This is a genomic window from Psychrobacillus antarcticus (genome assembly GCF_029533155.1).
Taxonomy (GTDB): Bacteria; Bacillota; Bacilli; order Bacillales_A; family Planococcaceae; genus Psychrobacillus; species Psychrobacillus antarcticus.
The window spans coordinates 1-42448 of sequence record NZ_JAIZDB010000027.1; the positions used below are offsets into that span (position 1 = coordinate 1).

Genomic DNA, 42448 nt, shown 5'->3' on the forward strand with positions numbered 1-42448 from the left:
CGCATTTCAATAGCCTTCATTTTTACTTCTACTGGATAACTCACTCTTGTACCCATAGAAAAAACACCTCCGTGTTGAATTTAGGTATTGTATACCCGTTTTTCAACGAAAGGTGTTTTTATTTGTCTCATTTGTTTAGGTCAGTGCATAATGGATAGGTTTTTTGAATGAATCTAAAAATAAAAAGTTATTTTGTTGGTGACAATTCACTTTCAGTTACCCACTTATGATTAGTCACTTTGTCTCCGGAAGTAGAAGTATAATTAACCATATACACTGTTGTTTCTTCAGCCGAATCAATTTCAGCGGTTGCTCCTTCCATCCCCTCCATATGTTCAGCTGTTAGGACTACTTCTGTACCAGGTTCTAATGGTGCCGATTGTGGTTCTCCTAATTCTTCATGAATGACCCATTTATGATTCTCTACTCGTTCCCCACCAGTTGTAGGAGTATACGAAACAGTATAAACAGTTGTATCATAAGCACCGACAATCGTTGCTTCGGCACCTTTCATACCTTCCATATGATCTGTTTCAATAATAGCTTGACTACCTACTTCAAAAGTTGGATTTTCAGCTACTTTTAAGTTTTCAGGAACTTCACCTGATCCAGACATATCCATATTAGAATGTTCCATACCCTTACTTTCTTCCGTATTCATTTCTTTGTGCTCTTGTGTGTCCATTTCCGTTTCCTTTTCATCACCAGCACAAGCAGACAATGTAATTGCGATAGCGAACGAACCAAGACCCATAAATAATTTTTTTTTCATTGTTATCCTCCTCTAAACTCTAATAAATTTACAACAAGATACAGCTGTTGTTTTAAACAATCTTACACTGAAATTATGAAAAAATTGTGCAGACCAGTTACTGAAGATTCTAATACCTGAATTTTATCACTATGTAATTTGTCTTTATACTTTATTATTTCCCTATTTGTTTGAAAAAAAACTAGGACTTTAATTTAATCTTATTTCCCTACACTTGTTATATCTATGTAGCAAATAAGATAACTGTCCTTAACAATAAGCATCCAATCAATTCTTCCATACAAATAATTTTTTCATAAAAAAAGAGCAATGATTCTTGTGAAATCAACGCTCTTTTTGTATTAAATAATATCTATAATATTGGTTACTGTTAGATATTCACTTAAGGGTATTAAAGTCTAGAAAAAATTATATAAAAAACCACCTGATAGAGGCCCAGGATATCAATAGAAAAACGCTTGAAATATCGAAGAAATACCAGATAAACTGTCTACTTTCTTGATTTTGCAGTTTTTTATAATCTTTATAAGAGATTTCCCCCATAGCGTACCTTAACCCATTTTCATTTGGTTCTACACTAATTTGTAATCCTTCATTGTTTTCTAAATTTACCATTGTTATTAATGATATTTCTTCTCCGATATTTTGCATTTGAAAATCTTGTATTCCAACATTTTTTTCACTAATAAAATCCAGACTTACTGGTTTGTATATAGTGTTTTTAATTATCTTATCACTTATGATAAGAGCTTGTTGTTCGATTACATTAGTTGAAAAGCACATAGTTTTCACCTCATAACTATTATATTCAAATTATGTTCCAAAGGTCTCTATTACGTAAAATAAAGGTGATTATTGTTTCAAAATTCTTTATTGTATGGAAAAACTTTAACTTTATTCGGAAGACTTTTAAATACCTTATAACAAACATATTAATAGTGCAACGTGAGGGATTATTCATTAATTAAAAATATGGAAGATTTAACTTAATATAAGTAGCTCCTTAGTGAAGTTTAATTCACACCACCTCAGATAAATAAAAATTAACCCACCGAAGTGGGTCAGATTAAAAGTTTTACTTTTCTAGTTTTACTCTTTGAAGTCGTAATGCATTTAGTACAACAGATACAGAACTAAATGCCATAGCTGCCCCTGCTACCCAAGGTGCAAGTAATCCGACTGCGGCAATCGGTATGCCTAACGTGTTATATGCGAATGCCCAAAAAAGATTTTGCTTAATATTTCTCATCGTCTTGTGGCTCATAATAATTGCATCCGCTATGCTGTTTAAGTCTCCTCTTATCAATGTTATATCTGCAGCTTCCATCGCAACGTCTGTTCCTGTTCCAATGGCCATCCCGATATCGGCGACTGCAAGAGCTGGAGCATCATTAATTCCATCTCCAACCATCGCTACTTTCTTTCCAGCTGCCTGAAGTTTTTTAACCTCTTCGGCTTTTCCTTCAGGAAGTACCTCAGCGATAACATGATCTATTCCAACCTCTTTACCAATCGCTTTAGCTGTACGTTGGTTATCACCAGTCATCATGATCACTTCAATATTCATATCACGTAAACGCTTGATGGCTTTCTTAGACGTTTCCTTGATTGTATCCGCAACCGCAATAAGCCCTGCATATTGACCGTCTATACTTGCCAGCATGGCTGTTTTTCCATTTGCCTCTAATTCTTCCATTATCGTTAGTATGGTAGAAATATCCACGTGATATTGGTTCATTAACTTTCGAGTTCCTACAAGAACATCTCTTTGATTAACTGTTGTTTTTACTCCATATCCAGGGATTGCTTCAAAATCTTGAACTGTATCGAGTAATATCCCTCTATTTTGAATTCCTTTCACAATCGCTTCTGCAAGTGGATGTTCGGATTGTTTCTCTGCTGTACCAACCAAAGAAAGAAACTCCTCTTCATTTACACCATCTGCAACAATTACATCGGTTAACTCTGGTTTACCATTCGTAACTGTTCCAGTTTTATCAACAACTACTGTATCAATATGATGCGTGGTTTCGAGGTGTTCTCCACCTTTAAACAGAATACCAAACTCAGCTGCCCGACCTGAACCTGCCATAATGGAGGTTGGTGTTGCAAGACCAAGGGCACATGGACAAGCAATAACAAGAACGGCAATCAGAGCTTCGAGTGCAGGAGTAACTTCTCCTGGGTTTACCCATATAATCCATACCAAAAAAGTAATAATGGCAATACCTATTACAATTGGAACGAATACGCCAGATATTTTATCTGCAAGCCTTTGAATTGGGGCTTTGGAGCCTTGAGCATCTTCCACTACTTTAATTATTTGAGAAAGAGCTGTGTCTCTTCCGATTTTCGTTGCTTTCATTCTAATAAAACCATTTTTATTAATTGTTGAACCAAATAAAGAATCACCAATCGTCTTATCGACTGGAATACTTTCACCAGTTAACATTGACTCGTCGACAGCAGAGTTTCCCTCCATTACCTCTCCATCAACCGGTATTTTTTCTCCTGGTTTTACTAAAATAATATCTCCGGTTACAACTTCTTCAAGAGGTATTTCTATTTCCTTTTCATCTCTTAGAACCAAGGCTGTTTTAGCTTGAAGTCCCATAAGCTTTTTAATAGCCTCAGACGAACGCCCCTTTGCTTTTGCTTCGAAAAGTTTACCTAATATAATTAGGGTAATCAGCACTGAGCTCGTTTCAAAGTACAATTGGGCGTTATGGTGCTCACCAATTGTAATGAAAGTCTGATAAACACTATAAAAGTAAGCTGCAGATGTACCCATAACAACTAGGACATCCATATTGGCACTCCCATTTCGCAATGCTTTATAAGCACTTACATAAAACTGTTTCCCAATGATAAATTGAACTGGTGTTGCCAAAGCCATTTGTACCCAGGGATTCATAAGAAACTCGGGCATGTAAATAAACGATGTAAAAGAAAAGTGACCAACCATAGACCACAATAAAGGAAGGGACAGGATTGCCGAGATAATAAATTTTTTCTTTTGCTTTTTAATAGCTTGCTCTCGGTAATCTATTGCTTCTTTTTCATCTTCTTTATTAATTGCCCCATATCCTAATTTCTCAACTCGCGCAATAATATCCGAAACATTAATCTGAGAAGGGTTATATTCAATAGTTGCATTTTCAAGCGCTAGATTAACGTTGGCAAATGAAACTCCCTCTAACTTGTTAAGACCTTTTTCAATTCTCGTAGCGCAGGCAGCACAGGTCATTCCTGTTATTGCAAACTCTTTATTTTCCTTTGCAATGCCATACCCTAGATCTTGAATTTTCTTTTCAAAATCTTGATTAGTCAATTTTTCAGGATCGTATTTAATCATAGACTTTTCAAGAGCCAAGTTTACATTGGCTTGTTCTACGCCATCCATTTTTTTTAGGCCTTTTTCAATTCTTGTAGCACAGGCTGCACAGGTCATTCCTGTAATTTGTAGACTAGTTTCTTTTAATTCACTACTCATTTTGTTTACACCTCTCCTTTAAATACTACCTGGGGGTATAAGTGGAAGTAAGAAAGAGAGTGCCAAATAGCACTCTTACTCTATTATTCCACGTCATAACCTTGGTCATCAATTATTGCCTTAATTTTATCTATACTTACCTTTTCTGAATCAAAAGCTAAATCCACATGACATTCCACTCACATTCAATGTTACGTTTTCCATATTTTTCACTTCTCCTTTTTCTATTATTATTAAAATCCCATACCATTGGGGGTATAAAATATGAAAAAAAATGCTGTGATTTAAACACCACTCTACTTATTATATTTAGGCAACTACTGTATATCCTTTACCTTCGATGGTATCCGTAATTTGTTTAATATCTGTTTGCGAATCATTAAATTCTATATTTACTTTTCCTGTTTCTAATTGTACATTAACTTTCTCCACACCACTAAGTGCGCTAACGCTATTTTCAACAGATTTTACGCACCCACCACAAGTCATTCCTTGAACTTGTATAGTCACTTGATTTGTCATTTAAATCTCCTCCTCTTATTTTCTCATTAATTTTTGAATTGTTACTAATAATTCATCTAAAACCTCATCGTCACCTTCAGCTAATCTATCCACTACACAGCCTTTTAAATGTCCTTGTAAAAGTACTTTAGCTACACTATTTAGAGCGGACTGAGTTGCAGAAAGCTGTGTGATTATATCGTCACAATAGACGTCTTTGTCTACCATTCCTTTTATTCCTCGAATCTGACCTTCAATACGGTTTAATCGATTTGTTAAATCTTTTTTCACATGTTCAGGATGATGACTTTTTCTACAAGACACCTTAGATAATAACGTACCTTCTTCTATTACACTTTCCAAATAAGCAACCTCCTATCCTTATTTTTATAATACAGTACCCGCAGGGGGTATGTAAAGAGATATGTTTAATGATTTATTTAGATTTACTAAATTTTTATTTATCACTCTAAAATCCCTATTTCACTACAACCTGACCGACCATTCCAGATTCCTTATGTCCTGGGATAGTGCAAATATATTCGTAAATTCCTGTGCTAACAGGGATGAAATATAAGTTTTCTGTACTTTTAGGTTCGGCATGAAGATGTATAAGATTTTCTTTAGTCTCGTGATTATGTTTTAGGTCGTTATCGTTAAGAGTTGGGATTTTTATTTCAATATCATGCTCAATATTGTCCAAATTTTCTAGAACAAGAGTGACTGGCTGATTTTTCTCTATAAATACCTCTGTTATTGAGTATTTCATATTTTTAGCTTGTATCGTAATAACTTGTGAATTTTTATTTGTATTATTCGCCTCATTATTTGTATGGTTCTGATGTTCTGATATAGAATCCTTAGATTTGGAACTTATTTGCTTTTCCGCTAAGGAAACACCTCCAATAAAATAAAAAATAATACTAATTGCCAGGATGACCGGCTTTAATAGCCATCTTTTATTTTGTATCTTTTGATTTTTCTTGTCTGGTAATAAGAAAAATAGAAAGATTGTGGTAATAGATAACAATAGAAATATTCTTATTAAAGCAATTGATTGTTCCTCGTTTATCATTTCTCCTAACATCGCACCCATCATACCACCCATCAAACCAGACATTACCCCTTCTAAAACAGATAATACCCCAAAATATCCGCCACATATTGAACCGGCTAACATTCCGATACCCATCGATAGAATTGTGGAGAGGAATAAGTCCCCTTGATATGTTACTCCTAAGAGAATACCAGCAGTCAACCCAATATTCATACCAAAAAACATAGAAGTTATCATCCCTTGCATGGGATTAAATATACTTTTCGATATCCTCGCTAATATAAAAACTATTAAAGCTAACCCCACAAGCGACGCTAATATAAATATTTGATAATATCCCATCTTTCCACCCTTTTTATTAAACTGTAAGAATTGTTTCCGTATTCTATATATACTTTATACCCCTTTATGGTATGCGTTTTTTTAGAAAAAATTTAAAACACCACATTTTTTTATGACTATACTGTTCAGTGTACTTGTGAAGAGTGTCAGTATTCCCTTCAAAAGTTACCAAACTACTACGCGTTAAAAAATAGATACAGTAAACGCTTTGGCACGTTTTCGTGCACAAAGCCTTTTACTATTTAGATTGGAGGTACACAGATGGAACCTTTAAGTAATTTATTAATTGAAGATAAACAAATAAAAAAGTTAGTAAAAGAGTTAGAGAATGATAGAGACCAATAGTTAATAACTAATAGGGTTGAAAAACGACAAAAAAGCCCCCGTCCATGAAAAAGGGACGAGAGCATACCCGCGTTGCCACCCTGATTAATTCAGTCATAGACGGAATCCACTTACTTTACTGTAACGCTTCTCAACTCCACGACTTACTAATAATTCGCCGCACAAGTGTTAATATCAACTTTCACCATGCGCTGATGCTCTAATGAACGTGATTGTTACTGCTTCCGAACATCATTTTTGATTCATGAAATTACTCGTACATTATTTTACGTGAACCTCATTTGCAAGACTTTCCTTCACCATTTCTATAAAGTATGTCATTATACGATGATCATCTGTTAATTCGGGATGAAAGGAGCATCCTAACAAATGACCTTGTTTTACCATCACGATTCTATCTCCATGTGTAGCAAGTATTTCAACGTTTTCCTCTACACTTACGATTTGAGGTGCTCGAATAAATACTGCCGGAAAGTCAGTTGCAACACCTTCAATATTTAAATCTATTTCAAAGCTATCAACCTGTCGACCGTAAGAATTACGTTCAACAATAGCATCAAGTTTACCTACATGTGAATAATCATACCCAACTAATTCTTTAGCAAGTAGGATCAAGCCTGCACATGTTCCAAACATCGGTTTACCATCTAATGCAAATTGTCTCAGTGGTTCAAGCATTTCAAATCGATCAATAAGCTTTCTCATAGCTGTACTTTCTCCTCCAGGGAGTATTAAACCTTCCACTAACGCTAAGTCCTCCACACTTTTTACCGTGATAGCCTTTGCCTCGCATGCTTCAATAGAATGAATATGCTCTCTAATAGCACCTTGCAGTGCTAAAACACCTATTTTAACCATATTACCACCCTCTATCTTGCATACGATCTCCAGCAGACAAACGAGAAATTTCAATTCCTTTCATTGGTATTCCCAAATCTTTAGAAATCTCTACAAGTAATTTATAATCTTGGAAATGTGTTGTTGCTTCTACAATAGCTTTCGCAAATTTCTCTGGGTTTTCTGATTTGAAAATACCGGACCCAACAAATACGCCATCAGCCCCAAGTTCCATCATTAGAGCTGCATCTGCAGGTGTTGCTACTCCACCTGCCGCAAAGTTCACAACCGGTAATTTACCAGCATGCTTAATTTGTAATAAAACATCATACGGTGCACCTAAAATTTTAGCTTCCGTCATTAGTTCATCTTCGCTCATATGTACAATTTTACGAACCTGTGCATTTACCTTACGTAAATGACGCACTGCTTCTACAATGTTCCCTGTTCCAGGTTCTCCTTTGGTACGCAACATCGAAGCTCCTTCTCCAATTCGACGTGCTGCCTCCCCAAGATCCTTACATCCACAAACAAACGGTACTGTAAATTCACTTTTACGTAGATGATATTCCTCATCTGCTGGAGTCAGCACTTCTGATTCATCAATATAGTCAACGCCCATTGCTTCTAAAATACGCGCTTCTGTAATATGTCCAATTCGTGCTTTAGCCATTACTGGAATCGTTACTGCTCCCATTACCTCTTCCATAATGCGTGGATCTGCCATACGAGCTACTCCACCTGCTGCACGAATATCCGATGGTACTCGTTCTAATGCCATAACTGCAACTGCACCTGCCGCCTCAGCAATTCTTGCTTGCTCAGCATTAATAACGTCCATAATAACGCCACCCTTTTGCATTTCAGCCATTCCTCTTTTTACTCGATCTGTTCCTGTTAAATTAATTGTCATATTTATTTTCCCTCCATTATCTTTATAAGCTTAGTATAATAAAATATGACCCTGCGAAAAGCGTCAGAATTAAAATAATTGAAGTGGTCAGATTAGAGGGAAGGATGGATTTTTAATGTTCTAGCTGGTATAAGAATCAAAAACTCCACTGTATGAACAATTATATCGTGCTATAAAAGAAGCAAATATAAACGGAAATTGAAGAAGATATTAAGCTTCCCTCTAAAAGTAAACTAGCTAATTATTTAACTAACTGTTTAACCCACCCTGTATTGACAGCTGAAACCGTCTTTTATCATCTCCCTATGTGAGGAAATAGATTATTCGGCATTAGTCCCCTGAGCCGGGATCAAACACTCCATAATAGAGAACTTTAAAAAGCTCATGTTGTTTGGCTGACATCCTCATTGAGTGATGTCAAAATTGTTTTGCTATTATAATATTGCATAATTAATGCATATTTATTGTATATACTAATTGCAAAACTATATAACGAGGCAGGTGGAACTTGAAGATGACTAATCACTCACATCATGAACACAATTCCAATAACCAAAAAGGACAAGGAGAACATGATAGTCATGGTGCTGATCAGACCCATGGCATTAAACAAACTCTTAATGGACATCATAATCACCATTCCCATATGGTGGAGGATTTTAAAAAACGTTTTTATATTTCATTAATTATTACGATTCCAATTTTAATACTGTCCCCAATGATTCAAATGTTCCTTGGGGTTGATTGGCGCTTTGAAGGTGATATGTATATACTGTTTGCGCTCTCTACTTTCATATTCTTTTATGGTGGTTGGCCATTTCTTGTGGGAGCAAAAGACGAACTAAAAAAACGTAACCCTGGGATGATGACACTAATTTCCTTGGCTATTAGCGTGGCGTATGTATATAGTACAGCTTCTGTATTTGGTTTTGCTGAAAATGATTTCTTCTGGGAATTGGCTACTCTTGTTGACATAATGTTACTTGGTCATTGGATTGAAATGAAATCTGTTATGGGTGCTTCGAAAGCTTTGGAGGAACTTGCTAAATTAATGCCTTCGGAAGCTCATCTTGTCGACGATGAAGGTAGAGTAACAGAAGTAGAAGTGGCTAGTTTAAAACAAGGAAATCGAGTTTTGGTCAAACCTGGCGAAAAAATACCTATAGACGGTAAAATAGTCGATGGAAAATCTACGATTGATGAATCCATGCTAACAGGTGAATCTGTCCCTATTGAAAAAGAAGCTAACCAAGAGGCTATTGGAGGATCAATTAATGGTGAAGGTGCACTTATTATTTCTGTAATGAAAACGGGAAATGAAACCTATCTTTCCCAAATTATTAGTTTAGTTAAAGAAGCACAGGAATCTAAGTCCCGCGCTCAAGACCTTGCAAATAGGGCTGCAAAGTGGTTATTTTACGGTGCCCTTGTAGCAGGCCTTGCAACATACTTCATTTGGATTTCTCTTGGTTATCCAGTTTCCTTTGCCATGGAAAGAATGGTTACGGTATTAATCATAGCTTGTCCTCATGCTTTAGGGCTTGCAGCACCTTTAGTGGTTGCAGTATCCACTTCGATTGCAGCCAAAAATGGCCTTCTGATTCGAAATCGTGCAGCCTTTGAAGGAGCTCGCAATATCGAAGCAGTCGTTTTTGATAAGACAGGAACTTTAACGAAAGGTGAATTTGGTGTAACAAATATAAGTACTTCAAAGGATTATAGTGAGAAAGATGTTATTTCATATGCAGCGTCGGTAGAAGTTCAGTCCCAACATCCACTAGCAAAAGGTATTATAAAAAAAGCAACGGAAATGGGTATTACACCTTTAAAATTAGGGAACTTTCAATCATTAACTGGAAAAGGCCTCCGAGGAACAGTGAACGGAAAACAAATCCTAGTGGTTAGTCCTGGATATATCAAAGAATTGAATTTAAATTATGACAAAGAACAATTTGACACGTGGTCTTCAGAGGGTAAGACAGTTGTTTTCACTTTGGTGGATAATAAGTACGCAGGTATGATCGCACTTTCAGATATCGTTCGCGAAACAGCAATTGAAGCCATTAATCAACTTAAAGAAATGAAAATTAAATCTATTATGCTAACAGGTGATAATGCTAAGGTTGCTCAATATGTCGGACAACAGTTAGGTATGAAAGAAATCTTTCCAGAGGTTCTTCCTCATCAAAAATCCGAAAAGATTGAACATATACAAAGGACAGACGGCCTTCTTACTGCAATGACGGGAGATGGTGTCAATGATGCGCCAGCTCTTGCAAAAGCTGATTTAGGAATTGCTGTAGGTGCAGGAACTGATGTTGCAATAGAAACTGCTGATGTCGTCCTTGTAAAAAGTAATCCGCTAGATGTAGTTAATATTATCAAGCTTTCAAGAGCTACTTACCGAAAAATGACACAAAACTTATGGTGGGCTGCAGGATATAATATTGTAGCAATTCCATTAGCAGCAGGATTCTTTTATAAATATGGAATTGTACTAAGTCCTGCATTTGGGGCGATCTTAATGTCTCTAAGTACAGTAATAGTTGCTATCAATGCGCGACTACTAAAGCTGTAGATGTGTTTTTCATAATAATTTATTTAAGCTCTAAGGAGAAGTAAATTCTTCTTGGAGTTTTTGCAAATTTAGTGAATAGGAAATAGTTTAATACTTCTTAACAAATCTATCGTTCCAAATTGCAAATCCTATTACAGCACCTAGCATGTTGAGAATCAAATCATCAATATCGAAACTTCCTCTTCTTGAAACCACTTGTGTTACCTCAATCAATAATAATAAAACAGTCATTGTAATTACATATATACGTATATTATTAATTCTTTTAATAATGAGCGGTAAAAAAATGCCCATAGGTAAAAACAAAATTAAATTACCACCAAGGTTTTTTAAAGGGATCTTAATATTCAAAGTTCCATGGGCTATAGAATGAATATATAGATTTATAGTTCTAAATGGTATAAAATTTGAAGACCAATTTATGTATTCCCCAAAAGATACCTCTGACAATCTATAACCTCTTGAATCAAAGAATAATATAAAAACTAATGCAAATAAATATAATATTAAACTAATACAAACTAAAGTATTTTTAGCAGTGTTCATTTCTTTCCTCCTGATAAACTTTCCTCATCAACACGAACTACTTCATATAACATGTATTTTAAATAAAAAATACATGGAGAGACCCATTAGACAGGCTCTTCCATGCAGTACTTTTAGACTAACTATTTAAGTATTATATAATCTAACTGCTTTTTACTACTAACAGGGAATAATTTTGTCTTCTTAATATTTGACAGCTCATTTGTAAATTATATCCCCCAATAAGTGATGGTATCAAAAAGTCCTATAACTACTAAAACGCCCCCCGCTATGCGTTGTATCAATCTTCCCATTTTCATGCTACGTTTCATAATTATTTTCTTAGCATCAAATAACCATATTAAAACAAATAAAAGGATTAGTGGAATCGACGTTGCAATTCCAAAGACAGCAGGTAATAAAAAACCATAGGAAGTTGATACAACAGTTGGCATAAGCCAGACAAAAAAGAGAACAAACATAGTTGGACAAAATGCGAGTGAAAAGCTTGCTCCCAACATAAAGGATCCCGGCTTTCCTTCCTTTAATGCCATAGGGATATACATTGTTAAACGATTAAGAAATCTAAGCTTAAAAATTCCTAAAAGTACAAGTCCAGTAATTACTAGTAGTGGACCAATTACTTTACGAAATAAAGGGAAATACTCTGTCATTTTAGTTTCAAATGATTGACCAAATATCCAAGCCAGCAACCCAATCAGACTAAATACTATAATCTTTCCTGCTATAAAGGATAGTATTTCTCCCCAATTATTTTTCATTTGAACAGTGCGATTTCCGTAAAATGTAATTGCACTCATATTTCCTGTCAGTTGGCATGGTGCCACAGCTCCAATCAAGCCGAGAAGGAGCGCAACTACAATTGGGGAATGTTCATAGGAGCGTAAGAAAACAGTAACTGGTTCACTAATTGTTTGACTAAATCTCGACATCAAACTATACATCCGTGAAACACCCTCCACCTTCTTATTCTGCTAACTCACCGTTAGAAGCAATCTGGTCCCAAGTTAGTCCTTCATCTTTTGTTATATAAATATTATTACTATTTGTAACTAATACAATCTCTTGTTGATTTTCAGGATTTACTGAGATAAAAGTGATTGGATCCATCTTCAATTCTTTTGGAAGTTGTATATTAATTTCTTCGTTACTCTCAAACAAGAAGGACTTAAGGTAGACGGTATTATTCTCAAAATTAGTATATAAACCTCCCGTTTCAGTCAATGTTACATAAGTGATCATTTTTGTATCATTCATTAACTTAAAGTTTTGGCCATAATCATTCGAAATAAATAATCCATCCTTACTACCGATTGTAATCAATTCTTTACGAGTGGGATGAGCCGACAAATTAGAAATATAATCGTAATTAAACCCATTCATAGCAGCTTTAGTCCATGAATCTCCTTCATTTAGAGAATAATGTAGACCTGCGTCCATTTCTTCAACTGGCATTTCATTTAACACGTAAATTGTACTTGAATCATAACCAGCTGCAAGGTAATGAAAATCAATCTCTCCGTAAAACGCTAATTGTTCGAAACTTGCTCCTTCATCTATGCTTTTAATAAGACCAAGAGGATTTTTATATTCAGAACCTTCTTCTGGATGACCACTTGAAAAGAATCCTTCTCTTACAGCTTGAAAGCCCATATAGTCATGTTTTTGACTATTTGCTTCTTTCCAACCATCCTTGGCATATTTATATAACCCAAGATGAGTTGCAATGACGACATCGCTTTCTCCATTTATATAACCTAAACCGTGTATATGATCAATTTTATTATTATTTACTCCCTCGAATGAGAAAACATCATTTTCATTTGAGTTACATGCAGATAGGACTAATATTAATACTAATAAACTGAATATAATTTTATATTTCTTCATTTCGACTTTTCTCCTTTAGCTCCATTTATATCCTATTCCCCATACAGTTTTAAGAAATTCATCAATAGGAAAGCCAGCATTTTTCAATTTCTCTCTTAAATTTCGAATATGTGAGTCCACTGTTCTCGTATCTGTATATGTGTCATACTCCCACGCAGCATGCAAAAGTTCTTCTCGTGTAAAAGTCTTTTTAGGGCGAGAAATTAATGCTTCCACGATATAAAACTCCTTCAATGTTAATGGTGAGATTAGACTATGATATTGCAAGGAATAAGTTTCTTTATCTAACTTAAAGTCTTCGTATGAAATCTTTTCTTCCTCTGTTTTGTGTTCAGAGAACCGTCGTAAAACGGCATTTACTCTAGCTACCAACTCTTTTTCATCGAAAGGTTTGGTAATATAATCGTCCGCCCCTGTGTTTAATCCTTTTACTAAATCCATCTTATCGGATCTAGCTGTAAGCATAATAATAGGTACATTTGAAAATTCACGTATCTTTCTACATACTTCCCATCCATCTACATCTGGCATCATAACGTCTAACAGGACAAGATTAACTTTCTCGTTTCTTAGTAACTCAATTGATTCCAGGCCATTTGTTTCTTTAATACATCTGAATCCAAGCGGTAGGAGAAACAATTCAATTAGATCTAACATCCTTTGCTCATCATCAACCAATAAAATTGTCCGCATATATTCTAAAAACCTCCTATTCAATTACTGCTAGACGAAATTCTAAATAAAGCTAAATCATTATGGTAAATGTACTTCCTTTGCCCAAGACACTTTGGACTTCAATGCTACCACCATGTGCTTCTACTAATTCCTTCACAACAGCAAGTCCAATTCCCGAACCACCAGATAAACGTGAGCGCGACTTTTCAACACGATATAACTTTTCAAAAATGAATTCAATTTCATCAGAGGGGATACCTCTTCCGAAATCAATTACGGAAATGATTGTTTTCTTTTCTTTTTTATGAACTTTCAGTGTAACCTGTGTATTTTCTTTAGAATATTTCAAGGCATTATCCAGTAAATTCAATACAATTTGCTCTAATCGTAGGGAATCAGCATGGACTTGAAAGTTGTCCCCACATACAAAACTAAGCTTAATATTCTTCATCTCAAAAGAAGGTCCAACTAGTTTGATAATATTTTCAAAAAACGTTTGTGCCCAAAAATAATCTTTTGTCACAGTAAAAGTATTCTCATCCATTTTTGCTAAATCTAATAAATTTCTCACAAGTTCTTTCATTCGTTCTGACTCTTCAGCTATTATTGCAAGATACTGTTCTCGTTCTTCTATACTAATTTCTTTTCTCATGGCTACATTTGAATAACCAATTAAGTATGTTAAAGGAGTTCTTAGTTCATGAGCAACCGAGGCTAGAAACTCATTTCGCTCTGTTTTCATCCTTTCTAAATCATCAGCTAATTTTTGAATAGAACCTGACAAATCACCAAGTTCATCTTTACCGATGTATGGAAGACTCACTTCAAAATCCCCTTTGCTTAATTTCTCAGTGGCTTCCTTCATACGTATTAAAGGTCTTGTGAGAAGTCTAGATAGAGCTGTATAGACAATAAATAGAAGAAAAACACTCGTCCCACCAGCAATCCCAAAATGCATGTTTAACTTATCCACCAATTGTTCAATAGAACTTGTACTTTGAAACATGACAACATAGCCTGATTGGTTATTACTCCCTTTGTAAGGGTGTGCACTAATGATATATGGAGACTCTTCCCAATCCGAAATCAATACCTCATCGCTTCTCAAATCAAGATTCTTAATTAGAGGAAGAAATTCTGTTAAAGATGCATTGTTTTTGAAGGAGCTACTAATGATTCCACCTTTATTATCCGTAATGACAACTTCTCTATCTCCTCCTTTTTCCATCAATACGATATGTTTCATGGTTGTTTCGGAATAGTATTCTTCAAGTACTTCTCTATGATTTGATCCGTTTTTCAACAATAAAGAAAATTCTTCATCAATTCTTGTGTGAATAATATTTCTATGGAGATAAAAAATTAGAAATGTTTCCATTATCAATACAACAATAAAAAAGTAGGCTGTTAACTTTGTCGATATTCTATTCATTAGAGCATTCGATCCTCCCAACTAGTTAAATCTGGATTGTTAAGTTGCAAATACATTGTTGTCTGATAACATTTAAGTTTAGATAGGCAATATTTGCTCCATATATTGTTTTATACTGTCTTCACTCATCTCGCCGGTTATTATTTTCTCTATTTTCCCTTCTGGGTTAATAAGAAAAGTAGTTGGCAAAGGGTTAATATTATAAGTTTCCATTACACTTTTATTGTCATCAATTAAAACTGGAAAAGTTAAGCCTTTTCGATCAATATATTTTTGAACTACAAAATCAGATTCTCCTATGTTTACCGCTAGTATTTGAAGTCCTTGATCTTTAACTTCTTGATACTGTTTGTCCATTAGCGGAAATTCTCTTTCACATGGTTTACACCAAGTTCCCCAGAAATTCAAAAAGACTCCTTGTCCTTTGTACTCCGACAATTGATGTCTTTCTCCATTCATATCAGTTAGAACGAAGTCAGGAGCTTCATCTCCTACTTGTAATACACCATTTTTCTCTTTAGATAAGTTAGAATATATGGTGAAGATAATTACTCCAACCATTAATATCAAGAGTACAAACCGTATGTAAAATCTTTTTTGCTTCTTATCCATAGTAACAATAAACCTACTTTCCTAATTATTTATAATTGTGCTCTAAAACCCTGTAAATCCTCCAAAAAAAGGAGTTAAAATTGCTATTATTTTTGTCATCATATCAAAATACAACAAGATACCCATTATAATCATTAAAAATCCACCTAATCTCATGAAAAGTCCATTTCTCTTTTGAAGAAACTTCATTTTTCCAATAAACAATGACATTATGAGAAACGGAATGGAGAAACCCAGTACATAAAATAGCATATACAACATTCCTCTGTCAGGGTCAGAAACTCCTAAAGCAATTACACCTGCTAGTATTGGTCCAGTACACGGTGTCCATCCAGCAGCAAACCCCATACCGATCAATACGGATCCTATATAACCTTTAGGTCTTTTTCTGAATTGGACTCTTTTCTCTGATAGTAAAAATTCAAATTTAAAAACCCCAATAACTACTAAACCAAAAAATACGAGGATAATAGCACCAATTTGTCTTAGTAAGTCTTGGTATTGAAGAAAAAACGTCCCGATGAAAGAGGTGGAAAAACCCAATGCCATAAAGATGGCTGAAAATCCAAGTAAAAATAGAAGCGTGTGTACCAATGCCTTCTTATTTAGTATTCCTTTTTCTTCTTTTAGTTCATTTAAAGATACCCCGGTAACATAGGACAGAAATGCAGGATAAAGGGGTAATGAACAAGGTGATATAAAAGACAGTAATCCCGCACCAAAAGCTAAAAATAAACTTAATTGTTCAAACAAAGAGTTTCACCTAACCTTTCATGCTTATAATCTACTAACAATGCTTTCTAATCCTTCTAGCAATTCAAAGAGTTTAAATAAGTCACTAAACTTATAGATATTTATCCAAGCTGTGCCTACTTGCGTGTCTTTATATTAAGAGGACATTAACTAACAAAATATTCTAAATAATAATATTTGAACGATTTAAGATATATTATTCAAACTAGAATCAACAAAGGATTAGCCTTGGGACAACTGATTAAGGCAATCCTCTGAGATAGTATAGAGAATAAATATGAAGAAACTATGCAGAAGTAACCCCAAAAAATATTATAATGAACTTTATGAGCTTTCTGTGTCTAACTATTTTTTTGTTTTCTTCATTAGATTTTTTAGATAAGACTACTTTCAATTCAAAAAAAAATGTATTTGAAAAACATTAGCACCGTAATTTTACCTATACAATTAATAAACGAGGTAACCCTAATCAAATTAGGGTTACCTCGTTTATTATAGAATGACATGTTTAGTTTACCTTGTAATTGCTTCTTACTTGTTTTGCTTTTTCCTCGAAAGTATCCTTGTCATATAGTTGACACTTTAAATAGAGCTATTTAATCTTATCTTTTTAATTATTAAATCTTTTAAATGATTTAGAACATCGGTTCTTAATCCTGCCTTCTTAGCAATTTTCCATACTTTTAATATTTCATTGTTTCTCATCAGCTCTTCAATACTTAAGTCTATTCTACGAATTTGAAATTGTTCTGTTGTTTCTACAACTCTTTCCAGTTCTCTTTTGGTTTTGGGTAGTTTTTCTAACTGTTTTTCAATCAAGGATAAGTATCCTATTCTCCTACCTATTTCAGCCTTAGTTATACGAAGCTGTCTTATTGTTATTAATTGATTTGCTGTTTCCCTTACCAGCATTGCCATATTCTCATCCCTATAATTCCAATCTACTCGATTCTTGTTAGATCTTTGATTCATATTATTGGGTTTATTTTGCATCAACCAATTCCTATCATGCTTATATAACCAATTGTATAACGATTTTCTTAATGGAGATGGTTGTTCATTTTTAATAAATATCCATTCATTTCTCCTTGTTTGTATAAAACCGTTTAGAGTTTTTAGTGTGCTATTATATATATTGGTATCAGTGATCAATAAATTAGCCTGGCGTTTAACAGTCTTAGGGTCAACACCCAATTGTCTTGCTTTTTCCCTTAAAGATAACTTTTCATCTCCCCATAATACCCAAAGTTTATTCTTCCAAACATCGCCAAACTCCTTTATCCGCCCAAATTCCATTTGAGCTCCTTCAGACGTATCAGGTCCCCTTCGTGAATAGACAAATCCGCATTCACAAGTAAAAGTCCCAACTGGTTTCCCCGTATCCGAGCATCTTGTAATAGTACATAAAGTAATGACTTTCTCTCCAAAATGTCTTGATACTTTATTTAAACAAGGCCAAGGACCATTGAAGAATGGATTAACTAACGTTGATGAAGAATTACTTTCTAAAATTGTGGAAGTTATGCTCTGCCCCAAGAAACCGTGTAATAAGATATGCCTCAGCGGGTGAATCACTTCATCAGAATTTCGCAAAAATTTATGTAACCAGGTATGCTGTTTATCTTCTTCCACATGACTTCCCATTAATGTTAATAAATCACGTCCATAATAATTGTTAAAGCTAGGGATTAGTTTATAGAACTTTATTCTACCCTTTACTGATAACATATTTATATTCTGTATTTCTTTTAAATAAATGTTCCTTACATTATCTTTTCTTACAATCTTCTCTGAATTGTAATTTAGTAAATAAAATGAATTCTGCGCTATAAATAAATTTAGATAATTTTCTACAATTACCTCTTCCGTATTAATATTTATTGTAATAGTGTCTAAAGGAACAAATTCATGCTTATTTCTTCTTTGCGAGTACGGAACATTAGCCTCTCTTAAATTAACCTTATGCTTGTAACATACTATAACTCCCGGTATTTGATGTGCACGATGCCAATAAGCTAAACCATACTGAGCTCTATTATTCATTGCACACACTGTACAATATCTTAAATTTTTGGGAGGTTTCACACCGTTTGCGGTTAAGCCCACCAACATATGGATAGAACGTCCGTTGCTAAAGTACATTTCCTCTCGAATATTTTCTAGTCTATCACTAGGAATAAAGTGACTATAATAGGGCATTAAAGTATGGTCATAAAGCAATTTCTCTTTGCTGATAACTTTACCAGGAATCCGTGAAGCTAATACATCTAGATTGCATGGTAAATCAGTTACAGAACATACTGTTTCACACCCGAATAAATCTCTCATAGTTTTTTTAAAGCTTTCATTTCCAGAGTAATTATGATATCTGGCTAATGCACTATATAGCAATTCGTCTGGATAAAGTGGAGGAAAAAAATGCATACTTCTTAATGCTCCTTACGACGAGTTAATTTGATCGATTTGATCCTCTAACCATTGTATAACCGTAAGTGAACTCTTTTTATACATTTTAAATCTATTTTGAATCAATTTTAACGATAAATTTTTATACCTGGATTCTTTAAACCACTTAACTACTTTCGGGAAAATACGAATTAAATATTGATCGTCTGTTTCTAAGCTACGCTCTATTAAATGTATTGTCCTTGGAAGATACTCACTAAATCTATAACAACGGTTCTGCACAAAACTTGGTATTGTTTTAAATATTGAAGTTTTGGTAATCTTCGTTTCAGGTGGATTTTCCCACAATCTATCTACAGCTGCTGAAACTAGTTGATACATTTCATCATCTAAAGATTCTAAATTCAGCATTTTAGGTAATTTTCTTTTTGGTGGCAAATGAAGTTCCATCCAAGTACGATCATGCTTCATTCCCCAATCGTATCGATGAATATTGTATTTTCTAATTTGAGGTCTATTTGCTCGCTTACCTAAAATACTAATAGCTTCGAGAACAGTCTCTTTACATAGTTCTAACTTTGAATTGTTGTCTGTTACCGCTACCTCAAGTTTTCCTTGCAAAATCTCTTTGTGTCCATTATTCTGGTTTATTGTTAACAGATTACTTTCATTTTCCTTCTTATAAAGCTTCAAATACTTTCTAACAGTTGTTCTATTTGAACGAAGGAACTCTGCAGTTTGAGTAATAGTATACCCTTTGTTAATATACTTTGTTGCCTGATTAATAAATAATGCACCCATTGTTTCAATTGAAAATAGAGTTTCATCTTCCAAATGGGGAAAACCTTTTCTATAATAAGTCATTCCACAATAATTACAAGTAAAATAGCCAGTAATCCACTCATGAACTTTTCTTCTACATATATTTATTACCCTTTGATTATACTGGGGACATATTCGATTATTACATACCCATGGACCATTTCCGAATGGTAATGGAAAGAAATAAGTTTCATCCTGTTTTAAGAAGTTCTCTGTATTCCCAGAAAGAAAACGCATTAATAAAATGTAAAATATTGTATGCTTTCTCAAATCATCTGGTGCGAATAAACTAGGCATTACTCTCAAAAGTTCATTAACATTCAATCCTAACTCAATTAAAACTTCTTTCCCATAGTAATCAACCATATCAGAAATAAGGTCCTTCTTAAAAATAGTATCTCCTTTAAAATGAATGTATCCTCTGTTTCCTAGGCGAACCATTAGTTGTTGATAGACATAGTTTAATGTTAAGGTGTTATACGACATAAGTGCTTTAATATCATCTAGGAATTCATATTTATTGGTGTCCATCCATTCTTTAGTATTTTCATTAATCTCATGGCCATTCGGACACTTGGGCTCGGTTAACATTAAATTAGCATTACTGCTTGCAAAAGGTATGTCGCAGTGAGAGCAACTATAAACGAGTTTTGTTTCGTGAATAGGACAAACGGTTAAAAAAGAAAATTGATGTGTTCTGTGCGCATATACTTCTCCGAACCTTTCATAATCATCATTTAGGCAAGTCGGGCAATACCTAATACTATTTGATAAAAACTGGTTTTCCAGTGTTTTAATTTTCATGCTTAAACCGCCACTAGAATTGTAAAATACATTGGTTATAGTATTGTGTAAGTCTTTATTAACAAAAGGTCGAAAAAGAGGATAGAATGTGTGATTATCAATAAGATTTATTATAAATTCTTCAGAAACTCCTAGCCCATTAATAACATGAATTAAATTTTCAGGGTACATAACCATAGTAGAATATGCTTTTCCTAATAATTCTTTTCTATTTTTTAGATAAGATCTATGTGGGGAACGTAAATGGTATCTATATAAAATACTCCTAAAATCTTCATCTGGAAAAGTAGTTGGGAAAGATATGATATTGCTCATATCAAGTCTCCTCTTTCCCTAAAACGAATTCCTCATATAAACTAACAAGTCCAGCATCTCGAAGTGCTTCATCAGTGGTTTTATTAGTATTTAAACCTTCAAAGACCACGAACCTTAAATCATCGTGATCGTATTCTTCCAGGTTTTTCTTCCTTCTCTTATTGCTTTTACTTGATTTTCCAGTAACCTCTTCGCTCGTTGCAATACTGTTGTTTTCCAATACTAACTTTGCCATTTCAGCATACAACAGCTCATTATCCTGTGAACCATTGTTTTCTCGTTCAACTCTTATTGCATACTTTTTAGCTTCTTCTTCTGTACAACCCATCCTTGTCGCAAAGCTAGTTAATTGTTCAATTAAGATTCTCTTATTTCTTTGCAATAAAATTCTTTTATGCTCTTCCGACATCTGACCGTCTATTTGTATACGGTGACGAATATCCATAAGATAACTATTAAACGAGATCCAGTCAGGTTTTAAATCATCGAACTCATCAGCGTTTACTTCCTCTCCATTTCGAATACGTTCGAATATTGGTTGTACCAGTCTTAAAGTTTTATTAGCAACACTTTCTATCATTTCAACATCTATCTTTTCAGTGTCACTATATAGAATTGCATGGGATTGTACATGCATAAATAGTTTGACCGCAAAATCAGGAATTCCAATCGTATGATAATACATGGCAGATTTAATTTCAGGTGTAATTTCAGTGAAGCTTTTGGTATATTGCAGATCCCATAAACTCTCAATAAACTGTCCCCATTCCCATTCATCTTTCATTCTGTCCGTTATATTTTCTCCATAGCTATTAGATACTCCCCTACGGGTATTGGCTAAGCTCGATTTAAAAATATAAAGAGCTTTAAAAGTTCCTATAATGACAATTGGAATACCTATAGAATTAGTAAGTTCCGTAATGAAATCAATCATTTTTTCATCTCCGCCTGAATGAGCACGGTTTACTCTTTGGATTTCATCAATTACTAAAATGCCCAAATTTATTAAACCTGCAACTTTTGCCATACGCTTTGCTAATACTTCAATTCTGCCATCCTTCTCAGCTAAATCCTCATAGTAAGTAGTGCCCAACAAGTCATCAACAGCTGTATAAAAATTCCGACATAGAGCACCTATTGATTTATTACTAGGACATTCAATTTTTAACCAAACCACTTGTTTACAAGTTAATTGGTTATTTTTGTAGCTAGTATGATGAATTACTTGAGGAATCAAGGATAAAAGCTTGTCGTATGACTTCGATTTTCCCATACCACTTAATCCAATTTCTGCGCACTGTTGAGCAGTTTGGGTTTGTCCAAGGAGGTTTAGCCCCTTCTCATCTGTGCCATGTTCTAATATTTTGTCATATCCAACAGAAAGATACCTATGATATAGAGGAGTCATCGGATTCCTTGATTGATAGCCGATTTTTATCATACTATATAGGTTCCGGTATTTATTGAAATGAGAAGAAAGAGGTAACCAAAAACTAGGCTTAATCTGTTGTACCAATTCAATTCTATCCTCATCATCGAGGCCATCTATATTACCATTGAACCTTGGAACTGAATAAAGTAGATCATAGAGTTCTTCTCGTGATAAACGATTAGGAAGTGCCTCGATAAAAGGATTCCCTATACTTTCAGGGACAATTTGTTCCTTATATTCTGCTCTTACTTGATAGCCCTTTAAATAGATAAAACGATCATTTTTCATTTCCACGATTTTCTCGTCTCTCCTTGTTTTTAGACATTAAGAAAAGCTGCATTTCTGTCATTTTTGTAATTTCGGATTGACGATTTGTATTTTCACTATTACTTGAGACTTCATTACTTACCTGTTTAATATCTTCCTCTCTCTTAACTGTAGTCCATGCATCCTCACTAGAAGTCATCCTCTTGTCTAAATTACGTGCAAGTCGCTTATTCTTAAACTTTCCAGATTTCGGCATACCTCTTTGTGCCTCTTTTGTTTTCTCTTTCTCAGATAAAGATAAACTTTCTGCAACAGCATCTAGGGGACCCTCTATATTTACCCGTTGTTTTTTTAGCTGTTTAAGCTGTTTGTTCTTATAACTCAACAACACCTTAACATCATTGAAGTGTAAATCCCTATAGTCATTGAATTTTGGTGTTAGGAAGCACGGTTCAAATGTTCCATCCTTTAAACTAATAAAAATACTACTACAATTTCTAGGATCATAATTCACAACTACCTTTTTTTGTCCATAAATACTCTCTTGTTCAAACCACTTTTCCTCAAAACCTCTATCCGAAGAAAAGGACATTTTCTTAAAGGTAATACCGCTTCTTGTTACTATGCCTTCTCCTTTCGGTAGTAATTTTAATCTAATTAAATCTCGTGGCATTTCGTGGAGGAGATTCTTTTTTAATCCCCAGTTCCATATTCCCAATGGAGTCAATTCAACTTTTTCCTCGAACATTTCCCTCGTCATTAGATATTCATCCGGTAAAGCAGATTTGTTAAACTCAAGGACAAATAAAATAGTCAATTTCGAAAAAGCCTCGATTGTATGGACCGCGTAGTTCTCTGGGTTCTTGTCCCCTCTTTCTCGATGCTCCTTTCGAACAGCACTAACGGGTATGGATTCTCGTATTCTTGCATTATATCTACGAAATTGTTGTTCAATATATGGCTTAAAATCTCCACGATAGGAAGGTGTGTTTCCGACTCTCACATTAATATCCACTAAATTATTTGAGTTTCTACTTTTATGTTCTCCACGGTCTCCAACAATAAATTTAGGCAAATGGAGGCAAGGCCAATCTTCTTCCGTTATTTCTATTCCAAACCTTTTACAATACTCTACTTTATTAGTAGAAGCATTTTCTAAAGCTACCATTTCTTCTTCCCAAGATGGAGTAATGCAAATGTGTACACCGACAATCATTCTGGACATAACATCTTTGACAAAATATACATGTGCCCTACCTATTACCGTTTCTCTATCTAACGACACAAGAATTACATCTGCTGGAGTCGAATCAATCTCATAATAAGCACCTGGACCTTGAACATTTTCCTCTGGTGTACCCTTAAAAGCTCTTGCATTCATCTCTGCTTTTCGCTCACCATACCTTGCACTGTATTTCTGCTTTGAGTTAAAGTTGTTCTGATACCAATAGCGAAACATTCTTAATGTTGGACATTTCTCGGGTTCTACTATTGGGACCATTTCGTTAAACTCTCGATAAAATCCCGTTTTATACCTATGTTGTAAAAGTTTTTTATGGGTTTCTGTAATAGTTAATCCTTGTTCAATATGAAATTTTTTTATGGCCCATAGAAAATTTTCCTTGTCTTCATCACGGATAATATACTCATTTCCATCTTCAGCTTTTGGACCAGCTTTCTTATCAGAGTATTGTCTTTTATTTACCCCACAATCAAAGTAATTATTTAATAGACCATTAATTGATTTTCCATAAAACCAGTATTTTTTTATCCATTCATGAATAGTTTTTCTTTGTTTTCCTGTAATTTTCATTACCTCTCTAACCATTAAACCTCTAGATTCTGGATAGTATATCTCTGGTTCTTTCATAACTATTGACTTTATTATCTCCCACTTAATATCTCTGTTATCAATATGCCTCTTCGAATATTCCTGATTGGCTTTAATCAACCTTATATCAGGCTCTAAATTATATGTGCTTGCAACTCCATCTTCAATTAGTTGAATTAAATCTTGATACGAGCGAAAATAGGGAAATTGCATTTTTTTCCTATTCATTATATTCATAAGAACTACTTTACTACGATCCTCAGAAATCCATAATATTCTTTCCAACACTAATTCTTGGTCGGAAATATTTTCAAATTGTATTATGGTATTTTCAAATAATTGCATACAAATTCACCTCATTTTTTTAATACTACTGTCTATCAACAATCAAACTTAGAGGTCTATTTTCCCTTATAAGCAGATTCATATCTGTTTTCCATAATTTATTTACCAACATGTGCTGAACAATATATAAAGATGTACCAGCCTCCAACCCAAGTTTCATATCGCATTTCAAACAATTTTTACTTATAGAATCTTTTGGGCTACAAGAGAAAAGGGTTTTAAGTAAAGGATCAGCAACTAAATCTATTACTTCTGAGTCAACACCTGGCCGTGTACCTAAAAATTTTGCATCATACATCCAGTCTATGTTTTTAATCATATTTATTGGTTTTGGTTTATCAAAAACCATTTTCCAACTTATACCCATCTCTAGGAAATATCGTCTCTCTATTTCAAATAATTCTAATGTTCTCTTTGTAAGCTTCGTCACTGGTTTTATAGTTCTAGCTACATCAGTTATTTCCCCGTCTTCGTTTACTACACTTAACATAAAATCCGTTGACATAATTACCTTCTCACCTTTGTAATGTGGATGGCGAATATTTAATTTATCCGCAATTTCAATAGTCATTTCTATTGGGGTCAACGGATACTGTTCTCTAATATCTACAACACAGTCTGCCCATTCTTGAACAAGAAGAAATTGGTATTCATGTTTGGATAGAGTATGATGTATTCTCCTTGTTTTCCATCCATGCGTCCTTGTCAACCACCCCTCAGAAGCTACCTTATTGTCATTGGCTTGTATAAAAGGTACATAGTCTTTCCCTCTCCCCTGGCCCCTGCCATCACTCAAACGATTTAAATGTGACTTACTAATACTGCTATTACTCATTTAACAACCCCCAATATAATAAAAGGCACATAACGGTATTCCATTATGCACCTCAATAATAGTTTTAATAATTTTCACTCTGAATTTTACTTATCAGAAAAATCTAAACGTTTATTTTATATGTAGTATAATAACCTTAATAGACTATTTTAAAACACTATTTTAAAAATAGTAGGAACTTTAAATTAAAAGATATAGTTTAAGGCAAAATAACGGATTCCTATTTAAAGCATTTGATAAATCCTTTGTTTGCTCCAAGAGTGGGAAACCTTTAATAATCCTTTTGCAAAGTTCTATGTTGAAAGGATAAAAATATTAATACAAATCCTTATTTTATTATGTTTATCTTCTTTATAAATTTTTAATGTAGCTTATAAGTCTAAAGAAAAGGATGAATTGAAAATGTATATCGCTGAATTAAGTATCGAGAATTTTAGAACATTTAATTCTAGAACAACAATTGAATTTCACGAAGGTACTAATGTGATAATAGGTCAAAATAATGCTGGAAAGACAACAATTATTAAAGCATTGCAATTGTTATTTGATAATCAACAGAACAAACGTTTATCAGTTGATGATTTTAATAGAACTATTACAACTACAGAATTAAAAAAGGCTCCTCCAAAAATAATAATTTCAGCAAAATTAGTTGAGTCGCTAGAGGAACCTGAATACTCTGATGACCTTGTAACTGTATCAACCTGGCTTACTAAAATTGAGAGTCCATATGAAGCTTGCATTACTTACGAGTTCTACCTACCAGATAAGGAAGTGGATTCTTACGTAAAAACGATGTCTGACATAGATGTAAATCAAACTGAAGAATACTGGAATGTCATTCGTAACATTTTTTTGAGAAAATACACACAAAAGATTTATGTAGGAAATCCAGAACAAAAAAACCTAATTGATCCAGAAAACATAAATAAATTTGACTTTCAATTCTTAACTGCCATTAGGGATGTTGAACGTGATCTTTTCACTGGAAGAAATACCTTATTAAAAGAAGTAATCGACTTTTTTATGGACTACGAGATTAAGATTGATGAAAAACTTAACAAAGATGAAAAAATAAAACAAATAAAAGCTAAGAAGAAAGCTTTTTCAACTGATGCACAACTTTTGATTACTTCATTGCAAGCTCGGATGAGTGAAGGAAACATTCACATGCTTAAATATGTTGAAGATACTGGAGCTGGATTTGGAGGTATGAAGCCATCTTTTGATGGGACGATATTAGATACAGAACTATATTCCGCTCTTAAACTAATTATAGAAAGTGAAACGGGTATTAAACTTCCTGCTATACATAATGGTCTTGGCTATAATAACTTGATTTACATTTCTCTTCTGCTGGCAAAAATGCAGAAAGATGCGTCAGGGGATTACTTAGGCTCAAATGCAAAGGTCTATTCAATTTTAGCTATTGAAGAGCCTGAAGCCCATTTACATCCTAATATGCAATATAAGTTTTTGAAGTTTTTAAAAGAAAACCAAAGTTCTCAAGTAAATCAAATTTTTATAACCTCTCATTCACCAAATATAACTGCAGCTGTTGAATTGGATGATATCATTGTATTGCAAAAAGAGCAGGAAAATGTTCATGTCGCTTATCCAGGGAGAGTATTTACTGCAAGTACAGAAGACCAAAAATCGAAAAATTACGTAAAACGTTTTATTGATGTGACAAAAGCAGATATGTTCTTTGCAAACAGTTTAATTTTGGTGGAGGGCTTAGCAGAGTTGTTGTTAGTTCCAGAGTTTGCAAAAAAGTTGGATTTTGATCTAGTGGATACTCATATTTCAATCATTAATATTGGTGGTCGGTACTTTGATCACTTTTTAAAATTGTTTGATCAAGAAAAGAGCGAGTATGCTATTAAGAAAAAAGTTGCATGTATTACAGACCTAGATCCCGTCCGAAAAGAAAGAAAAAAGGGTGCTTCTTGGGTTGCTTGTTCACCATTGTTTATTGACGTTGCTCCAAATAACTATGAATATAAATCATATTCGAATACTTTGATTGATAAAAGAAAAAATAATAAACAAGATTTAATTAAAGTATTTAGCCAAAAAGAAAAGGAAAGTTCTACATTTGAATATGACCTATTATTGAAAAATATTACTACTGAAAGCCTACTAACAGAATCAGTCTCTAATATAGAAGAAATAAAACGATTAATGAGCGCTTTAAAGGATGGGAAGTCGATTCAAGATATTACAGATATATTAAGCGAAAATAATTATGGAAAGGAAGTTAGAGAATATGTTAGTGGTGAAATATTTAATGAACCTAAAAAAGCGGAAAAAATAAAAGCTAAAATAATAGCCGGACGATATTTAAATTCTATAAAAAAGGGCCAAGTAGCACAGGAATTAGCTTATGTTGTTGCTACAAGTAATAAAGAAAAAATTAGTCCCCCAGACTACATTAAAGAGGCGATAACATGGATTTGTCAAAAGCAGTAAAGCTAAACGATAGTAATGGAAATATACCAATTGACAATCACTTCAAGCTTTATGCAGGTCCAGGTGCAGGAAAAACCACGTTTCTAACTCGTCATATTCACTGGATTTTAAATCAATCAAAAAAGCTATCGAAAGTTAAAAAAGTTGCTTGTATTACTTACACTAATATCGGTGTAGAAACCTTAAAAAGTCGTCTGAAAGATACAGGTGAAGATGTTGAGGTAAGCACTATACATAGCTTTCTTTACAAACATGTTTTAAAACCGTATTTGTGGATGTTAGATGATTGTCCTTTTCCTGTTGAACATTTAGACGGGCACGAAGAAGTTAAATTAGGAAGGTCTTTACTTCAAGAATACAAAACTAGAAGTAAACAACATTTTGATGAGAGTCTCAATAAGGATCTAGCTCATTCTTTGGGAAATTTAATGTGGATGTTAAATGGAACTACAATAGAACTGAATTTTCTCAAAGTATACCAATCCAAGGTTGGACGCTATAATATCAAGAAAAATTCATACTTAGTTTATAAAGAATTATGCTGGGAAAATGGACTTTTGAGTCATGATGATGTTCTATACTTTTCATATTTGCTTCTACTTCAAAAAAATGAAATAAGAGAAGTTATTAGAGCAAAATTCCCTTATATTCTACTAGATGAGTTTCAAGACACAAGTCCTCTACAAGCTGAAATCATTAAATTAATTGCGGAGAAAGAAACGGTAATCGGGGTTATTGGAGATCCTTGTCAGGCCATATTCTCATTTCAAGGTACTGATGATAATTTGTTTGATCAATTTAAACTTGATGGTATGTCCCTTCATTATTTAGAAAACAATCATCGCTCTACTGAACAAATCATCAAAATACTAAATCATATACGATCCCAGAGAGACTTTAATCAATGTAGTCCAGACAAAAAGGTTGGCGAGATTCCAGTATTACTAATTGGAAGTTCATTTACAGCACATAAGTATGTTTCTCAAACTCTTGGGTTTAACAGTTTCTATACATTGGCTTACCGAAATAATGAAACTAATGCTATTAAATATGATTTCAAGGGTAATAACACGGAGGGAATCGATTTGATTTTTGGAGATAGTTCTAGAGGATGGATGATTTATTATATTATCCATGCAATTGAATACGGGAAGCAATTAAAGTTACAAGATGCCATCAAATTTATGAAAAAAGCTTACAGAAAGATTGATGGATTTTCAGATAAGAAAGCATTTAGCAATCTGAAAAGACTCTTAGAAGCATATAATAATTTTTGCGATGGAAATATTAAAGATTTTTATAACAATTACATTTTTGGTCATTATGGAGTTAAAGGAAAAATTTCGAGTGGAAAGGTGAAAGGCTACTATGAACAATTACTTTATAAGAGAGCAGCAATAGAAGTCAAAATTTCTGATGATATAAGTGTGTTTAAGACTATCCACAAGTCAAAGGGCGATGAATTTGACAATGTTCTTGTTGTGATTCCAGAGACCAATAGTGAAAAGAGCCTTGAATTTTTGCTTACACCTGATATGAGTAAAGAAGATCACCGCGTTTACTATGTCGCATTAAGTAGAGCAAAAAAGAACCTATTTATTAATGTTCCTGTTATTTCTAGTGAAGTACTTCAGGAGTTAGCACATCTAAATATAGACCCCATTTACTTATAAGCAAAAAAAGGACTCAATTTGGTCCTTTTTTTTGTGGATGTGGCCTCGACGCTATTAATAATTAACATAAACAAATAAAAATATTTCGGTTAAAGAATAAGGAGTCTATTAATGGACAATAAATATTGTAAATAGGAGGGAAAATTAACTATGTTAAAAAAAGATGATGATAAAGTAATCTATTGCTACAGTTGTCGTAAAAAGAGCATATTTACTCGGAGAGATGTAAGTAATAATAGCGGTGTAGAAAGTCATTGTAGCGAGTGTGAATATATGTGGTTTGAATGGCAAAACCGAGCAGTAGAGCGAGAAAAAGAAAAATGGCTGGAATACAATGGAGGATTAAGAAGTAAGTTTAAACTCCCCAATCAAACTTCATACAATAACTCCTGATATTTATTTTTTTCTCTTTAAGTACGATTATATCATTAACTTTTAAATCCTTTACATGCAATATTGATTAGGTATACTACCCAATTTTTAATCTGGTTCTACTATATTTGAGATATTTTATTAAAAGAAAAAGGAACTAGATTTTTTTGAGTCCTTTGTGAAAGAGAATTGTAGCGGGTTTTCACCAGGTCCCCCAAAAACACAAGTACCTCTAACAGAAGTTTAAGGTCTTATGAATTCGTTCTACTCGTAATTACATCCTTCATGCAACATCATCCAAAATCACGCTTGAAGTGTTCGGTTTGTTTGAAATTGGCGATGAATATCACACCATGAAAGAATAACACTTTTCTGTTGTAACTTTAAAATAAAGTTTGATTAAAGATATCCTTTTAACCCTAAAAAAAGCAAATAAACAAAGTAACCCGTCTTGATTTAAAATATCAAACTTTATTTAATACTAACACTGAAATGGAAAATAAAGACAGCCTGTGGTTTTGTAGCATCCACAGGCTGTCTTTAACAATAATTTTGTTTTATAGATTTCTAACCATTTTCATGCTTTAATATATTATTTTGAAATAGTAGTATCTATCTGCTTGAGTTACCAACTATGTTGTAAAGTTACTAACTATGTTGTAAGGTTACCAACTATGTTGTAAAGTTACCAACTATGATGTAACTGGACAACAACAAAAATATTACAAATACCTAAAACCTATTCCACAGTAACTGATTTTGCTAGATTCCTAGGTTTGTCTACGTCGCAGTCTCTGTGTAATGCTGCGTAATAGCTAATAAGTTGTAATGGAATTACAGCTACTAGTGGAGCGAAGAGCTCGTTTACTTTTGGAAGTACGTAGCGATCTCCTTCTTCCTCATGGCCTTCCATTGAAATGATACATGGGTTAGCGCCACGTGCCACTACTTCTTTCACATTACCGCGTATATTTAGGCTTACTGCTTTTTGAGTAGCTAAAGCAATGATTGGTGTACCGTCTTCAATAAGAGCAATCGTACCGTGTTTTAGTTCTCCACCAGCAAATCCTTCTGCCTGGATATACGAAATTTCTTTTAGTTTTAATGCACCTTCTTGGCTTACGTAGAAGTCTACATTGCGTCCTATGAAAAATGCATTTCTTGTAGTTGCTAAAAATTCCGTTGCGATTTCTTCCATCTCTTCTTTAGAATCTACAATTGCTTGAACAGCATTTGCTGCAATTCCCAATTCTTTTACAGCATCAAAGTCTAGTGTTTTCCCTTGAGCAAGTGCGTATACAGATGCCGTTACCATTAAAACAGCAACCTGTGCAACATACGCTTTTGTTGAAGCAACCGCAATCTCTGGCCCTGCGTGAAGTAAAAGGGTGTGATCTGCTTCACGTGATAGAGTAGAACCCGGCACATTGGTCATCGTAATAGTTGGATAACCTAATTTTTTTATCTTCACAAGAACTTGTCTGCTATCAGCCGTTTCTCCTGATTGTGTTAGGAACATAAAGATTGGTTTTTCCGATAATAGTGGCATATTGTAGCCAAACTCACTAGAAATATGCACTTCTACAGGAATACCAGCAATTTTTTCAAAGTATTCTTTACCGATCAATCCACCATGGTAGCTCGTTCCAGCAGCAATGATGTATAGACGGTCAGCCTCTTGAAGTGCCATCAAGATAGCAGGGTCAATTGTAAGCTCCCCTTGCTCATTTTGGTAAGCTTGAATAATTTTACGAATAACAGCTGGCTGCTCATCGATTTCTTTTAACATATAATGAGGATATGTTCCTTTTTCAATATCGCTCATATCTAGCTCTGCTTTGTATGGGGCACGTTCCACTTTTGTGCCTTCCAACGTTTGAATTTCTACAGAATCTTTGCGTACGATTACGATTTCTTGATCATGAAGCTCCACGTACTGCTCCGTTACTTGTAGCATTGCCATTGCATCCGAGGCTACCACGTTAAATCCGTCTCCAACCCCTACTAGTAGTGGTGATTTGTTTTTCGCCACATAAATAGTATCTTCGTCTTCATTATCTAGTAATGCTAGTGCATATGACCCGTGTATTAAATGCAATGTTTTACGAAGTGCATCAACTGTAGATAATCCGTCTTTAGAAAAACGCTCGATCAGCTGTACAATAACTTCCGTATCTGTTTCAGAAGTCATTTCCACTTCTGATAAATATGCTTTTTTCATCAAATGGTAATTTTCGATTACTCCGTTATGCACTAATGTGAAACGTTTTGTTGTACTTTGATGTGGATGTGCATTTTCTTGGTTTGGTACGCCGTGAGTTGCCCAGCGAGTATGACCAATACCAACATTGGCCCCTACTTCTGTATCTACTACTCCCCGTAAATCCGCAATACGTCCTTTTTCTTTGAATACCATAACTCCATCTTCGTTTATTACAGCAATACCCGCTGAATCATAGCCGCGGTATTCTAATTTCTCTAACCCTTTTAATAAAATCTCTTTTGCATCTATTTCTCCAATATATCCAACAATTCCACACATAATTTAAATTCCTCCGTTTACATTCATGTCAAAACAAGCTCCCTACACAAGACGTGTAGTAGCTAATTAAGCTTAGAATGCCTTCTTTTTCACCTGTTATCCGATCACTCGAATGTTTTATGAAAAAGAATAACAACCGGGCAAATACGGTCGGGAGGCATCCGCCGAATTTTCGATAACCTCCACCTCGTCTGCTGAAGATGATTTTCCGTCCAATTTCTTCAGCTCTGGCGCTATAATTGTTTTCTGTGTTTTACGCGTTACCTTTCCTCCATTTCTACGCGGTTACCAATGCGAGATTAGTAACTTTTCCATTATATATGTTCATAGTATGCTCGTCAATTTAATGGGTGTGAGGAGGTTAAGCAACTTACAGAGCTATTACTAATATAAATAATTCGGTAAGATGCTTCCTTAGAGACGGGTGATGTAACGCAATTAAAAAGAACACCTTCTAAAAATAGAAGATGCTCTCTTTTTGATTTAGCCTAACAGCTTAACAATTTCCCTGTTAAACGCTGGGATATCATCCGGAGTACGACTTGTCACTAATTGATTTTGGCAAACAAATACCTCTTCGTCATGGAATTTTACGCCCGCATTTTCTAAGTCCACTTTAATCGACTTATATCCTGTTGCGTCTCTACCATCCAATGTTTTCGCAGTTATCAGTAATTGTGGACCATGACAAATTGCAAATACTGGTTTTTTCTCATCCATAAAATACTTGGCAAATTGAACAAATCGATCATCCGCTCTTAAAATATCCGGTGAAAATCCTCCAGGTATAAATAATGCGTCAAAGTCTTCCGGCTTCACATCGTCAATACCATAATCGACTATCAGCGTAGCTTCGCCGTTTTTACCTGTTACCTCATTACCTGCTTCTTTTTCAATTGTAAATACCTCATGCCCTGCATCGTTTAGTGCCTGGGCTGGACCTGTGTACTCTACATCCTCAAACATATTTGTGATTAATGTTGCTACTTTAGCCATTTCCTCACTCCTTAATTGTTTGTACACTCTTACTATTCCACTAAACTTTGCCTAATAAACATAAAGTGTAACTTCAATGAGCGGGGTTTTCTTCATCCCCACTCATTGTTAGTTGAACCAATCGGGCTTTTACGGGCAGTTATCTTCCCACTTATACTTTGTCACTTGGGTGCCAAGCCTTGGAGTGGGAGTATTACTGCCCGTTAATGCAGGATAAAAAATCCGACACACTTTAAGTATGTCGGATTTCTATATTTATTCTTCTAGGCCCATTTCAGCTTTAACAACTTCTACGATTCGGTTTACGTAGGTTTCGCATTCCACTTCGGTAGCTGCTTCAACCATTACGCGAACTAAAGGTTCCGTACCAGATGGACGTACAAGGACACGACCATTTCCAGCCATTTCACTTTCTACTTCACTAATAATAGCTGCAACTTTTTCATTTTCGGTTACAGCATACTTATCTGTTACTCGAACATTAATAAGGCTTTGTGGATAGATTGTCATTTCGGCAGCAAGCTCGGAAAGTTTTTTACCTGTTACTTTCATAATGTTCACAAGCTGTAAACCCGTTAATAAACCATCTCCAGTTGTATTGTAATCAAGGAAAACGATATGTCCTGACTGCTCCCCACCTAGGTTATAGCCATTTTTTTTCATCTCTTCTACTACATATCGATCACCAACCGCAGTTTTTACACTTGTCATATTATGTGATTCCAATGCTTTATAGAAGCCCATATTACTCATTACAGTAGAAACTACTGTCCCGTTGTTTAGACGTCCATGTGCATGCAAATGTTTGGCGCAAATATACATAATTTGGTCACCATCTACGATTTGTCCCTTTTCATCTACCGCAATCAGACGATCTCCATCTCCGTCAAAAGCAAGCCCAATATCTGCTCCTTTTTCTAGAACAAACTTCGCCAAGTTTTCAGGATGTGTAGAACCTACTCCATCATTAATATTCAAGCCATTGGGAGAAGATCCCATAGTAGATAGATCAGCATCTAGATCAGCAAATACATGCGTTCCAAGAGACGATGTTGAACCATTTGCACAGTCGAGAGCCACATGAATCCCTACAAATTCTTCATCTATTGTTTGTTTCAAATAATGAATGTATTTTTGACCACCTTCGAAGTAATCAGATACCGATCCTACACCTGCTCCAGTTGGGCGTGGTAATTCATCTATACCACTATCTAATATCTGCTCAATTTCTTCCTCTTGTCCATCAGATAATTTAAATCCGTCCGAGCCAAAGAATTTAATACCGTTATCTGCCACAGGATTATGAGAGGCAGAAATCATGACACCGGCACTTGCACTCATCGCTCTCGTTAAATAGGCTACAGCTGGTGTACTAATAACGCCTAGTCGCATTACCTCTACGCCAACCGATAATAGGCCAGCCACAAGTGCACCTTCTAGCATATGACCAGATATACGAGTATCCCGACCAATCAATACTTTTGGACGCGCTGTAACTTCCTTCGTCAGTATATAACCACCAACTCTACCCAATTTAAATGCAAGTTCTGGTGTTAGCTCTGAGTTCGCTACGCCTCTAACTCCATCTGTACCAAAATATTTTCCCATTTATTCTTCTCTCCTTAAAAACCAGTTGTACTGTCTATTAAGCTTCTTTAACCGTTAGGACTGCTTCCTGTTCAGAAGTTTCCCACTCTATATCAGATGAACCTTCTACTTGGATAGGAAGCGTGCTCTCGCCCACTCCGGAATTGGTTGCTTCTACATATACAGAAAAATTGTTTAATTGAATATTGTCTAAAGCCTCTGCTGTTCCTTTAGCAACAACCGATACGGTGCCATCAGTTGGTTGTTCAAAGTTACTCACCAGCTTCTCTGGCAATCCTCTTACAGTGACGGCTACTTGCTCAAACGACTTTTCTGTAATTGTTGAAACAGGTTCTTCCTGTTCAAGTGCTGCTTCTGCGTCGGGATCAGGTGCAATCGTAACGTCTCCTGTTATCTCTATTGCCTCTTTTGATAGTTTTGTAACCCCTTCTGGTACATTTAATTTCATATTAAAGCTTCCAGACTTTTCTATCTTACTTATATCTACATCGACATTTAACTGATCTATTTTATCCAGGACTGATTTCGGTCCATATAATCGAATTGTTTCTGTATCTGTAGTTAGTCCATTGACGGTAATTCCTTCTTTAGGATTACCTTGTTCCACTAGAGCTACCGGTAACACTTTACTATACTCTTCTATTTCCACACTTACTTGAACAGAGCTTGGTTCAACGACAACGTCTAACTTATTTAAGTCAAGATCAAGTACTTTGACAGTTGTTTCTTGATCAAAGGACTTATTGATATCTTGATCAACTGCGATAGTAGCTTTTACATAACCTATGCTATCAATAATACTTTTTGCTCCTGTAATCATTACTTTTTGTGGTTTTACTTCATAGGACTTGACCACGTAATTATCAGCTAACAGGCTTTCATTCATATCAGTTTCTACGCTAAATTCACGAGATATACGCTCTTCAATTACAACATCGACATATATAGGATCTGTTCGAACATTTAATTTTTCAGGGAAATTTTCTGTTGTAATCGGGACTCGATGTGTTCCTATAGCTAGTTCTCGAAGGTCCACAAAAACTTTAAAATCTTTCATTAATTTAGCTGATAGTACCAATTGTTTAGGACCTTCTACATTGATGTTAACTGTCTTTGGAGGACCAGTAACTACCAGGTTTTCATCGTCATAGTAAACTTCCAGAGGTATATCACGAATTACATCGACATCATTGCTGCTTAAGTTTGTATTATCTCTTTCTATATCACTTTTCACACTTATAAAAAGGGCTATCGCTAATACTAGGGCAATTATCCGCAAGAACCATGGATTATTCATCATCTTATCCATTTTGTTTCCCCCTCCATAACCATTTAGAAGAAGTTACTTGTTCCTCTGCTGGAAACCAAAGGCGAGTTAAATGGGACTCAAATTCCTCTATCGATAAATCTCTTCGTAAATCTCCATTGGAGGTTAAGCTAATCGCACCAGTTTCTTCTGAAACAACAATCGTTATAGCATCCGTCACTTCACTCAAGCCAATTGCAGCTCGATGCCTAGTACCTAGCTCTTTCGATATGAAAGGACTTTCAGATAGTGGCAAATAAGAAGCCGCGGAAGCAATAGTATTTTTTTTGATGATAACCGCGCCATCATGAAGCGGCGTGTTTGGTATGAATATATTAATAAGAAGCTCTGATGTGATATAAGAGTTTAGCGGGATTCCCGTTTCTATATAATCTGTCAACCCAGTTTCTCTCTCTATAGAGATCAGTGCTCCAATTCGTCGTTTAGCCATATAACTAATCGATTTCGTCATCGCTGTAATTAATCGGTTTTGCTCTTCTTCCAGTTGCATTGTGCTTCTAGTGAATAACTTCCCTCTTCCTATCTGTTCAAGCGCTCTTCTTATTTCTGGCTGGAAAATAATAATAATAGCTAAGAAACCATACTCAATTACTCGATCTAATAGCCAATCAAGTGTATTTAAGCCGAAAAAGTCCGTCAAGACTCGTGCAACGATAATGACAAAAATCCCTTTTAACAATTGTACTGCTTTAGTTCCTTTTATTAAGGTAATAACCTTATAAATGACAAACCATACAAATAAAACATCTAAAATATTAACAATAACGTTTACTGGCATTAGGTTTGTAAATTGCTCCATAAACGACATGTGGCATCCCCCACTTTTCATCACTAATCCATTTTAAATAAGTATACCATAATTATGGTAATCCCTCGCTTTTAGAACAAAAAAAGTCTATCCAAGGAGATACATGGATAGACTTATCGTTATTTTTTCTCATCTTTTTCAAAGAATGATACAACTTCCTTTGCACCACCTTTAATTTTGTACCATAGCCAGTCAAAAGCTTCATTTATTTCCTCACTAGTGCCGGTAATATTTGCGGTAGAGGCCATATATGCGGAACCATTGATAATGGTTAAGTTTCCATCTAATTCTCCGTCAATCTGAACATTTCCGTTACGAACGACCAGATCACCTTTAACGACTTGTCCTTCAGGGATTATAACTGTTTCTCCTTCTACAACTACGTTTTCTTGTTTAGTAAAGGAGAACTGTTGCTCATCATTAAAGTTCGTAAAAAGTGCACTGCTCATCAGTAAAAGGAACATTGCGGCAGCTGCAAGAATTGGATGACGTCGCAACCATTTACTTACTCCTGCATGGGATTTCTCTTTCGGTAACCTAGCAATAACAGAATGATTGAAATCATTTGGCGCCTCTATATGAGCAGCTCCTTTGACGAAAGCAACAACATCGCTTAACTCATGCATATGAACCTGACAAGCTTCGCATGATTGCAAATGAGATTTAAGTTCCAGCTCATGTTCACGGCTGATTTCACCATCTAAATATTCGTGCATAAAGTGAACAATTCGTTCTGGACACGCATTCATCGTGATTTCCTCCTATCATTAAAAAATCTGAGGCTGTCTGCTTAGTTGCTTCCTAAGCGCTTCTCGTCCTCTATGAATTCTTGTTTTAACAGTTCCAAGTGGTAAATCTAATATCTCACTTATTTCTTGAAGTGATAATTCTTCCATATATTTTAATACGATAGCCGATCTATATTTGTCAGGAAGCCTACTAATTTCATACTGTATGCGTTCCTGTAGCTCAAGCTTCATGAGTTCTTCTTCTGGAAGTTCATCAGATGCTGCTATTTGAGAATACATGTCAAGTCCTTCTGTACCTCTTACTTCCGCATCTAAATAGTAATCCGGCTTTTTCTTTCGAATACGATCAATACATAAGTTTGTCGCAATTCTATACAGCCAAGTTGAAAACTTTCTTTTTTGATCAAACGTATGAATATTAATAAAAGCACGGACAAAAGCTTCTTGAGCTATATCCTCTGCCTCATGACGGTTACCAAGCATCCTAAAGCACACTTGAAATAACCTATGCTGATACAGGTCGACAATTTCCGCGAATGCGTCTTTATCACCCTTTAATACTTGTTTTATTCGTTTGTTCACTAACGCATCCATCGTGTAATTTCGCCCCCGCTCTATGCGGCTGTCTTACCTATACGTGCGAAGGTATCAACAGGTTTCATTTTATTTTGTATATCTTAATATTATCAAACTTTTCCATCTTTGTGTGGATTTTCAAAACAAAAAAAAGCAGACTACAAGTCCACTTTTTCATATTGAGATAAAATTTTTATATAAGACTTTCACCTAATAGTGATCCCATCAGTCCTACAGCTACATCAGCTGTCTTATTTTTTTCATCGAGAATTGGATTTACTTCTACGAATTCAGCTGAAGTTATCATATTTGAAGCATAGAGCATTTCCATCGCTAAATGACTTTCTCGGTATGTTATACCTCCAGTCACTGGAGTTCCTACCCCAGGTGTATATAATGGATCTAACCCATCTAAATCTAGCGAAAGATGAACCCCATCAACTTTGCGATCCTGGAAGTATTGAATCGTTTGGTCCATCACTTCCGACATTCCAAGCTTATCAATTTCATGCATCGAGAATACTTTAATCCCTTTTTCTCTGATTAATTCACGCTCTCCTGGATCTACTGAACGAGCACCAATAATCACTACATTCTCAGGTTTAATCTTTGGTGAAAAATCTCGAATATTCAAGAGCTCCTCATGACCTAGTCCAATACTAACTGCAAGTGGCATCCCATGGATATTTCCTGATGGGGACGTTTCAGCTGTATTCAAATCGGCATGCGCGTCATACCAAATGACTCCCAGGTTGTCATAACTATCCGCTAAGCCTGCAAGTGTCCCAATAGCAATACTGTGATCCCCTCCAAGTACTATTGGAAAATTACCTTCACCAATAATATCGTGAACGCGATTAGCGAGTAATGTATTCGCTGCAACCACTTCTTCTAGATTACGTAATTTTGTATTTTGAGATAACTCTCTTCCGCCTATCGCAATATCCCCTAAATCGTTCACGGAGTGGCCAATATTCTGAAGTCTTTCTACTGCACCAGCATACCTTATAGCACTTGGTCCCATATCGACCCCTCGTCTGTTTTGACCAAGGTCCATTGGAACTCCTATAATTGATATATTTAATTTATTCATTATTTAATCTCCCCTTTAGTTATTACACCTATTGTAAGTGCTAAAGGGCTTTTGGCTCAACCAAGCATAATTACGAATATTTATTCATTAATTGAACGAGCTCATATTTCACTTCCAACCATTCACTTTCAATGATAGAGTACACAACCGCATTTCGAGCAGTACCGTTAGATCGGACTCGCTCATTACGAAGTATCCCCTCTTTTACTCCGCCAATCCGTTCGATTGCTCGTTGAGAAGAAAGATTCAATTCATCCGTTTTAAACTGTACTCGAATTGTACCCATTTGCTCAAAGCAATGCTTTAACAATAAATACTTACAAGTAGTATTTACATGTGTACGCTGATATTGCTTCCCATAGAAAGTAGAGCCTATCTCGCAACTAAAATTTGTCTGATCTATTCCATAAATACGTGTGGTACCCATAATCTCTTTCGTATCTGTATTTTCTACTACAAATGCATGAGCAGTTGCTGTATCATTCATTTGATGAATTCCAGCATCCAACCATTTTTCTAGCTGTTCTTCACTTTCAATCTTATTTAACATAAACTCAAATATTTCCGGTTCATACAGTTCCCACAATAATCCACTATCTGAAATTAGTAGCGGACGTAAGGTCACATCCCCATAAGTTAATGTCTCGGCCAAATCGTACACCTCGCTTTTATTTCATCATAAACTAAACTACTTAATATTAGAAAGTGTTTTTTCTTACGTGAGACCCAACACCCTCCTTGCAACTAAAAGGTGAGGGTCGACTGATAGTAAAAAGCATATACTTTCTTGTTATAATAAAAAAACTCTTTCAACTTTTGGTTGAAAGAGTTTTACTATTATATTTATGGAGCCTAGCGGGATCGAACCGCTGACCTCCTGCGTGCAAGGCAGGCGCTCTCCCAGCTGAGCTAAGGCCCCATGTGTTATTTAAATTAGAAAAAATTGGCTGGGGTACCTGGATTCGAACCAGGGCATGATGGAATCAAAATCCATTGCCTTACCGCTTGGCTATACCCCAATAAACTGGTGGAGGGGGGCGGATTCGAACCGCCGAACCCTAAGGAGCGGATTTACAGTCCGCCGCGTTTAGCCACTTCGCTACCCCTCCGAAGCTAAATTTTAAAATAATGGTGGAGGATGACGGGCTCGAACCGCCGACCCTCTGCTTGTAAGGCAGATGCTCTCCCAGCTGAGCTAATCCTCCTAGGTTTAGAAAATACTAGTACATTATAGCTTTCCGTATTGTACTACTATTATTCATTCAGATAAAACTATCTCCTGATTATTTAAAAACCAGACAAGAATTATAATAACATATATCTGGCACTAGGACAAGTATTTCCCATAAATAATTTGTAGTGAAGCTTCCAACCGGATTTGAACCGGTGACCTCTTCCTTACCATGGAAGCACTCTACCTACTGAGCTATGGAAGCAAGACAAAAAAATGGCTCCGAAGGTAGGACTCGAACCTACGACCAATCGATTAACAGTCGATTGCTCTACCACTGAGCTACTTCGGAATGGGAATCTATTTAAAGTACAAGTATAATTATAGCAACTCTCCATAGAATTTCAAGTCTGGATTTAAATAATTGTATAGTTATGTTCCTATTTTCGGCAAGGATGAATTCTACTATTGCTTACATGAGCATCGGAAACAATTGGGACTTTAAGAAAGGGCAGAGAAATCAATTTCTTCTACTAACTAACGATACGAGAACAAAAACGCTTCTTCGCCAGCCGTACTCGTTCGATTCTCACGTATATCATACGCTCTAAGACTCACTTCCTTGTTTCCTCCAACTACTTTGCCCCTCTACTTTCTCTGACACTTTAGTGTGGCCCATAAAAACGTCGTTATTGCCCTTAATTTTATCTAAATAGCCCCTAAGTGGATTTAATTGATCCAAAGATTACTTTAAAGCCCATAAATAAAAAAATATAGCCCTTAAAACTGTAGATATAGCCCATAACAATAATTTCATTACAAAAAAGTCGCTACCGATATAACTCGGTAACGACTTTTTTTTGGTGCCTAGCGACGTCCTACTCTCACAGGGGGAAACCCCCAACTACCATCGGCGCTGAAGAGCTTAACTTCCGTGTTCGGTATGGGAACGGGTGTGGCCTCTTCGCCATCATCACTAGACTCTTTCGGCTTTCAATATACATCGTACTTCTTCGTCAACTGGATTCGTTCGGTCAGTCACATACGTTAGTATGTTCCTTTCCTCTCACTTGTTTTCTCGATTTACTCGTATCTTGAAACCCTCATTAGAGTGCTTGTTCACTCAAAACTGGATAAACGACATTGTTACGTTAAACAAATTTGGTTAAGTCCTCGATCGATTAGTATTCGTCAGCTGCACGTGTCGCCACGCTTCCACCCCGAACCTATCTACCTCATCGTCTTTGAGGGATCTTAC

The 42448-nt window shown here is 35.2% G+C and carries 33 protein-coding genes, 6 tRNA genes and 2 rRNA genes; 4 read left to right on the plus strand and 37 right to left on the minus strand.

Annotated features, from left to right (window positions below):
- Window positions 1-187: 187 nt before the first annotated feature.
- From LDK52_RS14565 to pdxS, 8 genes are all read right to left on the minus strand, one after another.
- Complete coding sequence (locus tag LDK52_RS14565; RefSeq protein WP_277586686.1) at window positions 188-772, minus strand: YdhK family protein; 585 nt, start codon at window positions 770-772, stop codon at window positions 188-190.
- Window positions 773-1180: 408 nt separating this feature from the next.
- Window positions 1181-1555: a hypothetical protein gene (locus tag LDK52_RS14570; protein ID WP_277586687.1), complete on the minus strand. Its 375-nt coding sequence runs from the start codon at window positions 1553-1555 to the stop codon at window positions 1181-1183.
- A gap of 292 nt (window positions 1556-1847) precedes the next feature.
- The gene (locus LDK52_RS14575; RefSeq protein ID WP_277586688.1) at window positions 1848-4265 is read right to left on the minus strand and encodes a heavy metal translocating P-type ATPase; all 2418 of its coding nucleotides are present in this window, start codon (window positions 4263-4265) and stop codon (window positions 1848-1850) included.
- Between the two features lie 309 nt (window positions 4266-4574).
- On the minus strand, window positions 4575-4787 hold the full coding sequence (locus tag LDK52_RS14580) for a copper ion binding protein (protein ID WP_277586689.1): 213 nt from the start codon (window positions 4785-4787) through the stop codon (window positions 4575-4577).
- 15 nt (window positions 4788-4802) lie between these two features.
- Window positions 4803-5129 (minus strand): metal-sensing transcriptional repressor, encoded by a 327-nt coding sequence (locus tag LDK52_RS14585; protein WP_277586690.1) that lies wholly within the window; start codon window positions 5127-5129, stop codon window positions 4803-4805.
- A gap of 115 nt (window positions 5130-5244) precedes the next feature.
- Window positions 5245-6165 carry a plastocyanin/azurin family copper-binding protein gene (locus LDK52_RS14590; protein ID WP_277586691.1) on the minus strand — a complete coding sequence of 307 codons (921 nt, stop codon included), beginning with the start codon at window positions 6163-6165 and terminating at the stop codon, window positions 5245-5247.
- Window positions 6166-6771: 606 nt separating this feature from the next.
- The gene (pdxT, locus tag LDK52_RS14595; protein ID WP_277586692.1) at window positions 6772-7368 is read right to left on the minus strand and encodes a pyridoxal 5'-phosphate synthase glutaminase subunit PdxT; all 597 of its coding nucleotides are present in this window, start codon (window positions 7366-7368) and stop codon (window positions 6772-6774) included.
- A gap of 1 nt (window position 7369) precedes the next feature.
- A complete protein-coding gene (gene pdxS, locus LDK52_RS14600; RefSeq protein WP_277586712.1) occupies window positions 7370-8254 on the minus strand; it encodes a pyridoxal 5'-phosphate synthase lyase subunit PdxS in 885 nt (294 codons plus the stop codon).
- Between the two features lie 520 nt (window positions 8255-8774).
- Here pdxS and LDK52_RS14605 point away from each other — a divergent pair.
- A complete protein-coding gene (locus LDK52_RS14605; protein WP_277586693.1) occupies window positions 8775-10838 on the plus strand; it encodes a copper-translocating P-type ATPase in 2064 nt (687 codons plus the stop codon).
- Window positions 10839-10925: 87 nt separating this feature from the next.
- Here LDK52_RS14605 and LDK52_RS14610 read toward each other — a convergent pair whose 3' ends face one another.
- The 12 genes from LDK52_RS14610 to LDK52_RS14665 form a co-directional block, all read right to left on the minus strand.
- Window positions 10926-11384 carry a VanZ family protein gene (locus LDK52_RS14610; RefSeq protein ID WP_277586694.1) on the minus strand — a complete coding sequence of 153 codons (459 nt, stop codon included), beginning with the start codon at window positions 11382-11384 and terminating at the stop codon, window positions 10926-10928.
- Window positions 11385-11593: 209 nt separating this feature from the next.
- A complete protein-coding gene (locus LDK52_RS14615; RefSeq protein ID WP_277586695.1) occupies window positions 11594-12328 on the minus strand; it encodes an urease accessory protein UreH domain-containing protein in 735 nt (244 codons plus the stop codon).
- Window positions 12329-12350: 22 nt separating this feature from the next.
- Window positions 12351-13274 (minus strand): F510_1955 family glycosylhydrolase, encoded by a 924-nt coding sequence (locus LDK52_RS14620; protein ID WP_277586696.1) that lies wholly within the window; start codon window positions 13272-13274, stop codon window positions 12351-12353.
- A 15-nt stretch (window positions 13275-13289) separates the two neighbouring features.
- Window positions 13290-13967: a response regulator transcription factor gene (locus LDK52_RS14625; RefSeq protein WP_277586697.1), complete on the minus strand. Its 678-nt coding sequence runs from the start codon at window positions 13965-13967 to the stop codon at window positions 13290-13292.
- A 52-nt stretch (window positions 13968-14019) separates the two neighbouring features.
- Window positions 14020-15381: a HAMP domain-containing sensor histidine kinase gene (locus LDK52_RS14630; RefSeq protein ID WP_277586698.1), complete on the minus strand. Its 1362-nt coding sequence runs from the start codon at window positions 15379-15381 to the stop codon at window positions 14020-14022.
- Between the two features lie 78 nt (window positions 15382-15459).
- The gene (gene resA / locus LDK52_RS14635; protein WP_169360597.1) at window positions 15460-15993 is read right to left on the minus strand and encodes a thiol-disulfide oxidoreductase ResA; all 534 of its coding nucleotides are present in this window, start codon (window positions 15991-15993) and stop codon (window positions 15460-15462) included.
- Between the two features lie 42 nt (window positions 15994-16035).
- Window positions 16036-16746 (minus strand): cytochrome c biogenesis CcdA family protein, encoded by a 711-nt coding sequence (locus tag LDK52_RS14640; protein ID WP_169360598.1) that lies wholly within the window; start codon window positions 16744-16746, stop codon window positions 16036-16038.
- Between the two features lie 582 nt (window positions 16747-17328).
- Window positions 17329-19170, minus strand: a complete 1842-nt coding sequence (locus tag LDK52_RS14645; protein WP_277586699.1) for a TnsD family Tn7-like transposition protein — start codon at window positions 19168-19170, stop codon at window positions 17329-17331.
- A gap of 15 nt (window positions 19171-19185) precedes the next feature.
- Window positions 19186-21093: a TnsD family Tn7-like transposition protein gene (locus LDK52_RS14650; RefSeq protein ID WP_169360600.1), complete on the minus strand. Its 1908-nt coding sequence runs from the start codon at window positions 21091-21093 to the stop codon at window positions 19186-19188.
- A gap of 1 nt (window position 21094) precedes the next feature.
- Complete coding sequence (locus LDK52_RS14655; protein ID WP_277586713.1) at window positions 21095-22813, minus strand: ATP-binding protein; 1719 nt, start codon at window positions 22811-22813, stop codon at window positions 21095-21097.
- The gene (locus tag LDK52_RS14660) at window positions 22803-24968 is read right to left on the minus strand and encodes a Mu transposase C-terminal domain-containing protein (RefSeq protein ID WP_169360601.1); all 2166 of its coding nucleotides are present in this window, start codon (window positions 24966-24968) and stop codon (window positions 22803-22805) included. Before LDK52_RS14660 ends, LDK52_RS14655 begins: the two co-directional genes overlap by 11 nt.
- Window positions 24969-24993: 25 nt before the next feature.
- Window positions 24994-25803, minus strand: a complete 810-nt coding sequence (locus LDK52_RS14665) for a TnsA endonuclease N-terminal domain-containing protein (protein WP_169360602.1) — start codon at window positions 25801-25803, stop codon at window positions 24994-24996.
- Window positions 25804-26205: 402 nt separating this feature from the next.
- On the opposite strand from LDK52_RS14665, the gene LDK52_RS14670 reads away from it, so the two are divergent.
- The 3 genes from LDK52_RS14670 (at window position 26206) to LDK52_RS14680 (ending at window position 30341) form a co-directional block, all read left to right on the plus strand.
- Window positions 26206-28275 (plus strand): ATP-dependent nuclease, encoded by a 2070-nt coding sequence (locus LDK52_RS14670; protein ID WP_277586700.1) that lies wholly within the window; start codon window positions 26206-26208, stop codon window positions 28273-28275.
- Window positions 28254-29948 carry an ATP-dependent helicase gene (locus tag LDK52_RS14675; protein WP_277586701.1) on the plus strand — a complete coding sequence of 565 codons (1695 nt, stop codon included), beginning with the start codon at window positions 28254-28256 and terminating at the stop codon, window positions 29946-29948. Before LDK52_RS14670 ends, LDK52_RS14675 begins: the two co-directional genes overlap by 22 nt.
- A gap of 150 nt (window positions 29949-30098) precedes the next feature.
- Window positions 30099-30341 carry a hypothetical protein gene (locus LDK52_RS14680; RefSeq protein WP_277586702.1) on the plus strand — a complete coding sequence of 81 codons (243 nt, stop codon included), beginning with the start codon at window positions 30099-30101 and terminating at the stop codon, window positions 30339-30341.
- Between the two features lie 718 nt (window positions 30342-31059).
- Here LDK52_RS14680 and glmS read toward each other — a convergent pair.
- The 17 genes from glmS to LDK52_RS14765 form a co-directional block, all read right to left on the minus strand.
- A complete protein-coding gene (gene glmS, locus LDK52_RS14685; RefSeq protein WP_277586703.1) occupies window positions 31060-32862 on the minus strand; it encodes a glutamine--fructose-6-phosphate transaminase (isomerizing) in 1803 nt (600 codons plus the stop codon).
- A gap of 483 nt (window positions 32863-33345) precedes the next feature.
- Window positions 33346-33858, minus strand: a complete 513-nt coding sequence (locus LDK52_RS14690; protein WP_277586704.1) for a type 1 glutamine amidotransferase domain-containing protein — start codon at window positions 33856-33858, stop codon at window positions 33346-33348.
- Window positions 33859-34113: 255 nt separating this feature from the next.
- On the minus strand, window positions 34114-35466 hold the full coding sequence (glmM, locus tag LDK52_RS14695; protein ID WP_277586705.1) for a phosphoglucosamine mutase: 1353 nt from the start codon (window positions 35464-35466) through the stop codon (window positions 34114-34116).
- 37 nt (window positions 35467-35503) lie between these two features.
- Window positions 35504-36775: a CdaR family protein gene (locus LDK52_RS14700; protein ID WP_277586706.1), complete on the minus strand. Its 1272-nt coding sequence runs from the start codon at window positions 36773-36775 to the stop codon at window positions 35504-35506.
- Entirely contained in the window at window positions 36768-37601 is an 834-nt protein-coding gene (cdaA, locus tag LDK52_RS14705; RefSeq protein ID WP_277586707.1) for a diadenylate cyclase CdaA, read from the minus strand. Before cdaA ends, LDK52_RS14700 begins: the two co-directional genes overlap by 8 nt.
- 119 nt (window positions 37602-37720) lie before the next feature.
- Window positions 37721-38350, minus strand: coding sequence for a zf-HC2 domain-containing protein (locus tag LDK52_RS14710; protein ID WP_277586708.1), 630 nt, complete (start codon window positions 38348-38350; stop codon window positions 37721-37723).
- Window positions 38351-38368: 18 nt separating this feature from the next.
- Complete coding sequence (sigW, locus tag LDK52_RS14715; protein ID WP_277586709.1) at window positions 38369-38944, minus strand: RNA polymerase sigma factor SigW; 576 nt, start codon at window positions 38942-38944, stop codon at window positions 38369-38371.
- Between the two features lie 175 nt (window positions 38945-39119).
- The gene (gene rocF / locus LDK52_RS14720) at window positions 39120-40019 is read right to left on the minus strand and encodes an arginase (protein ID WP_277586710.1); all 900 of its coding nucleotides are present in this window, start codon (window positions 40017-40019) and stop codon (window positions 39120-39122) included.
- Window positions 40020-40089: 70 nt separating this feature from the next.
- Window positions 40090-40680, minus strand: coding sequence for a GNAT family N-acetyltransferase (locus LDK52_RS14725; protein ID WP_277586711.1), 591 nt, complete (start codon window positions 40678-40680; stop codon window positions 40090-40092).
- Between the two features lie 185 nt (window positions 40681-40865).
- Window positions 40866-40938: transfer RNA gene (locus LDK52_RS14730), tRNA-Ala, on the minus strand.
- Between the two features lie 25 nt (window positions 40939-40963).
- Window positions 40964-41038: transfer RNA gene (locus tag LDK52_RS14735), tRNA-Gln, on the minus strand.
- A gap of 6 nt (window positions 41039-41044) precedes the next feature.
- Window positions 41045-41128 (minus strand) — tRNA-Tyr (locus tag LDK52_RS14740).
- Between the two features lie 20 nt (window positions 41129-41148).
- A tRNA-Val gene (locus LDK52_RS14745) sits at window positions 41149-41224 on the minus strand.
- Between the two features lie 158 nt (window positions 41225-41382).
- Window positions 41383-41455, minus strand: a tRNA-Thr gene (locus tag LDK52_RS14750).
- 12 nt (window positions 41456-41467) lie between these two features.
- A tRNA-Asn gene (locus LDK52_RS14755) sits at window positions 41468-41542 on the minus strand.
- 513 nt (window positions 41543-42055) lie between these two features.
- Window positions 42056-42171 (minus strand): 5S ribosomal RNA (rrf, locus tag LDK52_RS14760).
- A 180-nt stretch (window positions 42172-42351) separates the two neighbouring features.
- A 23S ribosomal RNA gene (locus tag LDK52_RS14765) occupies window positions 42352-42448 on the minus strand; the annotation flags it as partial.

Bases quoted from the DNA above. Each gene is read 5' to 3' on its own strand.
- LDK52_RS14570 (WP_277586687.1), bottom strand. From the start codon at position 1,555: ATGTGCTTTTCAACTAATGTAATCGAACAACAAGCTCTTATCATAAGT.
- LDK52_RS14590 (WP_277586691.1), bottom strand. From the start codon at position 6,165: ATGGGATATTATCAAATATTTATATTAGCGTCGCTTGTGGGGTTAGCT.
- LDK52_RS14665 (WP_169360602.1), bottom strand. From the start codon at position 25,803: ATGAGTAATAGCAGTATTAGTAAGTCACATTTAAATCGTTTGAGTGAT.
- LDK52_RS14645 (WP_277586699.1), bottom strand. From the start codon at position 19,170: ATGCATTTTTTTCCTCCACTTTATCCAGACGAATTGCTATATAGTGCA.
- LDK52_RS14700 (WP_277586706.1), bottom strand. From the start codon at position 36,775: ATGGATAAGATGATGAATAATCCATGGTTCTTGCGGATAATTGCCCTA.
- LDK52_RS14565 (WP_277586686.1), bottom strand. From the start codon at position 772: ATGAAAAAAAAATTATTTATGGGTCTTGGTTCGTTCGCTATCGCAATT.
- resA (WP_169360597.1), bottom strand. From the start codon at position 15,993: ATGGATAAGAAGCAAAAAAGATTTTACATACGGTTTGTACTCTTGATA.
- pdxT (WP_277586692.1), bottom strand. From the start codon at position 7,368: ATGGTTAAAATAGGTGTTTTAGCACTGCAAGGTGCTATTAGAGAGCAT.
- LDK52_RS14670 (WP_277586700.1), top strand. From the start codon at position 26,206: ATGTATATCGCTGAATTAAGTATCGAGAATTTTAGAACATTTAATTCT.
- LDK52_RS14580 (WP_277586689.1), bottom strand. From the start codon at position 4,787: ATGACAAATCAAGTGACTATACAAGTTCAAGGAATGACTTGTGGTGGG.
- LDK52_RS14575 (WP_277586688.1), bottom strand. From the start codon at position 4,265: ATGAGTAGTGAATTAAAAGAAACTAGTCTACAAATTACAGGAATGACC.
- sigW (WP_277586709.1), bottom strand. From the start codon at position 38,944: ATGGATGCGTTAGTGAACAAACGAATAAAACAAGTATTAAAGGGTGAT.
- LDK52_RS14680 (WP_277586702.1), top strand. From the start codon at position 30,099: ATGTTAAAAAAAGATGATGATAAAGTAATCTATTGCTACAGTTGTCGT.
- LDK52_RS14710 (WP_277586708.1), bottom strand. From the start codon at position 38,350: ATGAATGCGTGTCCAGAACGAATTGTTCACTTTATGCACGAATATTTA.
- glmM (WP_277586705.1), bottom strand. From the start codon at position 35,466: ATGGGAAAATATTTTGGTACAGATGGAGTTAGAGGCGTAGCGAACTCA.
- LDK52_RS14620 (WP_277586696.1), bottom strand. From the start codon at position 13,274: ATGAAGAAATATAAAATTATATTCAGTTTATTAGTATTAATATTAGTC.
- LDK52_RS14660 (WP_169360601.1), bottom strand. From the start codon at position 24,968: ATGCAATTATTTGAAAATACCATAATACAATTTGAAAATATTTCCGAC.
- LDK52_RS14605 (WP_277586693.1), top strand. From the start codon at position 8,775: ATGACTAATCACTCACATCATGAACACAATTCCAATAACCAAAAAGGA.
- rocF (WP_277586710.1), bottom strand. From the start codon at position 40,019: ATGAATAAATTAAATATATCAATTATAGGAGTTCCAATGGACCTTGGT.
- LDK52_RS14655 (WP_277586713.1), bottom strand. From the start codon at position 22,813: ATGAAAAATGATCGTTTTATCTATTTAAAGGGCTATCAAGTAAGAGCA.
- LDK52_RS14690 (WP_277586704.1), bottom strand. From the start codon at position 33,858: ATGGCTAAAGTAGCAACATTAATCACAAATATGTTTGAGGATGTAGAG.
- LDK52_RS14675 (WP_277586701.1), top strand. From the start codon at position 28,254: ATGGATTTGTCAAAAGCAGTAAAGCTAAACGATAGTAATGGAAATATA.
- LDK52_RS14610 (WP_277586694.1), bottom strand. From the start codon at position 11,384: ATGAACACTGCTAAAAATACTTTAGTTTGTATTAGTTTAATATTATAT.
- LDK52_RS14630 (WP_277586698.1), bottom strand. From the start codon at position 15,381: ATGAATAGAATATCGACAAAGTTAACAGCCTACTTTTTTATTGTTGTA.
- glmS (WP_277586703.1), bottom strand. From the start codon at position 32,862: ATGTGTGGAATTGTTGGATATATTGGAGAAATAGATGCAAAAGAGATT.
- cdaA (WP_277586707.1), bottom strand. From the start codon at position 37,601: ATGTCGTTTATGGAGCAATTTACAAACCTAATGCCAGTAAACGTTATT.
- LDK52_RS14625 (WP_277586697.1), bottom strand. From the start codon at position 13,967: ATGCGGACAATTTTATTGGTTGATGATGAGCAAAGGATGTTAGATCTA.
- LDK52_RS14615 (WP_277586695.1), bottom strand. From the start codon at position 12,328: ATGTATAGTTTGATGTCGAGATTTAGTCAAACAATTAGTGAACCAGTT.
- LDK52_RS14650 (WP_169360600.1), bottom strand. From the start codon at position 21,093: ATGAGCAATATCATATCTTTCCCAACTACTTTTCCAGATGAAGATTTT.